Below are 57,671 nucleotides of genomic sequence, written 5' to 3' on the forward strand. Positions count from 1 at the left end.
AAGTGAATAATCACTTTATTTACCTCAATATACTATTAAAAATATGTATAGAAAATGGATTAACTGAATTGGAGTTTATATTTATTCACATCGCTTTCTGCGTATTTCTACTTTCATTAATTGTTTACGCTCGTTTCTTAACCTCTCTACGCCTCCCGTTATAGACTACGTCCTCCACAAATAGAATTATTTAATCTTTACATTTTATAACGATGCCTCATTAAGCTAACGGACAGAATACCCTAGTGATATACTTTTAGTGCAGATGCTTGTATTGTTATATGATGACCTCTCTTTTTTTTTCTAAAAAAGCCTGATCATAACAGCTCTGATATATACAATCTTTTCGGAAAAGGGTGCAGTGCATGAACAAAACGGATCGTTTGTTAGCCATAGTGCTTGAGCTGCAGCGTAACGAAGTGTTACGAGCCGAGGATTTGGCCGCTATATTTGAAACAAGCGTGAGGACTATCTATAGGGATATCCAGGCCTTGAGTGAAGCTGGCGTATCCGTGATAGGAGCGCCAGGGCAGGGATACTCCTTAATGGAGGGGTATTTCCTGCCGCCAGTCAGTTTCACGGTGGAAGAAGCAGTGACGTTACTCATCGGGACAGATTTTATCGAGCATTGGTTTGATGCTCACTATGGCAGTAAGTCTCGATCTTCCAGAGGGAAGATTGAAGCCATCCTACCGGAACCGATCCGCAGTGAGGCATCCTGGATTCGCAAGAGCTTTCGTTTGCTTACCTCCGTTGAAGATATAGCACGAATACAAGAGAAGGCATATTTGGAAGCGATTCGTCGAGCGATACTGGAGGAAAGAAAAATAAGTTTTTGCTATTCCAAAAGAATTGCCGAAGCTGATGGAGACCGCCAAAGTGTTCGTACGGTTGCTCCTTATGGACTTGTGCTTCATCAAGGGTCATGGGTACTCATTGCATGGTGTGAATTGCGTCAAGATATCCGTCATTTCCGGTTGTCCCGTATGGCGGAGCTTATCGAGCTGGAAGATAAATTTATATTGCCAGTAGATTTTCTTTTAGATGTATATCAGCCTCCTGACGATCGCGACGTCCGTGTGCGCATCTGGGTCCAACCTGACATTGCTGATAAGGTAAGGGAATCGAACAACTTCTATATAGAAACCATAGAGGAGCAAGCGGAAGGTTTGCTGGTGACCTTTCGCGTTCGGCAGCCTGAGGAATTGCTGCACTGGGTGCTCGGCTGGGGAGGCGGAGTGGTTGTGCTGGAACCAGAATCCTTCCGACATCGGGTTAGAAACGAACTGGAAAAAACGTTAAAACGCTACTGACATAATGGTGTCAGTAGCGTTTTTGTATACTTAGAAAAAAGATGATTAGAGGCGATGATAAGTGATGATTACAACAAAGTTAGCATTACAACGATTTGAGGAAACAGCGACACATTATATTCATGAACTGAATCAATTCAGTCTGGAACAGCTGAGGCAAAAGCAAAGTGACAACGAGTGGTCAATCGGACAGATGCTTCAACATCTCATTAGCTCGGCGCTTTATATGCAGCTTCGTAATGTGGATCAATGCCTGGTGCCAAGCGAAGATCCCATGGTACCTCGAACGGAAAAAACCGAGGTTGGTGTGGCTATATTTTCTCAAGGAAGCTTCCCGCCCATTCGTATCCATGTTCCGCCTTCCCCACAATATACTCCGGAGCAGCCGGAAAGCAAAGAGCAGCTAATTCAAGGCTTTTACACCGTCATCCAGAGAATGAAGGACATTGAACCTACCCTTGAAAAAGTGCCCAAACAAAATATAGTGTTCCATCCGAGTTTAGGTGGATTGTGTGCGGAGGAATGGTTTCTGCTTGTTGAAATGCACTACCGTCATCATCTTCTGCAACTGAACCGGTTAAAACAAGGGTTGATTCGAGAAGCGACATAAATATCTAATAAAAAAGGAAGGGATTTTGAGGTATGCAAATGGATGAAATAAGCCAACAAAGCCTGTTCTGGATTGGTGTCGTGTCCGCATCCCATGCGAAGTGTGGAGAGTTAGGGGGATTCGCTCAGCTCTGTCACGGCAAGTCAGCACCTTTACGAAAGATGCGAGCAGGCGATTGGTTGATCTACTATTCCCCACGAACAGAAATGAGGAAAGGGAAACCACTCCAAGCGTTCACTGTTATCGGGGAAGTGGATGATGATAAAGTCTATGAATATCGGATGTCAGCATCATTTGTGCCTTTACGCAGAAATATACGCGACAGTCCAGGACTTTATTTTTTCATCCTTGGCTGTCGCTGTTTCATTTTCTGAGATCAGTCAAAAACTTTTTTTATGAAATATGACGTAACTACAGTCGAGAATCCGTGTGGAATAAAGATACCCAGACTAAAGAAAAGGTAGGAACCCTCTCAAAGGTTGTTGGAGGTATTTGTACTACCGACTTCGTTTGCCCTACAAAGTAAGCTCACTTGTGTAGGCTGTGCAGCGAAGGCACCTCGTGTGGAATTCAAACAAGAGATTTCTAAGATGGACAGAAGAAAGTGAAGTCATGTTTATGGAAAAAGTAATGCTTCTTGAAGCCCAAAAATTGAGATTTTTAAAAAATAGGGCGAAAAACGAATTGCATCGCCACCAAGTTTCACATGGCTACATTCAGTCTGGATGCTCTCCACATTCAGGGACTTTCGCTGATAGAAGACTAGATCTCAACAAGGGTTCGAATGAATGTAGTGACATTTCCTAAACAACAGGCTCCTTGTGGATTATTGATCTCACACCCACAACGATTAGCTTGAACTTGTTGTTGTATTTGTTCAATTGGATGATGATATTGCTGAACTGCTTTTGCCAAGCGTTCTCTTGTCCATCCAAAGCAGTAGCAAACAGGTACATCAAAAGCATTGTCTTTTTGATATACCGAAACTTTGAGTGTGTCTTTTCTCAACGTCTGCTTATCACTAAAATAGACGACTTCACAAGATGAGTTCGCGCAAAAAGCATAAGTCAAATCAGGGTGAATGGTTTCTAGCGCTGTAGGTTGAAGCAATGCTTTAATGGTAATCAATTGAATTTTTCTACCCTTTTTGTGACAAACAGGGCATTGAAGTGGTGTTGTTAGCTTTTCAGTGGATGTTTGGCAACAGCTATCCATATTGGAACACTCCTTAGGTAGTCTTTTAATTCATCACCGTTTTAACAATGGGGCATTCGTAAATATCTTTGTTTTCGGGACATCTTTCTTTAAGATCCACCAGCATTTGTTCAATTCGTTGGAGTTCTTCAATTTTACGTTGGATGTCCTCAATCTTTCGAACAGCAAAATCATAGATATCCCGGCATTTTACTTCATCTCGATCAACAACACCTAACAATTTGTCGATTTCATTTAATGCGAATCCTAATTCCTGCATGCGTTTAATAAAGCTTATACGGTCAGCTGTTTGTTCTGAATAAATACGGTAGCCTGAATCCGTACGTGAAGGGGCTGCAAGTAATCCGATTCGTTCATAATACCGAATCGTTTCTTTGTTAACGTTACACTTCTCAGCAAGTTCTCCAATACGAAACTGCATTTACTTCACCTCACATGTAGTATAAACCCTGTACTCAAGTACTGGGTCAATAGATATTCTCCTTTGGGCTTTCCGTTCAGTTCCATCAATAACACTGGCTAGACTAAGTTTAAGCAATGTTCCGAGAAAAGCGATTTTTTCCAGAGTGATTACGGTCTCCCCAGATGCTGCACAACCCACAGATTCTTCTCGTAAATCGACTACAACCACAACGCCATCCATCTCCACCATAACTTTAACATCATCAGCTTCACCCATATAGATCATGCCAGTCACTAAATCATGGTAAATAACTAGTGCCCTATCCGTTGATGATATATGTTAAAAGTTGAGTCAAGAAGAAGGCAATTGTGAATAAAATTTTAGTTCACGATGACCCGCATTTTCGAAGTCTTGTGAAGGTTGTTTTGGGGAAAGAGGGATTCGCGGTATATGAAGCCAACGACGGTCTTGACGCGCTCTTAACAGTAGACGATGATCTCCTCTGAACGAATTAGGCAGTCGATGATGAACAGGCTGCTCGCAGATAGACAGGAGGCGGCTGCGGATCATATTGTCCAGTGTTTGTTCCCCGAGGCAAGCCCCGTAAGTAGGAGTGTAATATGATTAGCGGAAGCACTCTCAAGCTTTCTACCTTGACGCTGTTTACGGTGCTATTTAGTGCAGAGTTTGTCCGAAGCGCTTTTTTATTTTCGTTCCTGCTTCAATTAAAAGAAAGTGAGGCACTTTCGGTGCCTCTTCTTAATATTCATAGCAGCAGCGAACTCACAAACCTATTAAAATATGGTATACTATACCATATATATTCATTCATGGAGGAACTTATGAAACTGTTGATTGTAGAGGACGATATTGGGATATCGTATACAGTTGCAAGAGTTATGCAGGATGAAGGGCACAAGGTTACGGAGTGTTATAGCGGAGATGAGGGCTTACATCACGCATTGTACGGCGAGTTCGATTTAATTATTTTGGATATTATGCTGCCTAAGGTTGATGGTTTTACGTTTATCCAAGAGCTGAGAAAGCAAAATGTGGATACCCCGATTCTGTGCCTGACGGCCAAAGACGCATTGAACGACCGAATAAAGGGGTTAACAATCGGAGCGGATGATTATATGGTGAAGCCTTTCGAGATTCCGGAGCTGATCGTCAGAGCTAAAGTGCTGCTGCGCCGTTATGGCAAGGTTAATCTAGAGGAGCAGATTAGCTACGGCCCGATTGCTATTCAAGTCAGAAATCGACTGATAACGGTTACAGGAGAAGAGCTGACTTTAACAGAAAAGGAATATGAGCTGCTTGAATACCTGCTCATGAATAAAGAACAGATCGTGACGAAGGAGCAAATCTATAACCGGATTTGGGGACTCGATTCGGAAGCGGGAATTGGCATTGTTGAGCTTTATGTCCATTATCTTCGGAAGAAACTGTCTTCATGGCATGCCGATCAATTTATCCAAACTGTAAGAGGTTTGGGCTACATACTCCGAATAAACGAGTAGCTGTTCAAAGGGAAATCAAAGGTTCATCGTATATATTCTTCTTATACGCTATATAGGGGAGTTGAATGCATGAACTTTGTAAGACAGATGTTTAAGAATACCAGATTGACTATTCTATTGACAGCAGGATTACTTGTTTTGCTGATTGCAGGCGGGTCGTTTTGGTGGGCTGATCAACAGCAGTCCAAGAACTTCGGCATCATGATGGAAAAGATAGTGATTGCCAGCCTGAATGAGGACCCTGAGTTACAGCTTTATTTTGGTGTTGAAGACGTGAATGGTCTCGAGTGGGATCCCACTAAGCTTTCCGTCTACTCAGATGATTATTACCAACAAAGAAACGATGATACTGAACAGTTTTTAGAAGAATTGAATACATATAACGCTGCCAAAATGTCCTCGGAAGACAAGCTTACCTATGATATCGTCAAATGGCAACTAATCACATCACAACAATTGAACCAAAACTCGGATTTGGACACAGGCGGATATCTTTCCCTAATCAATTTCTCGCCGGTTTTCGCTAACAATTATCCGATTCGTAACCAAAGGGATGCAGAAAATTATATTGTTGCGCTGAATGGGTTTACGGACAAGGTCGCACATATCATAGACAGAATTCAGGACAAACAAGAGAAGGGGTTCATCCCCACTTCTGAATTTTTGAGGGAAATACGCACTAGTTATGGAGAGTTAAGGAACACGAAACCGGAGGAATCGGTTTTGTACACTTCATATGTAGAGAAATTATCGGAGATAAAGATTCAGCCATCCAAAGAACAGGAGCTGAAAAAGGAGCTTCTACAGACTTTAAGCGATCATGTACTGCCTTCTTACGGCAAAGTTGCCGATTTGATCGAAAGTGTTTTTCAGAATCAAGCATCCCTGAGTCAGGGGCTTTGGAGTCAGCCGGGTGGCGACGAATATTATTCTGCCCAACTTAGATTTTACACGAGCACGGACTTCAGTCCTCTGGAAATGAACGAAATCGCTAAACGAAGAGCAGAAGAGAGTGTAAAGGAGCAAAGAGGCCCTGTCTCGTGGAACACAGTAAAAGGAGATGAATTACTGCAAACCGTTAACGACAGTATCTCGGAAGTAAAGTCCAAATTGTCCGATTGGTTTGAAGAAGCGCTTATTCCGGGCAATCCAGTGGATGTACAGTTATATCCGGCTCCGCTATCTACTGTAGGCGCGTTTTATATGCGCCCATCTCTTAATGGCGATAGGAATGGAAGATTTTTTTTCCCTCCCGACAGTCGGTTTTTCGAAGATTCTGCCAAAATGTTTGCGATGCATGAAGGCGTCCCAGGACACCATTTTCAATATTCCATTCAATACAACCAACCAGAAATTCCTATAGTTCGGAAAATAGCTAGTTTACCCGGATTCACAGAAGGATGGGCTACCTATGTGGAAACTTTAGGCGTAGAGATGGGCTTGCTTAATCAGGCGACGGTTCAAGAACATCTGCTATATTTTCACGTTGGAACCGTTATTGACACGGGCATTAATGGACTGAGATGGACAAGAGAACAAGCTAATGAGTACCTGGTAAGCATGACTGGAAAGAAATCTGATGCCTTTATTGACAGCGTCATTGCTTTTCCGGGACAAACAACGAGCTATTCCATCGGATATGATCAATTTCAATCTCTTCGAGAGAAAGCGGAAAGCGAGCTTGGGGATCGTTTCGACATTAAAACTTTTCATTCCGTTCTTCTTCGAAACGGTAGTATGCCATTTCCGATATTGGAGCAGCAAGTGAATCAATATATCAAGTCCGCTAAATAAAAGGAGTATAGACCTCGATATGATTAAACGCACGCTAGTACGAATGACGATATGGAACAGTACGGTCGTGTTTTGCTTGCTCATCATACTGGGGGGAGCGTTATACGGGATGGCGCATTATCGGATCTATTCCGACATTGACCGTCATATGGTGTTTAATATTGACAACTTGTATCAATTTACCCTACCCAACGGGGAACATGTCCTTAACGTTAACTGGAATGAGCCAGAACGATTTATGATGCTATTTTATTGGAATTCCAACGATACCTTGCTTCAAAGCATATATTATAAATGGCCATATGACAAATTAGCTTCAAAGATTCGGGAAAAACAAGACCGCATGGAACCGGAGTCGATACGTGTGGGTGAGAGAACCTTTCGATTCGTGAGCAGACCCTATCAAGGAAATTTGCCAATGCTCGAGAAGCTGTCTTACACGGCGCCTTTGAAAACCATTCAAGCTTTTACGGAAATTTCTGCAGAGATCCACTATTTGAAACTGTTATTAAGGAGTATTAGTACCGGAATTGGTATCGGCGCGTTATTATCTGTCATCGCAGGTTACGCATTGGCTAGACGGGCGCTCATTCCGATTCAGAAGGCTTGGGACAAGCAGCAGCAATTCGTTGCAGATGCCTCTCACGAGTTGAGGAGCCCGCTTTCGGTCGTCCGGGGGCAAACACAAATATTGTTACGCCATCCCGCTCATACGATCGAGGAAGAAAGCGCTCCAATTTCAGCCATTCTGAAAGAAACCAAAAGAATGAGAAACATGGTAGACGGACTGCTGCTTCTAGCAAGAGGCGATTCACATGAGGAAGTCATCTTATGCAAACCTGTGCGAATTGATGGAATCATGAAAGAGATTGCAAAAAAAATGGAGCCGATAATGGAGTACAAGCAGCTGCGGTTACAGCTTCATGTCGAAGGCTCGGAATTGTTCATAAATGGTGATGAGGATCGTCTCATACAGTTGTTCATGATTTTGCTCGACAATGCCATTAAATTTACACAGGCGGATGGGCAAATTGATTTTGGGTGTCTCAGGCAGGGGAAATCCGTTCTCGTAACCGTCAAGGATAACGGAGTGGGTATTTCGGAACATGATTTACCACTCGTATTTAATCGCTTCTACAAGGGAGATTCCTCTAGAAATAGAGGGCATCATGGAGCGGGTCTAGGGCTATCGATCGCGCATTGGATCGTCGATCAACATCAAGGTTCTGTCCACATTAGCAGTGTGGCAGGGGGCGGAACGACTGTTACGATTCGTTTTCCGGCGATTAGTTAATGAATAGAGTGAATAGGATACCGCGGCAGCCGATCAGAGGATCGGCTGCCGTTTTCTTTGCATTATACTTATTTTCATTATCCGAAATTTGTATTAAATATTTTCGCATTTTCTTATAGGAATATAGTACCAAGTTATTTGAACGCGAGAAACTATCTTTAAAGTAAGGGTTGGAAATTATATAAAATAATAAATTTTCATTATATATATAAAAAGTGGATACTCAAAACCGATATAGTAATAGTGACAATAATAGACATCTAAATTGATTTCTGAATCGATAGTCTCAAATAAATGATCCATTCGCAGGCTTTCTAATCATGATATGAAATGTTAGATAGGCTATTATTGCTACTTATATGATCATATGATCATAAATTTACTGATAAGATGGTCCCATTGAAGGGGGTGGTTAAGAGGGACTGGTTAGTTCTACAAAGCAATTACATCATGATATTTTTAAGGAGGAGAACTATGCGTACTCAAATGAAAAAATGGTCCGTTTTGTTGTTAACAATAATCATGAGCTTTTCACTTTATGGGGCATCTGCTGGTGCAGCTAATCGACCTACGACGATGGCGCCGAACGGTATTGTTACAACTCCCCATTATTTAGCTTCCGCTGCAGCGCTCGAAGTGCTTCAAAATGGTGGCAATGCGGTTGATGCAGCAATTGCTGCACAGGCGACACTCGCAGTCGTATATCCGCAATACACAGGTATAGGCGGGGATGCATTCTGGCTTATCTACAACGCGAAGACGAAAGAGATTAAAGCGTTGAATGCAAGTGGACGTTCCGGAGAACAGACAACCATTGATTTTTATAAAAATAAGGGCTTTGATAAAATTCCTTCCCGCGGTTACTTGGCAGCTAACACAGTTCCAGGGACCGTATCAGGTTGGGGCGAAGCTTACGATTATGCTGAAAAAACGATGAAATCGTCCATGGACTGGTATGATTTGTTGAAACGCGCCATCCATTATGCGGAGAAAGGCTACCCTGTCACTCCTAACCAGGAAAGATGGACAAACACGGCTATCGATCCAACGGATCAAGAGTTAAAAGATTTGGGACGGTTTGAAACGTTCCGTAAAGTTTTCTTGAAGCAGGATGGCACTCCTTTCAAAACAGGCGAAATGATGAAGCAAAAAGATTTGGCAAAGACGTTGAAACGTATTGCCATTAACGGCGCTAGTGAATTTTACGAAGGTGAAACAGGTAAAAAGATTGCTGCTGACATTCAAGCTAACGGCGGCTCCTTGACTCATAAAGATTTCATTAATCACAAAGCGGATTGGGTTAAACCCATCTCTGTCGATTATCGTGGTTACCAAGCTTACAACGTTCCACCGAATTCACAAGGTATGGCTTCCCTGTCTATCTTGAATATTTTGAACAACTTTGACTTGAAGAAAATGGGCGAGGGTACAGCTGACTACTACCACGTTATGGTTGAAGCTACGAAGCAAGCATTTGCTGATCGTGACAAATGGCTGACTGATCCAGACTTCGTTAAAATTCCTGTTGATGAGTTGTTGTCAAAAGAGCACGGCAAAAAGTTGGCGGCACGCATTGATATGAAAAAAGCTGCAACAAACGTAAAACCGCTTGACCCTAAAGGTGACACCGTATGGCTCGGAATCGTTGATAAAGATGGCAACGCAGTATCCGTTATTCAAAGTCATTACTTTGACTGGGGTGCAGGTGTAGTTGCGAAAGACACAGGCGTTCTATTGCAAAACCGAGGCAGCTTCTTCTCCTTGGATAAAACGAACATTAACCACTTGGAGCCTAAGAAGCGTACATTCCATACGCTTAATCCTGCAATGTTGATGAAAGATGGCAAGCCGTATATGTTATATGGCACACAAGGCGGCGAGGGACAACCTCAGACACAAGCAGCGTTGGTTACACGTTTTGTTGACTTTGGCATGACTGTTCAAGATGCAATTGAAGCTCCAAGATGGCTGCATGGCCGTAACTGGGGAGAGACAGCCAATGGACTAAGAATGGAAGGCCGTATTCCTCAATCCGTTATGGATGAATTGATTCGTCGCGGCCATCCTGTGCAAAAGATTGACGACTACACAGACCAAGTTGGTCAATCCGGTATGGTTGTGATCGATCCAGTCACAAAAGTTAAGTTTGCTGGCGCTGACCCGCGTGGTGAAGGTGCGGCTTTAGGCTATTAATCATTTTGAGGCATAATTAATTCAAAATAGGTATGAAGAGGTTGTCAAGAAAGGCAGTTAGGGTAGATTGCCTTGACGACCTCTTCACCATGCTCAAATTCGTCTGAGGCGACAAGGAAATATGGCATTAATCGATTTCACGCCATTGACTTGTTTACAAAATGGAGGTATGAGGTAATGAAAGAACAGGCAAAACCAAAAGAGAAGGATGCATCCACAATTGCTTTAGTGGGCAAGGTGTTTAAGGGTAAGCTTAATAATCGACTAATAGCTTGGTTTCTCGTTGTTTCCCTTATTCCCCTTGTGCTCACCTCAATATTCGTATATGGTACAGCATCTTCTAAATTGATTGAGAGACAAAGTGATGCCTATGTTTCGCTGGTAAAAAGCAGAGCTGAAATGATGGATCAGTTTTTGAAAGAACGTATGAGTGAAATGCGGATACTCGCTAGTACTACTGATATTCGTACAGATGATAACACAAATAAAATGACATTTATCCAAAGTTTAAAAGAGAACGCTCCGCACTATGATGGTAATACATTTATGGGTATAGATGGCATCGTGAAAGCAGACACATTTGAAGGGAGTGTAGGCATTGACTTAGGCATGCGTCCTTTCTTTCAAAACGCAATGGAAGGAAATGAAACCTATACAGAGGTTATTTTAGCAAAGACGACAGGCCAACGCTCGATCATTGTAGCCGTACCTGTAAAGCAGGCGAATGGAAAAGTGTCGGGTGCCTTAACGGGACTTGTCAATTTCGAAGAATTCACGAATGAGATTTTTGATAGCTTGTACATTGATAATGGGGTAGGGTATCCGATCGTCGTAGACAATCAAGGGATGATTCAGCTCCACAAGAATAAAGAATTAATCGGAAAGACGACGGAAGAAGCGAATTTGACGCCTGGTTTAGTTCAAATTTTGGGTCAAAACAAGTCTGAAGCAACGTCTTTTGATTACTCGGATGATGGAAAAAAATATATGGTTGCCTATGCTTCAGTCCCTACCGCAGGATATGACATCTACATGCACATTCCAGAAGATTCGATTACAGCAGCCGTTTCTTCTATTAAATGGACAGTGTTCTTTATCGTAGTTGCGGTCTGTTTAGCTGTCATCCTTCTGGCTTACTTTATCGCGCAGCAGATTACGCGTCCGATCGTTGCGGTTGCGGAAGCGGCGGAACGTGTATCTAACGGTGATCTGAATCAAGCGGAGCTCGCCGTGAAGTCGAGTGATGAGGTCGGCAAGCTGACTAGCGCTGTTAACACGATGATTCGTACGTTGCGTCAGTTTATTCAACAAGTTAGTCGTACATCTGAAAATGTAGCGATATCTGCGGAGGAGCTGTCTGCTAACGCGGAACATACGAGCAAGGCGACAGAACATATTGCAACATCGATTCAAGAGGTCGCAGATGGTTCTGAGCAGCAGGTACATAACGTGGGGGAAAGTGTGCGTTCCATCCATCAAGTTGCCGAAGGGGTACAGCAAATATCAAACAATGCTCAGAGTGTTGCTCTTTCTGCTTTGAACGCTTCGGAAAGTGCGGAGATGGGCAACCGTAGACTACAATCGGTCATGCAGCAAATGCAATCGATACAAAATACGGTTAATACGGTAAATGGCACCGTCAATCAGCTCGGACAGCGCTCGGCTGCCATCGACAATATCGTTCAGGTCATCTCTGGTATTGCGGCTCAAACGAATTTGTTGGCGCTTAATGCTGCGATTGAGGCCGCACGTGCCGGTGAGCATGGACGCGGCTTTGCAGTCGTAGCAGGCGAGGTACGCAAGTTATCCGAGCAATCCGCTCAATCTACGAATCAGATCGCTGAACTGCTCGCTTCCATTCAGAGCGAAACTGCGATAGCGATTGATTCAATAGAAGAGGGCACGCGTGAAGTTGCGATTGGAATGGATGTCGTGAACCAAGCAGGCGCCGCTTTTACTGAGATACTAGAGTCTGTTCAGCAAGTAGCTGCACAAATTCAAGAGGTAACGGCTTATTCCATCCAGATGAACAGCAACACTGAACACGCTGTTGATCAAGTCAATGTGATTACCGAAATTGCAGGACGTTCAGCAGAGGGTACACAAAATGTATCCGCTGCAACGGAGGAGCAACTGGCGGCCATGGAGCAGGTCAGTGCTTCGGCAACATCATTGGCACAGATGGCAGAAGATCTGCAATCTTACTTGCGTCAATTTAAAGTGTAAAAAGTAGGGGCGATAAGCCCCTTTTTACGTGTTGGGGATATAGAAAATAGCAGGGACCTCCAGTATTGCGCTGAATCAGATCAATACAAAGACCGGGGGAAATCAGAAGCGTGGTGCTGCACTAATAAGAAACATGTAGTTGCAACCGCCCCCAGGGTGCGCTTGCGTCCCTTTCAATGGGAGAAATCAATCTACCAACTCTCCCGCGAATCTTACATTAGTCCATATTGGCTGAATTGGTGCTGTGAGCTACAAGCGTCGGTAAAATAATAGCAATTGAAGAACAAACATTTTATACGAGGTGGATCTATGAAGTATTTCGACCCTATAATGGACGATGCATTAAAACGGAATGATTTTGAAGCTGTAAAAGCACTCCTTGTCAACGGTTTTGATCTTACTCCTATACCCGGTTTTGGGACCTATCTAGATCTTGCATGGTCTTACCGTTACCACACTGAGTATGACTTTGAAATTGTAAAATTATTGATTGAATTTGGTGAGAGTCTAAATGATCCTGCTGATCCTTCTATCGTTATGGCAGCTATGCAAGGAAATCTCGAGGAAATGCAATATGTTCTTGATAGAGGAGCAGATATAAACGCTATTACTCATACAAAGGTCTCTGCTCTTTGGACTGCAGCAAATAACAATAATAAGGAAGTAATTCAGTTCTTACTAGACGCAGGAATTGATCTGAAAGCTCATGGAGGAACTGCACTACAAACAGCTGCGTTTAATGGCCATTTAGAAATAGTGAAAATATTAATCGATGCTGGCGCAGATATTAACTATCAATGTTTCGACGGACACCCTGATCTTTCATATACTCCTCTTCACAAGTCAGCCTATGGGTTTGGGCAATTCTCAGTAGTACAATATTTGCTGGAGGCAGGTGCCAACACCCGGCTTAAAAACCATTACGGAGAGAGAGCCGTTCATATCGCGAAAAGGAATAATAAAGAGATTGCGGAACTCATCTCGAAATATGAATCGGCAGATTTACATGACTATGACTTAAAAGTTGAAGAGCTCAAACGTATGAAGCTTCCGAAAGGCATCATACAAGATCTTGGGGATGAAAGAGAGAAAGTAGAACTGCCCCACTCTAGAAGCGTAGATTATCTTATCTATTGTTCTGTATTTGACGTGACGGAGGTAACCTTTAATGGAATTCGCCTTATAAACCTGCTTGCGGAGACAGATGGTTATAGTTCGTATGGAATATTAGTGTGGATTCCATCCAAGAAGGCACTTGGCACATATGATGTTGAACATGAGACGCTTGCAATATTGCATAAAGTAACTTGGAAAGCGTTTAGAAAGTCTCCAGGAAAGTACATCGATTTGATTTTAGATGGGGAGTACGACCCGATTGAGATTGAAGATATTGATTAAATCATTATGATTCTTCCATTGAGGTTGCCTTTGGGTAGCCTCATTATTTGCATTAGGCAATTAAGACCACAAAACAAAAACACCGGAAGAGGCCGCAATCTAGTATAAAGACTAAAAATACCTACTGTTTAAAAAGTGATTGGTAATTGGTAATACAATAATACTACTTACGCACGCCCTTTAGTTTTCCTTATTTTTGTTAATTTGAAGCAACTTTACAATTGTGGGTTGCGTCTAATCATTGGAAATATCATTCTCAATTAAGGAGTGAGTTGACGATGAAAAAATATTTTATCTATTCATGCTCACCATGCTTTTAATTGGCTGTTCGAAAGAAAACAGTGCTTCAGATTCCGAAATGAAAGAAAATAGTGCTACCGAGAAACCGATCGAAACTGTTTTAGAAAGTTCTCCGAAACCAACTGAAATCGCTGTAGACAGTACTGTAAAGCCAACTGAAACCGTGGCTCCAGATCCACCTCCTGCGGAACCTATTGATGAGAGTTTGTATGACGGTGATGAACTGGGTATCGTGAAGACGCTTAATTTTGACCTTTGCATTGGGTCTTCGAGGATTTCTCAAGTAGCATAGAAAGAGAACTGCAAATTAATATCAAATTTGATACCAATTCGGAACAAAATAACTGATTATTTCATTTAACATTTTATGATGATTGACATTAATCACCCAACTATAAAAACTCAATAGTTGGGACTGAACTCATAACGTGAGACAAATCAAAACTCCCTCAAGAAAATAGATCCATGTCGTAAAGATACGGGGATATGGGATAACCTTGGAGGTGTTTTTGCGTTAGCAAACAGAGTCAGCTATTCCGTATATTTAAACACCTTAGAGTCATTCTTTTATTGGTTAAAGTACAAAAGCTACTACAAGGCCAGAAAGGTCTGTTGGGATGATGAACCAGAGGCTGTTAAGGAAGCCGTAAGGCAATATTTAATTGAACAGATGCATTGTAAGATTCGTGGCAGAGATGGGCATGAAGGCGTGTACTTAACGAGTAAAAGTTCCAAAACGGTTCAACTGTTTCTGTCGCTAATAAAGGTTTTTATAAGACCATGATTCGCTTAAAGAAGTATACACAGGCCAAACCACTAATCGATTTAGAGTATAAAGATAGTGTTTCTGAGCAACCAGGGGAAAGGGAGAACAGACCAAGGATGCCACAAGCGACAGGCACCGAGGAACCACTATCTTTCAGAAAGCAAACGAATTCTTATTTTAAGATCATTAATGAAGAATGGGTACCTGAGATCATTGGTGATTGGGGTATATTCAACAACTTCAGGTAGGGATCGCTGAGATGGAAGCAAACGTCGAACGTTTGAAAGAAGAAATACGACATCTTTCAGAACAACGTAATGCCCTAAAGAGAGGCAATCCGGAGCTTTATCTGAAGCTCATCCAGCCCGACTTTTGACGTATTGAAAATAATTTTTGCATGCTACATCATCCCCGATGGGGCAAAAAAGCCTTTCCCAAAACAATTTACTTACCATGACACGTTATGTCATACCAGTTATTGTATGATTATGTCAGTTAGAGAAGGAGTGCATGTAAATGAGATTGGCGGTAACAGTGAGCGATGATAAAAAAAAGAATGTACTTGAATTGGCAAAAAAAACATTTGAGGAGAAGCACAGAGGGACGGTTATCGAGATCGAAACTCTCCCCAGAGAGATTCTCGAGCAGCGTATCCAAGATGGCAATGCCCCTGATCTGATCGAGTGGGACGGTAGCAACATCGGAAACCTTCTCGATTGGAAGATCATTCAGGAACTCACCCCGCTGTTGGAAGATGGATCATTCGACTTGTTGGACTTCTATCCGTCGGTGCTGCAAGCAGTTAAGGATCAAGGGAGAGTTGGAGCCATTCCGGTCATGGCGGAAGTGACAGGGGTTTTCTACAACAAAGCTCTATTCGACCACGCGGGAATCACTTACCCAAAGGAGAATTGGACCTGGGACGAGTTTGTGAAAAAGGCACGAATATTGAACAGCTATGACGTTGACGGAGAAGTAATCCGCTACGGGGCTTATTTGGTCCCGAGGCTTCTTCCGGTGGAACCTCTTGTGTGGAGCAATGGAGGCGCGTTTTTATCCGAGGATGGCATGAGAGCAACTGGTTATCTGGATTCCCCCGAAACCGTGGATACGATTAAAAGGTATCTGGAGATGTATCACCCCCTCGAAGTGACGCCGTTTGAAGACGTGGGTAGGGATACATGGATCTCTTGCTTCAGACATAAGAAGATGGCCATGTATTACGATGCGAACTGGACGATCAAACCAATGGGGCGTGAGCAACAGGAAGAGTTTGGCGTTGTTATGCCTCCTAGTATGGGAGAAGGGCCGCTGCGCAACATTGTACAAGTATATGGATACTGCATTTCCGCACAGTGCCAAGATGTCCAGTTAGCCTGGGCATTTCTTCAGGAGCTTGCTTCACCACATACGGAATCGGGAAGAGAATGGGCTAAACATAATCTGGCGGTGTCGCGTACTGTAGCTGAAATAAGCGGACAGCAGTCCGATCCCTTATATAGCCCTTTTCTCAAATCGTTAGAGAATGCAAGGCAGGGTGCGTTTGATGTGTCCAGCATGAAGCTATGGCGCTTTTGGAACAATGATGTATTCCAAGAATGGATTTTTCGTGAAAATCGGATCAATATAGAGGAGCGCTTAAGAAGAATCGCAAGAGAGTACGACGAAATGCTTCACACTTAGAACGGAACGTGTGGTGAGACAAATGGGCAATATGCATCGAATCCTGTGGTTTGATGAACAAGTGCGGTTTGGGAAGTACCCTAATAGCGGTCATTTGTCGGAGAATTTTGAGATATCCGTCCGGCAAGCCTGTAGGGACATCGAATATTTAACAAATACACTTTCTGCTCCACTGGTATACAATCCTAAAAAGAGAGGGTACCAATACGAGGATAAAACTTATGTACTGCCCGCGCTAATACTGACGGCATCCGATATACAAATGATACAAGCCATAATATCCCACTTAGAACAAACGGCAGCTTTGTTTGGAGCAACCGCATTTTCAGAAAAAGCAGTTGGTCTACTGCAGAATATAATTTCGCACTCTTCCTATGAAGGGGAGAGGGACTAATACAAATAACGAGAAGTGTGGAAAAAAGCTGACGAAAATGATTCTGAATTATCCTTTATATATTTATTAATCAGTTTCCTTTGCAATGATTGAAAAAACATCGTTCAGGGAGGAGATTAGGATGGCATTACAAGTTCGTCCATATTGCGCTGAATTAGAGGATACAGTTAAAAATTTAAGTCACAAAGCATGGATACTTTTTAAGTACAATAAAGATTTCGATCATCAGAGGATGAGTTGTGTATTTAACGAGGACGGTAATTTAATTTGTGTGGGATACTTACGACATGGAATAGCTGACGCTCATGATGTATTCGAAATTGAAATGCCCACTAATGAATTAGCTTCAAATCGCATGAATGAAGTGAGAAAGGCTCTTTACCCTACATTCATAAATACCTGTCAAAAACTGCGTAATCCAAACAAGAAGACAAAGTTGGTTGCATGGAAAGACTTCTATGGTGACAGAGAGTTTTACGAAGAGATAGGTTTTATCCCTTATCAAACATATGTTATAGCAAAACGTTCAATAGAAAAAATCATACCTGGAGTCATAACGCCTGTTGGAGTTAATGTCAAATTTCACTCGATGGAGTCCAAAGAGGAAAGAATCAAATATACCGAATTAGAAAATCAAGTTTATCAAGGTGTTGTATACAGAAGTTTAAATATGTTGGAATGGATGATGGGTGGTCCAGAGTTACATACTATTTCTGCATTTGAAGGTGAAGAACTTGTTGGCAGCGTAATGTGTTGGCAAACTGGCGCAGTTGAAAGATTATTCGTAATTCCTCGATGGCGTAATAAAGGGCTGGGCAAGTTTCTCATAACAAAGGGTTTTGAGTATCATATTAAGAATGGTCGAAACGAAATTTATACGATGGTTAATGAACAGGATAAGGAAGCTATGTTGTTGTTATAGTCAATGGGGTATACCTTTTCTGTAAGAATGGAACTCAAGGCATTGGATGTGTAAAAAAAGGACACAACGATTTCCATTTGGCGGCCAATATTCCGTCAACGTGGAACGATAGCGCCACTCAGGCTACCGGTATAATCGGGCGTCCTGTTGATGGATCGTAAAGCAGTAGTCGGCCACTTGACATGGCTGGCTTTTTTTAATATGTCTTATATCTGTGATAATTGGAGTTTTTTTAATGTTCGAAAAAAACCACCATATAATGTGTAACAATATATGGTGGATGTCAAGAATATGGGCCGATTGAATACCGCGTAATTCGCGGTTTTTTTGTTTTATAGGAACAAATTCTTGTCAATCCCAAATGTCAAGAACTTGTACCCATTGCCGATATGTTCTAAGAATATGTTCCTATAGCCGACGTTGGTAATTAGCCATGTTACCATTTCAAAGTATAACAGCGAACAGGGCTGATTGGCGTGTATAGAGACGAATCGTTTCGCTTGTTGGTATGGCTGAGACAGGCGGCAAAGTGTGAATACAGCTTGCAGTGATATACAACTTTACTCATTCACGAACTTTCTGAGATTGTCTTGAGGAGCGCTGCAGGTGATTAGGCATGATAATAGAAAGGGGTGAATATTAGGAAACGATTCAAAAAAAACCACATGGAGTTTTTTACACTCACATGTGGTTTTTAACGCTCTATATAAACCAAACGTTAATTAAATTTCTAAGGTCACTATTGCAAGCTGACCTGTTTGACGCTGTTGCGAAGAACGAATATGGAGTACCCGATGTAGTAGGTGACTAGAATATAGAAGACGAGAGCGGTCCACGGATCTGTAATGAATTGTTTGAAATGCATAGCCTTTGCACCTACCGCTGCATTACCACTTGTGAACATGATCAAGACGCTGTAAGCGATTCTCCCTACAAACAAAGCGACGACGAATGCTTCAATAGCGATATGCGTACGATAATAAATCGTTTTTTCCCGTTGCTCAAACCGTAAATACCGAATTGCAAAATAGACGACAATCGCACCTAATGCCAAGCCAATGGCATCAAAGGCGAACAACTGTGGTTTGAAGGAAGCTGCGTACAATAACAGGATACTAATGGCGGCAAATAAGCCGATTCTAATTTTCAGTGCCCTTGGCTTGAAAGGCTGGAACCCTACAGTACGTCTAAATCTGCGATAGAGCATGAAAAAGACGATTAGAACGGGAATCGCATAGTGAGTTAATAATTCCATCTGAGCATCCACTCCTAGGTGTAGTTTCTTTTCAAGATTATTAAAATCAGTGGGATAGTGTGATATCCATACTTAAATGAGAGCTCATAATACCTAAAATTGATAATGGACATCTGTTAACTTTTCAGAAACAGACCAAAGCTTTTCCGCAAGTTGTAAGTCTAAAGATTTCTTAGGAAAGTCCACTAGCACAGGGGTTTTATCTTTGAATGGGTTCATTCGTAATCCAATGTAGTTTTCGCCGGTCACTTTGTCATCTGTGGCAGCAATGAGTGACGGCCAAGCCGATATATCAGGCGTAGTTCCCAACAACTTCATTAATAGCTGGGCGGATCCTTTCAATCCCGAGGACGTATTTCTACTGATCCGAGTAGGGCTCGTCCCAGGATGTACGGCGATAGAAGTTACATTTTTGTGTTTTACTCGACGATTTAACTCGCGTGCAAATAAAATGTTCGCAAGCTTAGAACGGTTATATCCAGCTATAGGTCTATATTTTTTATCCATGTTCAAATCTGAAAAATCAATATGCCCCATTTGTGAGGAGAGTGCACTAACCGTAACTATTCGACCATTTTGGGTTTCGATTAATGGTAATAACAGACCCGTTAATGCAAAGTGCCCAAGGTGATTGGTTCCAAGGTGCATCTCAAAACCATCAACTGTTAATTCACGTGTTGGTACAGACATGATTCCCGCATTATTGATCAAAATATCAATTCCAGATAAGCTTTTTGTCATGATATTGGCAAAATGTCGAACGGATTGCAGCTCAGCTAAGTTTAATTGATGTACCGAGACCTGGATGTGAGGTGCAGTTTCTTTCATTTTGATTACGGCATCTTCTCCACGTTTGATATCTCGACTTCCAATAATCACATTAGCTCCATGCTTCGCTAGTTCAAGTGCTGTATAATAACCGACTCCACTGTTACCTCCAGTTACAATTGCGGTTTTTCCTTGTAGGTTTGGAATTTGATCTGGCGTCCATTGCGCTATCATAAAATCCCCCCATTATATAATAAAAGAACGTTCATTTATTAAAAAGGTAAAAAACAAAGCGAGATAAGCGTGTATCATCGCTATGTGTTGTTTGGACAATGGGTCTAGGCTTTTATAGCATCCCAGCTCATCTTGATTGAAGCATCCAATTGATGTTTTTCAATTATCGTTCCTTTTTTTAAATGACCTTTAGCCAACTCTGCTAAAGGTAAGATGGAGTGTGCAATTAAAAGATCTACATTTTCTTGTTTAAACAACCCTTGTTTTTTCCCGTTTTCAAACATATTGAAAACAGGCATGAACTGGCTCGCTGTATCCTCCATGCACCATTTCTGAGGTAAGGGTGAATTCATTATTTGCTCCAAGAACAAAAAATATTCCTTATTTGTTTGGATAAAATCAACGTAGTTGCGGAGTATAGCATCAAAGTGTTCCTTAACGCTTTGGGAATCTTCTATTCCCTGAAACATATTTTCACTCATTTTTCCTTTAATCTTTAAATAGGTTTTGTAAAGTAAATCCTCCTTGTTTTCATGGTAAATATAAATGGTTGCGGAAGATACGTTTGCTCTTTTAGCTATTTTAGATATCGATGTTTCGGCAAAACCCATACCATTGACGAGCTCTATAGTCGCATCGAAAATGGCTTCTACTTTGTTATCATCTCTAGGCCTCATACGCAAATAATAAATGATCGTTTATTTAAAGTCAATAAATCAAAAGTATCCAAGCAAAGGATCACATTATAACTGTAAAGGTACTGAAAAAGTCGTGCTGATTAAAGGACTTCTAATCATTACGGCAGGTAGAAATGAAAGGAACAAATGATTGTTTTAACTAGGGATAGGGTTGAATTTCAGATAATTTAAGTGTAACACTTCAGATGCTAAGTAAGGTTTAGCCAAGCATTTAAATCGTTTGACAAGCTGCTTTGGACAGTTTTTAGATGTAACTGCATAGGTATACAAAGGAAGTTGACGATAAATGAACAATCATTTATTATATGACCGTGAGACAGCGATGCTTTCAAAAATGTCGATCTTTGAGACATAAATAAGGAATGCGGGTGAGTTGAACATGAAAATTGCCATTTTTGGTGCAAGTGGAAGCACAGGGCTAAGGTTAATTGAACAAGCAATAGAAAGAGGATATTCAGTTACTGCTTTTGTACGTGATTCAAAACGGATGATGATTCATCATGATCATTTAACCATTTTGGAAGGCAGTGTCTTTAATACGCATGAGGTGGAATTAGCTATTCAGGGGCAAGATGCAGTGATTGTAGCGCTCGGTGCCAATTCAAGCAGTCCCGCAGATATTTGTGCCAAGGCGACGTTGAACATCGTAAATGGAATGAAAAAACATCAGGTCAAGAGAATTATTGTATTAACTGGCTTCGGTACCAGTCCGGCCAGTAGAAGGCAACTGGGTTGTGTAATGAGAATAGTCGTTAAAACGATATCACTCCTCATGTATCGAGAATTTACAGACAAAGAAAAGCAAGATGAAGTCGTGCGGCAAAGCGGGCTGAATTGGACGATTGTACAGCCGCCCAAGCTCACGGATGGGCTGAAAAAAGGAGAATTTAAGCATGGTTCATTTCGACCTTCTATGCTAGCTCAAATATCCCGTTCCGATGTCGCGACTTTTATGCTTGATGAGGTTGAACACTCACGTTATATTAACCAGTCGACCTATCTTCATGATTAAGCACTTGAAAATGGCCCTAATGAAAGTAAAATAACGAATCGTTTTAGGAAATACCCCAAGCTGCCAAAGGTGCTTATGTAAACAAACTGCACCTTTGGTTCTGTTTGTATAAATTTTGTGAAAATTGACCTTAACGGATGCTCGTCTTCTACGTAGAACAGCAGTGGACTTTTTTATTTTACAATTTATTAAATTTAATCGTATACAATGTGTACAATACTTTAATATACAATTATTTTAGTGTCAATATCTTTGTTGACGAAGTAGAATGGCGTTCAGAAGCCAAGCAACGGGAGAAATGCGATAGTTTTCTGCTCCTTAAGCCTTTTCAGGGGAGGGTATGCATGCTTTTCGCTAGGGGAGAGTCACTTTATTTATTATACTTTATATACAAAAAAGTTGACAAAACAAAAAACCAGAAATAAGATATTGAAGCATTCTAATATGAGTTTGTGAATCACAAAAGTTTGTATATGGATACTGCCGATGGAGTTGATGACTATTCGATCTAAAGAGAAATTAACCATACTGCAGCAGGAGGGATGGTTAGAGAAGGATATCCTGTTCGAGATGATATGCGATCGTACGTCAGACGGGTATTTTCTCGATACATACATGGCCTTGTCCAGGCACAAGCTGCTGATTGCCAAAAGTATCAAAGAACCGGAACATGAAAAAACCTACAGGGGCTACCCGCAGTTGGTCCAAAATAATTCCTCTCAGGAGGAAGGTGAATGGTCGGTTCAGACGTTTGAAATCAAAGATATCGAATCCATATTCATGGTTAACCTTGTTGCATCAGGCATGCTGGTGATGAAGGCACCTCAGGAGCGTATCATTGCGACATTTACGAATGGACTCATGAGTAAGGCATCCAGGTTTACCGTCATCTTCGAGAAACTGAAACACGGGGAAGAGCTGGATAGTGAGCTGCTCGAAGATGAGACTGTCAATGGCTCTTGTCCAACTTGCGGGAGAATGTACCCGGAAGAAGGCAGGGAAATTTGTCCGAAATGCATGAAGAAAGGCGCTTTGGTTCTCCGACTGTTATCGTTTGTGAAGCCTTACAAATTCTCAGCCCTGCTCATTATTTTCTTAATGTTACTGAATTCCGCGAGTGGACTGGTCATTCCTTATTTGACTGGTACAGCTTTGTTCGATCAGGCCCTTAAAGGAGAAGGTTATTTTGCCGATCAGATTGGGCTGGTCATCTTGCTTGTCATTGTTTTTCGAACCTTATCCCTATTATCAGGTGTCCTATTCAGTACTCTCAATGTGAGAATGGTTGCCAACCTTGTATTCGATCTGAAATCCGTTATCTTTACTGCGATGCAGCGCTTGTCACTGAACTTTTTTCAGCGGAAGCAGACAGGACAACTCATAACTCGGATGAATTACGATTCAGCCGAGCTGCAAATTTTTTTAATAGATGTCTTTTCTTACTTTATCGTGAATGCCATGAATATCATCGGTATTACTATCATTCTGTTAGTACTGGATTGGAAACTTACATTAATTTGCTTTTTACCGCTTCCGATCGTTTTTTATCTCATACAAAAGGTATACCCTAAGCTGTTACGTCTATCATCGCGAACACACCGCCGTATGTCTGCGATGAACTCCATCATAAGCGACTCTATTAAAGGGGTCCGAGTCATAAAGGCTTTTGGCATGGAGCATCGGGAGATGGAACGATTTCAACGGACAAACGTGCATTTCTCCAGCGCAGAGCAAAATTACAATCGTTTGAGCGGCACAATCTTTCCCATGCTTAATGCTTTAACCCAAATGGGCGGCATGTTTATCTGGGCATTTGGGGGCTGGATGGTGCTTAAAGGTGAAATTTCATTCGGGCTTATGCTGACCTTTGTCCACTATATGTATATGTTATATGGTCCCATCGAGTTTATGAACAATATCGTAGGTTGGTGGTCTCGATGTGTAACGGCTTCGCAGCGGTTGTTTGAAATTCAAGATGCCAACCCGGATGTGAAGGAAAAGGAGAACGCGATCCGGATTCCGGTCATGAAGGGGAATATACAAGTAACAAATGTTGTATTTGGCTATGAGCCCAATAAATCCATCCTGAAGAATGTTACGTTGCAGGTGAAGGCCAAACAAATGCTAGGTGTTGTCGGACATTCCGGAGCCGGCAAATCAACACTCGTTAATCTCATTTCTCGGCTGTACGATGTGAACGAAGGTGCGATTACCATCGACGGTGTGAACGTAAAAGATTTAGCTGCCGAGTCGTTACGGTCCAACATTGGCATTGTATCTCAGGATGTGTATGTGTTCTCGGGTAGTATTGCCGAAAACATTGCGTACGCCAATCCGGATTGCACCGTCATGGATATTATTCATGCTGCTAAAGTCGCCAATGCCCATGATTTTATCGAGAAGCTTCCCGATGGCTACGATACGATCGTAGGAACGGGGGGCTACAATTTATCGGGTGGTGAAAAACAGCGCTTGTCTATTGCACGAGCGATTCTGCATAACCCGCAAATACTGATTCTGGATGAGGCGACAGCTTCTTTGGATACGGAGACTGAACTGCAAATTCAGGAGGCATTAGATAAGTTGATTCGAGGAAGAACAACAATTGCGATCGCACATCGACTCTCTACACTTCGTAAGGCAGACTACTTGGTCGTGATGGATCAAGGCAAGGTCGTGGAAGAAGGAACACATGACACGTTGATGGGTACCGAAGGTGCTTATTATAAATTGGTGAAAAAGCATGATGAAGCTTTGAAGATGAGTGAGGTGATTTCAGTATGAGTGCGTCTGAGACTCGAAAGAAGGTGACTTCAGCCCAGACGGCAGAGCGGCTGAAGGAAGAAGAGACAGCGGGTTCGCTATCCGATGCTGCAGACGTTTACTATCTGACGAAGGATAATGCAGCCTTTCATAAAACGGAAGGTCAAATGTTGGCGGTAACAATCATGGAAGAGACGCATTCGGCCGTCTATGTACATAGCTCCTTCCCGCATACGAATAAACACATGTTTTTGTCTGTCCGGACTTTGGAAAATAGGGAAATTGGCATGATCCGCAGTCTGGATGATTTTTCAGAAGACACGCAGCAACTACTGAAGGAACAGTTGCACATTCGTTATTTTACCCCGGAAATTCGTAAAGTGATTTCCGTGAAAGAGGAGTTTGGCTACTCCTATTGGGAAGCGGAGACTTCTGCTGGTTTATGTCGGTTCACGGTCAGAGGCGGTGGAAGCCATGCCAAACTGGTCACTCCTGATCGCCTGCTTGTGACGGATGTGGACGGCAATCGGTTCGTCATTCAGGATATAAGCAAGTTGACGGATAAGGAGTTTCGGATGGTAGAAATGTGCATGTATGGATAGTTGGGCCCATCACCTGCATACAGAACGGTCAAGAAAGAGATGGTGAGAGCCGATGAATATCAATTATTCGCTTACAGAGCAAGATAGAATTGCTGCAACGAAGGCTGTCGGAGCAGAAATTGAATATTGTGTCCCAGCTAACCTGTCGCTGCTTGGCTATCGTACAGCAGGCTCTCTGGTCATTGGGGAGAAGAAGTGGGCTTACATTGAGCATGGACAAGCAAAGGAAGTCGGTGTCATTACGGACTCATGGGCATACAAGGTGATCCCGCTCATCGGTAATGTGGTGCTTGAGACTGAAGATGAGCAGGGAAAGCGTGTCCTCGTTCGCTCAACGATGGAGCATGCCGCCCGCTTTGCCTATATGGCACAGGTACTGAATGATAAATCTGCATCCCGTCAAATCCGAATTTTTAATCATGAAGAGGAAGTCACCTGTGTAAAGTGTGGCGGGGGATTAGTAGAAGGAACCCGCGTATGTCCAAGATGCACAAGTAAGTCCGCGGCTTTCAAAAAGTTGTTTCATGTCTCGAAGTTTCATTGGAGGTCGCTTGCAATCGGTCTAATTGTCATGATTGCAGCTTCTGCGATCGCACTGACAGGACCTTATTTTCAGGAAGTTCTCATTAACGGTGTTTTGCGACCACCTGATGGGCAAAGTCCAAGCATGCGACTGTTTTATCTAGCACTTGCCGCCATGATTGGCGGACTTGTAATCGGAGAATTGCTGTCCATTGTCCGGGCGCGTGTCATGGCTAATGCCAGCTCCAACATTGTCGCCGATCTGCGCAAAATGGTGTATGAGAGAATCCAAAACCTGTCTCTGGGCTTCATGACCTCCCAAAGGGCGGGTGATGTGATGAACAGGGTCACTGCGGATACAGATCGTATCCGGCAACTGATTCAGGAGCTATGCACAACAGCAATCTATCAACTCATTTTGCTGGTTGCTGCTAGTGCCTTGCTCTTTAGTGCTGACTGGCGTTTAGCATGTGTGGTGCTGCTGCCTGCTCCTATTGTAGCCTACATCAACATGTATTTATGGAAGCATGTGTTGTGGAAGTTATATGAAAAGCAGTGGGCCATCTATGACCGGGGGACCTCATTCATGCATGATGTACTGAGCGGCATCCGGGTCGTCAAGGCGTTCGGCAAGGAAGAGCGAGAGATTAAAAAATTTCGCACGCTTCATCGTGAATTTGCCAACGCTACCATAAAGAGTGAAACCCTGTTCAACATGATCGCTCCAATCACCAACTATTTGATTCAGCTCGGTCAATATGTTGTACTGCTGCTTGGTTGCAATATGATTTTGGACAATCAGATGAATGTAGGCGAATTGGTCAAGTTCAGCATGTATGCGACCATGGTGTTTGGCCCGATTTCCTGGATGATGTTTATGCCACGATGGGTCGCTAATGGTTTGATTTCGATTGACCGTGTATTTTCGGTCATTGATGAACAGCCGGAGGTGCTGGAGGCTGAAAAGGCGGTTAAGCATAAGATTCGCGGGACCATTTCATTCCGTCATATTTATTTTGGCTATAAGTCCCATGAGCCAGTGTTGAAGGACGTATCCTTTGATATTCATGAGGGGGAAATGATCGGTTTGGTGGGTCACTCAGGTTCCGGAAAGTCGACTCTGATTAATCTCGTCTCGCGTTTTTATGATGTGAATGAGGGACAAATTACAATGGACGGTATAGATATCCGGAACATCCAGCAGGATGATTTGCGTTCACAGATCGGTGTCGTGCTTCAGGAGACCTTCTTGTTCACAGGGACCATACTGGATAATATCCGGTACTCCAAACCGGATGCGACACATGAAGAAGTCATTCGGGCTGCGAGAATCGCCAATGCTCATTCCTTTATCATGAATCTGCCGGATGGTTACGATACGTTGCTTCAAGAAAACGGAAACAATATATCCGGTGGTGAGCGCCAGCGTCTGGCGATTGCAAGGGCAATTCTGAATGATCCCCCGCTGCTTATTCTAGACGAAGCGACCTCTGCGCTCGACATTGAGACAGAGGGTCTCATCCAGGAGGCACTACAACGGGTTATGCGAGGACGAACGACCATTGCAATTGCCCATAGGCTGTCGACGCTTCGCCATGTTGACCGGCTTGTCGTACTGGAGAAGGGGAGAATTGCGGAGATGGGTTCTCATGCCGAGTTGATGGAGAAGAAGGGCATTTACTATAAGCTGATTACGGCTCAAAGGAAGATGTCAAAGAAAAATCAAAGTGAAGAGCTGACCGGTTAAGGTCAACTGCAGATCATTTGCGATTTTGTTCTGATTTCATACGATGCGCTCCGTATTCGCTGGTGTTAAACGTACATCCTCCAAGTCATTATGAAGAATACGAAAGGTAATAGGGGACATTTAAGAAAGGGATTGATACTTATGTTAACAACAAGCACAACTTCAGAACCTAAATCAAAGTCAAAGCGACTTCTTATTGCTATCATTTTAGGCACACTTGCCGGGATCGGACCTTTGAGTATTGATATGTATTTGCCAGCACTGCCGGCCATCTCGCTAGATTTGGAGGCGTCAGCTTCATTAGCACAGCTCAGTTTAACGGCAACACTTATCGGTATCGCTCTAGGACAATTGATCTTAGGCCCGATCAGTGATTGGAAAGGGCGCCGTGCTCCGCTGCTAATCGGAATGAGCTCTTATGCCATCATTTCTTTGTTGTGTGTCGTTGCGCCTAATATCACCTTCTTTATTGTACTTCGGTTTATCCAAGGTGTTGTTGGATCTGCGGGTATCGTTATTGCTTTCGCGAGCGTGCGAGATCTCTATTCGGGACCGGAATTAACAAAGTTTTTAGCCTTGTTGATGCTTGTAAATGGGACAGCTCCCATTATTGCACCAATAGCTGGAGGGGAGATTGTAACCCTTACCTCTTGGCGAGGTGTATTTGTCGTTTTAGCTATTTTAGGGGTGGCCTTGTTTACTGCCGTATTCTTTGGTCTTAAAGAAACGCTGCCTGTAGAGCGACGTTCAGAAGGCGGACTTGCTCATACGCTAATTACCTACCGAGGGTTGCTTGGTAATCCCGGTTTTATGGGATATGCCTTCACACAGGGATTCATTATGGCAGCCATGTTTGCTTATATTTCGGGGTCGTCTTTTGTCTTGCAGGAATTGTACGGCATGACTCCACGCGAATTCAGTCTTGTTTTCGCTTCGAACGGAATTGGTGTCATCCTGACTACGCAAATTGCTAGCCGACTCGCGGGGAAAGTTGCTCCACGCAAGCTGCTGATGGCAGGGCTCATGATTGCCATGACAGGGGCGCTCTTATTAATCGCTTCTGTAACCTTTTTAGCCTCTTTACCCGTTGTTCTTGCCGGTTTCTTTTTCATTGTTTCCAGTGTGGGACTTGTGATGAGCACGTCCACATCACTCGCTCTTCAGGATCAGGGAGGTACTGCAGGAAGCGCCTCGGCGTTGCTGCTTAGTATGTCATTCGTACTTGGAGGAATCGCTGCCCCCCTAACAGGCTTAGGTGGTAAAGAGACAGCAGCCCCTATTGCGATCGTCATCACGGGATTGGTTGTCGCGGCGATTACGAGCTATATGTTGCTTATTCAAAAGTCGTCTAGAGCAATGAAAACAAAGTCATTTAAGAATAAATAATGTAAGTACGTCATTTGAATGACATCCGACATCCGTGTTATTCCTGAGATCATGCAGGAACTAATGAGGATCCTAGCTACAAGCAAACGATAAATATTTAGACTAAGGGGATTACAGATGACAAACGAATATGCTCAAGTTGTTAATGACATGCCTAAGGCTACATGGCGTGAATGGTTGGGCTTGGTACCTTTGACTTTAGCACTTTTTATGCTGGCAACAGATATGACCATACTGTTTCTTGCCATGCCATCCATTGCTGCCGACTTAGCACCGAGCGCTACACAAATGCTCTGGATTATTCATGTAGGTGAATTGTTGGCGGTGGGATTTTTCTTGACGATGGGACGTTTGGGGGATCGTATTGGTAGGAAGCGATTGCTTATTATCGGGGTAACAGTATACGGACTAGCCTCCATTGTTGCTGCATTTTCCACAGAATCATGGATGTTAATTGCTTCACGGGCACTTCTCGGTGTAGCTTCAGCAACGGTCATGCCATCTACGATGTCGCTATTGCGAAACATGTTTTTCGACCAGAAGCAATTTTCAGTGGCTATTGCTATTATTATGAGCTCATACTCTGCTGGTATGGCCCTTGGTCCTCCAATAGGAGGCATACTCTTAGATCATTTTTGGTGGGGAGCGGTATTTCTTGTTAATGTTCCTGCTGTCCTTGTATTGTTAGTAACTGCACCTCTTCTTCCCGAGTACAGCGATAAGAATTCTCCACGTATGGATTTAGTTAGCGTACTGTTGTCGTCACTGGCATTAATCACCTTTATTTATGCTTTGCAAGAAATGGCTAGTCATGGTTTAAAAATACTTTACTTTGGTCTAATTGGCCTTAGTATAGCCATTGGGTATCTATTCATAAATCGACAGATGCGCACTAAAGATCCATTGCTAGATTTGTCTATGTTTAAAATTCCAGTATTAACTTATTCATTAATTGCACGAGTATTTTTATCATTGTTAATTGTAGGTGAGAGCATGCTTTTTGCCCAACATCTACAAGTGATTGGGCTTTCACCCACAGAGGCGGGGCTCTTGCTGATTATTCCAGCAATTTTTTCAATTGCGGGTACTTTAGTGTCTCCTGTGCTTACAAGGTGGATGCGTCCAACCTATGCTATGGTATCTAATCTGCTCATTGCAGGAATTGGCGCATTTTTACTTGCCTTGACGGTTCATACGGCCGATATAGTTCTCTTGATGATTGGTGCATCGTTGATGGGGATTGGCGTTGGACCGACCATTACCATTGCCAGTGATCAAATTATTTCCAGTGTACCTCAAGAACGTGCGGGTACTGCTTCAGCGTTGAGTGATGTTAGCAGTGGGCTGGGATCTGTATTGAGTGTTTCCATTATTGGAAGCGTCGGAATGCTCATTTATCGTTGGAATTTAACAGATGTAATACCGACTGGAGTGCAGCCAGAAATAGCAAGTTCGGCTATGGAAAGCGTAGGAACAGCTCTTGCAGTATCAGATGGGTTACCCGAAATGCTTCAAGCCGTACGGTTTTCCTCTACCGGTGCACTTCAATCTGTATATGGGCTCGTTACAATCGGTTTCTTAGCCTTAGTCATTTTTGTTTTATGGAAACTCAGACTCCGAAACCCGTCCGTTGGAAACTAAGTCATTTGAGAATGAATACTGAAAGGGTACGTCTGCTGAATGGCGAGCGTTTTATTGCTAAGATCGTTTTCTCATGAAGGATTCATTTTAGATAATTCAAGTTCTTCTGGGATCTTGAAGCTAATGACAAATGAGGATATTCTTGCAACCGCCTATTCAGCGGACATTTCTTGAAGGGTGATGACCTCTACTTTTTTTCAATCTTTGTGCCGAGTTACTAAAAAAAAATAAAAAATTTGACTTGTAAATCTATTTATGAAGGCCATTGACAATCCTTTGCTACTGTTTCGGAACTAACTAGACAGTTAGATCCGGATGGTGAAGGCATCCAGTTCTCCAGCAAAATTTAAAGGCATATTACATGATCAATTGTTTTTTACTTTGTATTATGCTCATTTTGTTCTCTCTACAGAATACAGAAAAAATTCCATGTCTATATTCCTAAAATTCTGAGTATCTTTATCAATCATATTCATACCGTTTCGAACAGCAACTTTTTGAGAGGCTATATTTGTGTCCCTAATAGAATAAACCCTATTTACATTAAGAACTGAGAATGCGTATTCCTTGCAAGCAATTGCCGCTTCTGTTGCGTAACCTTTGTGCCAATACGCTTTTTGAAACAAAAATCCTATTTCCAAAATTTCTTTTTCTCTCCAGCCTTGCATTGTCAAGCCACATTGACCAATCATTTCGTTTGTTTCTTTTAATACAACAGCCCAAAGTCCAAAACCATACTCTTCATATCTTTTAAGATGCCTGTTAAGCCAATTTTGTGCTTCTTCTAAGTTGAATGCACTTTCATAAGCAGCACGCATTACTTCCTCATCACACAATATTCCGCACAATGCATCATAATCGGACTGCACCATTTCTCTAATTATAAGACGTTTTGTTTCTATCAAAATCTCCCACCTTTCTATATCGGCATTGACCATTTTTGCGTTCAGGAGGAGGAGGGAACCCAACGGATTCATAATAACGCAGCGTCGAGGCATTAATCTCTGCCTTTGCCGCGAGCTGACCAATACTCAATCCAGCTATAACAATCACCTATTGACTTAAAGTTAGCTTTAAGTTTTATGATTGCATTATAACTTTCTTGGAAGATGATGTAAATGAAAAAGGGCAGTTGGCTTGCCGGTCATTGGAATATTAGGGGCATGCGCTTTATGCTGCGCGCTGCCGCTTATTGGAGGTCTAGCTGTTATAGGGAAGGGATATCCTCCTTCTTTTTGAATCCGTTTGTTATTGCTGATGTCGCGCTTATACTCATCGTAGTTGCCATCATGATTTATCATAGACGAAAAACAAATGGAGCCACTTGTATGTCAACAGGATGTGGTTGCAACTCTTGCAAGACAAAAGGAGCATAAGAGATATGGAACAAGATATACCGGTGGCATGCTGTCATTCTGTATTTACAAGGGAACAACGCGTGGATTACAAAAGTATCTGGGGAGGGCTTGAAACAAGAAGGATCAGCATTTCCGAGCTTGAAAAGGGATATCAACATCAATTTCCTGGAGATGCGGAAACGCTGCGGCTTATCAATGAATGGGTAAGCATGGAGCGAAAATGCTGTGCATTCTTAACATTTACGGTCATTGCGCGCCATACAGAAGAGCCTATTTTTCTGCAGTTGACAGAAAATGAAGAAGCAAAGGCATTCCTGCAAGCGGACATTCAGTCCAACATAAATATCATAATAAGTGAATCATAGGAGAAAAAATGGCCGCAGCTATCAGCTGCTTTTTCGTTCATCGGAAGATCTCGGCGGAGCAGAGCCGGAGCGCGAAAGGAGGGCAAAACCTTGGAACTTATAATTTTGATATCTGAAAAAGACATATAAAATGTATGACATTAAATAAAAACCATCGATATATAAGGGGTTTTTCATAATCATAGACATATGTACAAAATACGAGTTTTGTGAAATAGTATGAAATAAATCACGTAAGATAGTTTGCTAATCCATCCATATCATTTTAGTTTAGCAAACATCTCCTAGGTGCTGTGTTACCAAACTTCTTCGTTACCTTAGTGCCTAAATACGCATTACCAGTATTATTACGTATTAATTCCCCTTGTTTTGCATCTAAAGAAAATATTTAAACCATATTTTTTGAATGGCCTATCTACAATTTTATCATAATTCATTGTTCACTCATAAGTTTCAAATTGTCCTTTTCAGCACTTGAAAACCCTCTAAAATAATTTTTAATCTAATCGAAAGCTTTTATATTATGATATCAGCCCACGAAATCTTGCATTTAATTCCAAATTTATGATTGACAATATGTTGCCCTAGGGTCCTGTTTGTCTGATCCATATGTTTAAAGAACTTTGAACCCTCCTGCCCCTCTTCATCTTTTTTTGAACGACCGTTCGTTTAATTATTGACTAATGGACTGGTCTGAACGTATACTATCTCCTATGACCTAAGAATGGAGGTATGTCCTATCAAGAAAAAGGAAGTCACATCAACACATCTTATTGAGGTCTCTTTTGAGCTATTTGCCCAGTTTGGCTTGGAGAAAACCAGCCTGGGGATGATCGCAAAAGCAGCGGGAATGACCAAATCGTCCATTTACTATCATTATGCTACAAAAGAAGATTTGATCAGCAGCACCTTCGACCATATGTTTAGTGATCATAAATTTTCAACCTATTTCCAAACTGACCTTGTTACGGAAGATAATTTTGGCGATGTTTTGTTTCAAGGAGGGTTAAACATGTTGCCCAAGCAGGACATGAACCATCGTGCCTCGCTCCGGGTATTAAATGAATTTATGACGCTCGCTGAACGCGACGATCAATACAGACAGCGAATTATGAGCATTCAGTGTGATTTTATAGAGGGGTTCCATCGACTTGTAGCGCTGGGAGCTGAGTGGGGAATCGTTTCGTCGGAACACGTTGAAGAAAAAGCTACCCTGCTAGCTCTTACAATCGATCATTTGTCGAGATGCATGATGCTTAAATTCGAGCTGGACTATCACGCCTTATGGAGGGAAGCCGTTAACAGCTTTCTATATCGCGGCATGCAAAATCATTCAAATTAATCGATTATGGAGGTTTATAGATGAAAGCTTATATCATTACAGGCACATCAAGGGGTATCGGAGAAGCAATGGCGGAGCAATTGCTCAAATCGGGAAATAGCGTATATTGTATTTCTAGAAACGTAAACGTCAAGCTGGAGGAAGTAGCCGTCACACAGGGGGCACAGTTGAGCTATCATACATACGACTTGAACGAGCTAACTGGAATTGACCAATTGATGGAGACGATCATAGCCTCCGTGAAACAAGCGCCAGATTTGGAGGGCGTCTATCTGATTAACAATGCTGGAGTACTCTCCCCCGTCATGCCGATTGAACAATGTGAATCCGAGCTGATTATCCAGAATGTAACGATTAATCTGCTTGCTCCCATGATACTGACTTCACGCTTTATAGAGCTGACAAAAGAACTCGACGTAGACAAAAGGGTTATGAATGTCTCTTCCGGCTCGGCCAAATTTCTGCTGCCCGCCCAGAGCTGTTACAGTACCTCGAAGTCCGGAATCGATACATTCTCCAGAAGCATTAATCTTGAACAGCAGCATGCGTCCAACCCTGTGAAAATTGCGTCCGTTTATCCCGGAATGATCGATACCGTGATGCAGGCTGAAATACGTTCCGCAAGTAAGGAAAACTTCCCGTATGTCGATCAATTTATCCAACTAGCAAAGGACGGACTGCTTCAGACTCCTGAAGATACGGCGACGAAGCTGCTGGATCTGCTGCTGAGCAAGGAATACGGACAATCGCCGTTGGTCGAACAATTGTAATACGCAGTCGCTGACAGCGCGTATTTCAAACCAGCTTTTTAGCGGCTCGTTATGGCTATTTTCGCATCCGCGAAGGCAACACGTGCCCTAATGGTCACCGTCGTCCGTTAGAAGCGATAATGCAGCAAAATGAGATGGTAACGGTCACGAATGCCCTTTACAGGCCCCAAAAGGGACGATTGTGGGAAAAATGTCTTCTAGTGGCCGCGGATGTCCATTAGAACCGGGAGTACATAAAAATCAGCTTCTAAAGGTCAGCAGTGACCGTTAGAGGCTGGCCCTCTCCGTGATTGAAGGACATTATATCTTTTGTCGTTGTGATAGACGGTTTCTGCATAGATATCTCCACTTTTGTTGTTGTGCAGGACGCTCAACTATAAAGGATTAGCAGATGTTTTTCCTATATTAATCCCGGTTGATTTCGTCAAGTACTGATTTTTCTATTTTGAGCCATTTATTTTACATATCGCTTTTTATTCGGTTATTAATCGTTTCGGGAATCTTTACATTGACTTGGAATGACATTACTGGACGATATAGCGACGGCCACCCCACTGCCAGCTACTACCTTATGAACGAGGACCAAAAGGTAATTCCTTTATACTAAATGAGCCAAAGATTTTGCAGCAGTAGAAAATCAGTCTTTAAAAAAGTAAAGAAATCAGTCTTTAAAAAAGTAAAGAAGCTTTTCAAATCTACCCAATGATTTCTCGGATAAACGTATGACCTTAAGCTAAAAAGCTTAAGATCATGCGTTTTTTATATTAAAGGGTCACTTCTCCATCCTGCGAACATTCGAGCCGCCGCTGATTTTCTTTGATCCCATCCGATTACTCTCTTCTTACACATCATTATGTCTGATGATCTTCTGACCTGATGGGTTTATTATGGCCTCTTATGAGGAATAATTTTTACTAAGACAACAGATCGATCCCGAATTATTTTCATAACTAGCTCTGCTCTCTGCCCTTTTTAGATTGTTTCCGTCCCATCTGTTTTGGCTCCAAAATGCCGTCATAATGCGCTTACTTCTTGTATTATTCATGCTTTCAAACACAACCACATAACATGTTGTCAACAGCTTTCATGACGAAAGCTGCTTTTCATTTGATTGATATTGAAAACGCTTACGTATTATGATGACTACAGCTTCACGAAAGCAACAAAGATTTATTATCCCAAAAAGGAGGTCAACTGATTATGAGTCAACAACAGCAATCAGCTTCCGAACAAGGCGCCAAAGTCGCCATTCAGAAATTTGGAAGATTTTTAAGCGGCATGGTCATGCCCAATATCGGAGCTTTTATTGCTTGGGGCTTGATTACTGCCCTGTTCATCCCAACCGGATGGTTCCCGAATGAAAGTCTGGCAGCGCTTGTCGGACCTATGATTACCTATCTCTTGCCTATTCTGATCGGCTATACCGGCGGTCAAATGATTCACAGCACGCGGGGCGGCGTTATCGGCGCTGTCGCAACCATGGGCGTCATTATCGGCTCGGACATCCCAATGTTCCTTGGAGCGATGATTATCGGTCCACTGGCCGCATGGATACTTAAAAAATTCGATGAATCCATTGAGGGCAAGATTCCTTCCGGATTCGAAATGCTGATCAACAACTTCTCCTCCGGCATCATCGGCGGTCTGCTCGCGTTAGGGGCATATAAAGGCGTTGGACCAGTAGTCGAAATGATTAGCAAAGGACTGGCAAGTGGCGTTCAATGGCTGATTGACATGGGTCTGCTACCGCTTACGAACGTAATTATTGAGCCGGCAAAAGTATTGTTCCTCAATAATGCCATTAATCACGGCGTACTTGGCCCGATCGCACTCGATCAAGCGACCAAAACAGGCCAATCGATTATCTTCATGCTTGAATCGAATCCAGGACCTGGCCTTGGCATTCTGCTTGCGTTCTGGCTGTTCGGACGCGGAGCTGCGAAGCAATCCGCACCAGGCGCGGTCGTCATTCACTTCCTGGGCGGTATTCATGAGATCTACTTCCCTTACATCCTGATGAATCCGAGATTGATTTTGGCAGCGATTGCGGGCGGTGTGGCTGGTACCTTCACGTTTGTCCTGTTCGGTGCTGGTCTTGTTGCCACCCCTTCCCCGGGAAGTATATTCGCTTACTTCGCTATGACGCCTAAAGGCGGATGGCTGCCGATGCTTAGCGGGGTTATAGTAGCAACGATTGTATCGTTCCTCGTCGCTGCCTTGCTGATGAAGACGTCCAAGCAAAAAGAAGACGATCTGGAATCTGCACAAAGCAAAATGAAAGAAATGAAGGCCCAGTCCAAAGGGACTTCCCTAGCTTCCACTGCTCCGGAAGTTGCACCTAAATCGAAAGAAAACGTCGAGAAAATCGTATTCGCTTGCGATGCGGGAATGGGCTCCAGCGCCATGGGAGCTTCCATCTTGCGGAAGAAGATGACGAAAGCAGGCATTAATGTGACGGTGATCAATACGGCCATCAACGATCTTCCAAGCGACGCCGACATCGTCATTACGCACAAAACGCTGACAGACCGGGCGCGGCTGAAGGTTCCTGCGGCGGAGCATATCTCCATTGATGACTTCCTGAAGAGTCCGCAATATGACGAGTTAGTGGACCGATTAGGCACATAATAAGAATCCGTAACGCTGGCGTGCAGATGCGCCTGCGTTACGTTAATTTTCCGCAGAGGAGGCCGCCGGACTATGAAAGTATCCAATAGACAACGCAAAATATTGGAGCTGCTGCTTAGCCGGCAGGACGATATTACAGCTGAGCAGCTGGGTCAGACCATTGGCATTAGCTCCAGAACAGTACACCGCGAGCTTCAGATCTTGGACCCGGTACTGGCGGGCTATGATATAGCGCTTGTGAAAAAATCCGGTTCTGGCATTAAGCTCATGGGCCATGAGCGCAGCCTTATCGTGTTCCAGGAGCAATTACGGCAAACGGACACAGAGACGTATTCGCCTGATGAGCGCAAGGTACTTATTCTGTGTCAATTGCTTAGCCAAGACGAACCGATCAAGCTGTTCTCGCTGGCAAGCGAAGTACAGGCTGCGATCCCTACCGTCAGCCGGGACCTTGAGGAATTGGAGACTGCGCTGACGAGCAGCGGACTTGCTCTCGTAAGACGGCGCGGGTATGGCATCGAGATTACCGGTGAGGAAGCCGTCCGCCGTAATTTTATTGTCAAATTAGCTGAAGAATATATAGATGATTTTCTAGGCGCCTTATCCAGAAAGAAAATCTGGCCGACGACCCATCAGCTTCTTAAGCTGGTTGGCCACGATGCCTTGCTCTCGGTAGAACGCACATTATGGCAATTGGATGAGAATTGGGTAAGAAGATTAAAGGAAGCCGACTATAATCGGCTTCTGGTCCGGTTATCCGTTGCCTTTATTCGTATACAAAGGGGACATTTGATCGATGCGCCAGCCGACATGTCCCCTATGCTCATCAGTGAAGAGAGCAAGCAAAAGCTTACTGCTCTTGCCGCTTCTCTCGGGATTAAGGAGCTGCCAGACGAGGAGCTTGCCTATATGCAATCGCTGCTCGATCAAGCCAAAGAGAGGGATAGGCGCAGCGCATCGGCCTTGCTGGAGCAATACGGGCTTGGACTTGCCGAGCGAGCCATCTCCCTCATTCGTCAAATGGAAGAAGAAACGGGTACTCCCTTTCATAAGGATCGAACGTTGCTCGAAGGCTTGATCAGCCATCTGGGTCATGCGCTTGATCGGCTGCAGCAGGGTGAAACCATCCGCAATCCCCTGCTCGCTCAAATCAAAAGCGATTATGAATCCTTATTGGATTCCACGATCCGCAGTGCGTCGCAAGCATGGCCGGACATCGTAATTCCCGAAGAAGAAGCCGGCTATCTAGCCATGCATTTCGGCGCAGCCATCGAGCGCTGGAAGCTTGTGCCGAGACAAGTGCGGGCCCTTCTGGTCTGTACGAGCGGCATTGGCTCATCCAAGCTTCTCGCTGTCCGTATCGTCAAGGAAATCCCCCAAGTAGAGCTGCTTGGGCACTACTCCTGGTATGAAGCTTCGCGCATGCCTCGGGAGAAATACGATTTGATCATCTCGACAGTTGATTTGCCGATAGAGCCGGAGCGTTACATTAAGCTTAGCCCCCTGCTGACCAAGGATGAAGCAGAGAGGTTGCGCAGTCATATCCGGGAGCTGTCCTTCTCGACTGAAATCATAGATGAATCGGCTCCTAAGCAAGACGCGTGGGAGCGGCTTAATCTGCTCAACCGCTTTGCTATGGAGACTGTGATGATATTGGAGACATTTGGCGTTTACGAGCTAAATCGCGAGCATGGGTCCATTCTCCAGCAGCTTCTAGAGGATTCGCTGTCCCACATGCTTCAAAAAGAAGAGCTACAGCATACAAATGCCATTGCAACGCTGCTTGTCCAGCGCGAACAACAAGGCAGCGTCTTTATACCCGATACCAGCCTGGCGATGTTTCATACGCGAAGCGAGCTCATCACAAGGCCAATCATCTCGTTATTCCGACTTAAGGAGCCGCTGATGCTCAATGACAATGAACAGCAGCAGGCCTCGCAATTTCTTATTATGCTTGCTCCAGCGGGTCTAAACCGGCTTGCACTGGAGCTGTTAAGCGAGATAAGCGCAATGCTGCTGCTTCCAGAGATGAATCAGCTGCTGAGTGAAGGCAAGGCCGAACGCATCCGCTCGTTTATGTCCCGTCAGCTAGAGATATATATGAAATCCAAATTGGAATGGAGCGAATCATCATGAGCATACTGACAACAAACACCATTATTTTGAACGCAGAGGTTACCGATAAATTCGAAGCGATCCGTCTTGCCGGACAGCTGCTGGTTGATGCGGGCCACGTACCGCCAGCTTATATCGAAAAAATGATCGAGCGTGAAGGCGTCTCCTCGACTTACCTAGGCGGAGGACTTGCAATGCCCCATGGTACGAATGACTCCAAGGCTCTGATTAAATCCACAGGCATCTCCGTTGTAGTGTTAGCGAATGAAGTGGAATTCGGCGGAGAGCCGGCTCGTCTGGTTATAGGTCTTGCCGCTGTAGGCGATGAGCATCTGGAGCTGCTGTCCAGCCTGGCTGTTCTTGTCTCCGATGAAGATGATATGGAGCGAATTTTGAATGCATCAAGCAAAGAAGACCTCCTTCGCATCTTCGAAGAAGGTATGGAATGATGAAGGCCGTTCATTTTGGCGGGGGCAACATCGGGCGCGGCTTTATCGGCCTGCTATTGTCCCAGGCCGGCTATCAAGTTACCTTTGTGGATGTGGATCAGGAGCTTGTCCAGTTGCTCCAGGAGCGCGGACAATATACGGTTGTCTATGCCGGAGATAAGCAGGAAGCCTTTACAGTCGATCATGTAACCGCCATTCATGGCAGCGATCAGGCGCGAGTTGCGGAGGCCATTGCTGAAGCGGATCTGGTGACAACAGCCGTTGGCGTAAATATACTCCGGCATATTGCCGGCTCTATCGCTTCGGGCATCACTAGTCGTCTTGAGCAGTCGGGCAACCCGCTGGTTATCATCGCCTGCGAGAATGCAATTGGCGGCAGCACGCAGCTGCAATCGCTCGTCTACAGCCATCTTACCGAGCAACAACAGTCGGCGGCAGATCGCATGATCTCTTTCCCAGACGCGGCGGTAGATCGTATCGTTCCGCTTCAACAAAATGAGGATCGTTTGAAGGTTCTGGTGGAGCCTTATTACGAGTGGGTTGTGGATCGCTCTGCCCTTCCCGCTGATCATCAAGAGATTCCAGGCGTACACTATGCCGATCAACTGCAGCCTTACATTGAGCGCAAGCTGTTTACGGTTAATACCGGACATTGCTGTGCCGCCTATCACGGCTATCTGCATGGCTTCGATACGATTCAAGAAGTGATGAAACAACCAACTATTGTGGCGGAGGTCGAAGGCGCTATGCAAGAGACAGGAAGCGCACTGATCGCCCAATATGGCTTTGATGCCGACGAGCATAACCGTTATATTCAAACGATTCTGGAGCGGTTCCGCAATCCGTATCTGACCGATGAGGTCGTACGTGTAGGGCGCTCCCCTATTCGCAAGCTGTCTCCCAATGATAGACTTGTAAGACCTGCCCTGACTGCCTATGATCTAGGCATAGAAACGCCGTATCTGGCCAAAGCGATGGCTGCTGCGCTGCTCTTTGATTACTCTGAAGATCCGGAAGCAGAGCAGATTCAGCAAACCGTGAGCCAACAAGGAATTCGATCTGCTGTTACCGAACTTACTGGTATTGAAGAGAATCACCCGCTCCATACCGCTATTCTGAAAGCATACGAATCACTGAAGAAGGAAAGGAGTGATCGCTCATGACACTGCTTTTGCAAGGAATTAACGCATCGCCAGGCATGGCAGTCGCGCCCATTCTGATTTATCGTAATAGTGGGCCCGTTATTGAAGAGAAAAAGATCACAGATGCAACTGCGGAAATCGAGCGACTACAAGCCGCTCTGCGTGAAACGCGAGCAGAACTAGAGCAGTTGCGCGACTCCGTGAAAGCCAAGCTGGGTGAAGAAAAAGCGGAAATATTCGAGGGCCATCTGATGATACTGGAAGACCCCGATCTAATAGATGCAGTAATCGAATCGATCCAAAATCAATCCGTTAACGCCGAATTTGCAGTGCATACTGCCTCCTCTTCCTTTATTGAAGTCCTAAAGGGAATGGACGATGAATATTTGCGTGAACGTGCGGCAGACGTGAGAGATGTATCCGGCAAGATAATCGATCGTTTATGCGGAGTCACGCAAACCGATCTTTCGCAATTAACAGAACCTTGCATTATCGCTGCGAACGATCTTGCCCCTTCAGACACAGCTAAGCTTGATATGAATGTAGTCAAAGGCTTTATTACCGAAATCGGCAGCCGTACCTCTCATTCGGCGATTATGGCCCGTTCGCTGGGTATTCCCGCTATTGTTGGCGTCGGTGCGCTAAGCGATGATATCGAGACAGGCACGTTGGCGCTGCTGGACGCAACCACGGGAACGGTCACCATTGATCCCAATGAACAGCAGCAGCACGATTTCACAGGCAAAAAGGAACAATATGACCGACAACAAGCGGAGCTGGCCAAGTGGGTTAATCTCCCTACCCTATCGACTGACGGTCATCGCGTAGAGCTGGCTGCGAACATTGGCAAGCTGGAAGATGTGCAGAAGGCTCTGGATCATGGCGCTGAAGCGATTGGATTATTCCGTACCGAGTTTCTCTATATGGGCCGAAATTCACTGCCTTCAGAAGACGAACAGTTTGCCAGCTACAAATATGTTCTTGAGAAAATGAACGGCAAGCCGGTAGTCATCCGAACGCTCGATATCGGCGGCGACAAAGAGCTCCCTTATATGGAATTGCCGAAGGAAGCAAATCCGTTTCTGGGGCAGCGCGCATTGCGCCTATGTCTGGAGCGTCCTGAACTATTCCGTACTCAACTGCGCGCGCTTCTGCGGGCTAGCAGCTACGGGAATTTGAAGATTATGTTCCCTATGATAGCCGTTTTGAGCGAATTGCGTGATGCCAAGGCTCTTCTTGAAGAAGAGAAAGCGAAGCTTTTGTCTGAAGGAATCACTGTATCCGATTCAATTGAAATCGGAATGATGGTCGAGATACCCGCGGCGGCTGTCTCCGCTGATTTGTTTGCGAAGGAAGTAGATTTCTTCAGCATTGGCACCAACGATCTGATTCAATATACGATGGCCGCTGATCGGATGAACGAAACCGTATCCTACCTGTATCAGCCTTGCAACCCTTCCGTCCTTCGTCTAGTTCGAATGGTGATTGAAGCAGCGCGCAAGGAAGGCAAATGGGTCGGCATGTGCGGCGAGATGGCCGGTGACGAGAGCGCTATTCCCCTTCTTCTCGGTCTTGGACTGCATGAATTCAGCATGAGCGCTAGCTCCATCTTGCCGGCAAGAGCACAGATCGGCGGACTCTCTTATGAAAGCTGGTCGCAGCTATCTCAGCAAGCCTTAACGATGACGACACAGGATGAAATTCAACACTTTGTAAAAAGCCAATCTTAAGGAGGCAACAGTTATGATTAGCAAAACATTTACGATTATAAACCCTACAGGATTCCATGTACGTCCCACCAAAGTGTTTGTCCAGGCGGCATCCGCGTTCCCTTGCACGATCAAGGTCGAAAACAAAGGGAAAAAGGTAAACGGCAAGAGCTCGCTTAGCATGCTTACGCTTGGCATAGCTGCACAAGACGAGGTTACGCTTGAGATCGATGGTGAGAACGAGCTAGAAGCGATGGAGCAGCTTGGCAAGCTGCTGACGGATATATACGAATAAACGAATCAAGCCTCCTATACTCGCTTATTAGCGGTATTGGAGGCTTCTTTTATAGAAGACTAACAAGTTGTTTACCTAATTAATATTATGTTAACTAATGATGTTAATTAACTAGGGTTTAAAAAGAGCGAACCGCGTCATGGGTTCGCTCGAAGGGATCTTTTGGCGCAAACTTGATTACTTGGCCTCAATTTCACTCAGAAAAGCTCTAAACTGCTCTGCAATCTCTTTGGAATATAAGTGATGCAAGTAATGTGTGCCGTCCATAGTGACAACTTTTCCATGAATGGAATCTTTGATTTGTTCTTCATGCATTGGAATCCAGTCTGCTACATCCGTTGTGTTACCATCCAGGAAGAATATGAGCGGCAAATCCGCTGGGAAATGCTTGGACTCGACAGCTTTGAAGTTTGCGTCAAAATATTTGGATTCATTAGCGATATTTTCATTCATTGTATTTCGAAGCGTAAGCATTCGAATTTGATCCCATGTCTCTTTATCAACGTCTGGAGCAATGACCTGATCCGGTGCCAATTTCAGAAGCAAGCGGTAGACACCTGAGCTTTTTAGCAGGTTAAATCCATCTGCAGGTATCTCTTCTCCACCGCCTTGCGCTGGAACACTCGTGTCAATTCCTACAAACGCAGTCACTTCATCGCGGTATTGATTGACATACTCCAACCCATAAATACCGGCAATGGAATGTCCCATAAGGATATACCGGTCAATACCCAGTTTTTGAAGAGCTGTATGCACCTCAGTTGTCATATTCTCCAACGTACGTTCTTTATCCGTAATATCGCTTAATCCGTAGCCGAATGGCTCTACTACAACGACCTTATAATGTGGAGAAAGCTCGTCCACCAGCGGCTTGAAGTCAAGTGCCGGCGCTGCCGTGCCGTAACCCGGCAACAGTACAACCGTTTCCTCCCCGCTTCCTTCAATCAATACGTTCATGTTCTTGCCATCTACTTCAACATGCTGACCATATGACTGTATTTTGGACTTCTCCGATCGGTCGCTAATCGCATTAACAGCATACATAGTTATCATTAAAACGATAATAGCCAATAGTATAATTCCTACTATCTTCAATAAAGTAAAAAGCAGTTTTTTCATCTTATTATGCCTCCCTTTCGATGTCTTGAGTATAATATAACAAGCTTGCCTAAAGTCCAATTAAACATTAACTTAACTCTACCTTAATTCTTCTCAAGTGCCTTTCTTTATAAACGCAAGTGAGTAAAAAATGATTAATGACATAAAGTATAGGAACATCGTCACCAGCGAACCGTTATGAAGCATTCTCATTCTGTCGTAATATGACTAACAAGCATTATTCAATGTAGGCTATCTGACGGCCAGCAGTTATGTTGTAAAGGCAGAATTCAGTACAATGGGTGTGCTTGGCGGGGCGTACTAAACAGCCATAACTTTACTTCAGTTTTAACCCTGTTGGAACGTGGATGCTTTATTCTTAGTTAACTCTTAAAAGCTCCGTAAAAGGGGAAAACGGAAAGCAGCTATGTACACTTTTTCTCCGTGCAAATCTGGCGCATAATGGAAGCGAGACAAGAGAAAAGGGAGTTGGCCATCATGTTCATGAATGATTACGTATCGCATCAGCTGTGGAAAGTTCGTGAAGCGGAATGGGAGAAGCAAGCTCGCTTTACCGGAACGTGGTTTACGAACATCAAACGCAAGCTAAGCGCTTAGAGTAAGTGCGTTTGACTTAGAAGCTTTAGACATAGACGTTTTTATGGCAGTTGCTATATGTACGAAGCCGCCGCAGATGCGACGGCTTTTTCTTCGTTTAAGGAGATTCATTCATAGTTACCCGGAGTAACCTTTGTATATGCCAGTATTTGCGGATCAGCCAGATAAACACCGAAGCGCAGCTCGAATAGTCGCTCATATTGCTTAAGCGTGAGGGTCAATCCAAATCCCGAAAACAGAACAAATGTTCTATGGTCGTAAAAAGGCCACTTTTGAATGCTAAAATGATGGTTTTCTGATGCAGGCTTAAACTCTTTTAGCCTCTTTGAAGCCGTTCAAGCAGATTGGATTGAACGGCTTGCCATTCCTCAGCCAGTATCGAGAAGTAGGCTGTATCCCGTATACCTCCATGGCTGGCAGGCACGTGTGCTCTTCGAACTCCTTCATATAAAGCGCCGACACGCTCAATCGCTTGTCTGGATCGCATGTTGCGCGCATCCGTCTTAAGCGTCACACGAACTGAGCCCCATACTTCGAATGCATAAGTAAGCATTAGCAGCTTGCATTCTGTATTGACGCCTGTCCGTTGTGCAGAGGCCGCATACCAAGTGCTTCCGATCTCCGCGACAGTCGGCGGGTTCTCATCAGACGGTGATATTCCTTTTGCTACGCCTGGCGGCCAAGGCGGAGGCCATGTGAACACTTCCAGATCGAGAAAACGTGTCGCCCCGATAATCCGATCGGTTGCCATATGTCGAACGACAAATGGCAGCATGCGTCCCGCTTCCCAGCCCGACAACGCACCTTGTATGTATGCCTGCGCTTCCTCTACACTTGCTGGTACATTCGTATACGAAAAAGTTGATCGATCTTCCATAGCCGCAGTGTATAGCTCGTCTGCATGCTGAATGGTCATAGGTTCTAATCGGATAATCTCTCCTTGGAGCGTGACAGGTGTTAGCATGTAATCCCTGCTTTCTTGGTGAAATATGTACGACATTTCTGCATCTTGTACAACTAATACAACAGTAACATGAGTGCTTGACCTGCGCCAAGCCTGTGTCCCCTCTTATTTTGTCATATAGAGCACCATGCCTGTGCTTATCACAGCCCAAACAAGGCAACACTAAGAACAAAATGATTACTGAAGGATGAACATAATGGCCTTATTAGTTGGTTCTCATGTATCGATGTCCGGCAAAAAAATGCTGCTTCAAGCAAGTGAAGAAGCCGCTTCTTATGGGGCGAATACGTTTTTGATCTATTCGGGTGCTCCTCATAATACACGGCGCAAGCCATTATCTGACCTTAACGTGGAAGCCGGACATGCGCATATGAAGGAGCATGGCATTAGCCATATCGTGGTTCATGCCCCTTTCATAATTAACTTAGGGAACACCACAGATGCTGGACGCTTTGAGCACGGAGTGGAGTTTTTGCGTTCAGAGATTGAGCGGACAGAATATCTAGGCTCCGACCAAATTGTCGTCCACCCCGGCTCTCATGGCGGAGCGGGCACAGTTCCCGGATTGCTGAAGATTATCGAAGGCTTGAACGAAGTCTTGAGCGATAAGCGCAATGTCCAGATCGCCCTGGAGACGATGGCAGGCAAAGGAACGGAATGCGGCCGCACCTTTGAGGAAATCGCGGCCATTATGATGGGCGTCAAGCATAATGACCGGCTATCTGTCTGTATGGACACCTGTCATATTCATGATGCAGGCTACAAGGTAAAAGAGGATTTTGACGGCGTGCTGGAGGAATTTGACCGAATTATTGGGGTGAATCGGATTAAGGTCCTTCACATCAACGATTCCAAAAACCCATGCGGCTCCCATAAGGACCGCCACGAGAACATCGGACATGGCTATATCGGGCTTGATGCGCTCCGTTATGTTGTGCACCACCCCCAACTAGACGATATTCCCAAGCTGCTGGAGACCCCCTCCATTGGCGAAAAGAAATACAGCGATCCCCCTTACAAGCATGAGATCGCCTTGTTGCGCGGTGAAGTGGACGTGCCGGTTCGCAAATTGAAGTAGATAGTTAACATAGCTCGTTATTGTACATTTCCGCAGTTTCAATCTTCCCTTAGTAGAAAGAACTCATTGATGGACAATTCACTTCACCGTAATATCCTCATCTCCTGCGCAGCTCATAATTCCGGTAGCTTAACCATGCCAATAAGGCAGACAACAAGACAGCATACAGATAAAATGCAGAGGGATGTAGGGGCAAGATGTAATTGCCCGTTATAACTTGACGAGGGCGGTTGAACAGATTTTCGACTCGCATGATTTCAGTAAATCCGGCATGTTTTAATAGCCAAGCCAAGGACATCTCAGAGAAATTGTGGATGAGGAACGGTATTGCAAATAGAAATCCGGCTATGAAAAAGACTGTTAAAATGGACGACGTTCGTGCAGATAATGCAAGCACCAGTAAGCCAAAACCCATACAACCCAGCAAGTTGGTAGCCAACTGCAACAGAATGTATATCCAGACGGCTAAGTCGTACGGTGCTAGTGAATAACGATTCAAACTGTGTAATGGTTCGGACCATCCCTCCACCCCTTCTATCATGAGGTTCGATGTTATATTGACGATCCAAATATACAGGACGATCAAGACGATAAAAATCATAGCGGCAGCAACTTTGGCAGTGACGATTCGTGTCCGTCCGAGTCTTGTGCTCCTGATCAAACCATCTGTGTGCAGGCTGTATTCCATCGTAAACACACCCGATAATGCAATCAGTATGATTAACCCCTCGAACACAGTCCCGATCGAATATGGCAAGGCGCTAATCCCTTCCCACGCCGAACCTGGACGCCAGCGATGCTGCCAATACACCATATACAATTGCACCGGAAGAAACAAGACGATCAGGAAATAAAGCGGTTTGACGGCAGCTATTTTCGACAGTTCATGGCGAATAAGTTCGCTCATTCAACTGACCTGGCGCTTTCTCATACTGAAATATACAAGTAAGCAAGTTACGCTAATGTATAGCGCTATGTAAAATAAAGTTTCCGTTTCATTATAGATGGGCACTCCGGCAATTTCATAGGAAGGCACCAAATGGACAAAACTCAAATGATCCTGACTGACGAATCGCGAATAAGGAAACAACGTAACAATCGTCTCCGATACATAAGGAATCCACAAATTCAGCTTCATCATAACATCTGGCAGCAGGTAGAGTGTTCCGCCGATAAAAGCCGGAATGATTGCATGTCTGGTGAGGGAAGACAACAGAGTAACGAGCAGTCCCAAAGCTGAGCATCCTGCAATCGTAAAAAGGACTTGGATGATGTAATAGCTCCAGATCGGTCCGGTATAGGAAGTCTGGGCGAAAAAATGATGAATTGCCCTCAGCGGTTCGCTGCTCCCTTTCAGATCATAGAACCATCCGCTTAAGGTCAACTGAACTGCTCCGTACAGCATACAAACTGTGGCACAGTAGATAACCGTCACGGCCAGCTTAGCTGATACCGTCCTTCTCCGTCCATGCTTGCTGCTATAGATTAGGCTGTCCATGCGGGAGCCATATTCTCGCGAGAAGATCGAGGACAAACCAATAATGCAGAGAGCGCCAATCAGATAGTAGCCAAGTTGCTGGTTGAACATGAGAACATTGCTCCAGCCTTGAAGATAATAAGAAGCATCTATTCCATACCCCTGTGCTCTTGTAATTTCGTAGGAAGCAATGATTTGTGGCTCAAGGGTCTTATCATAAGGGAGTTGATCATTAATTCTCTTGCGTTCTTCAGCCTGCAATTGTTCAGCCCATGCCAGCTTATCGTCAGGTGTCATATGTTGCAGCTCGTGGAACACTGCTTGAACGGGTTTATGCACTTTAATATTGTTGTCAGCAAAAAAATAGAGAACTTGAATCGAGACCAGGAATATCATCGCAATGTAGATCACGCGCTGACTGAACAATTTGTACAGCTCATGCTTGATCAGGCTCATCGGTCGTCTCCTCCCGTTTCGCCAAAGTAATAGAGATAGATATCCTCCAGCCGAGGGGATTGAAGAGCTGCATCAGCAGTTGGCTGTTGATCCGAAATCAGCCTTGCTTCGATTTCTGTCCCCCTCCGCAACAGATTGCCTACCGTATAATGACGCTCCAGCTCATCCACTTTTTCAGAAGATACGGTGACATGCCACACCTTTCCCTCCAATTCCTTCAGAATAAGGTCCGGTTTTGCTTGCTTGACCAACTTTCCTTGCCGCAGCACAAGCACCTCTTTGGCGATGTATTCAATGTCTGTAATGATATGCGTGGATAAGATGACGATCCGCTCTCCTGAAATATCCGACAACAGGTTGCGGAAACGGACTCTTTCCTTGGGATCCAGTCCAGCGGTCGGCTCATCCAGAATAAGCAGCTTGGGATCGCCCAGCAGTGCTTGGGCAATACCGAGTCTTCGTTTCATTCCGCCGGAGAAGCGGCCAATTCGCTGCTTTCGCTCGCCTGACAAGTTCACTAGCTGAAGAAGCTCGCCAATTTGCGCCTCCGCTTCCACCTTCTTTATACCTTTCAGAGATGCCATATAGCGCAGAAATCTCTCCGCTGTAAAATGGCTGTAGAAGCCGCAGTCTTGCGGCAAATAGCCGATCTGATCCCGGTAACGATCATCCAAAGTACGGATGTCCTCCCCGTTCATGCAAATCTGTCCCTTCGAGGGAAGCAGGACATCGGCCAGCATGCGCATCAGTGTGGTTTTACCAGCTCCGTTTGGTCCAATCAGTCCGTATACGCCAGGTGTTAATTCTGCCGTAACATCATCAACGGCGAGTTTATGTTTATAGGAGCGGGTTAGTCCGCTAATCGTAAGTTTCATTCATCATGTTCCTCTCAAAATAAGAATTCGAGCGTACCGCTGCTCTCCAGGTTTGGATGGCAGTGAATACGAGGCCTAGTGCAACCAATGCAAGCTGCGCCGCCGGCTGGACGGCTTCCAAATATGCTTTTAAAGAAGGTAGCGTTTGTATGGCTAGACAGGCAACGAGCCACATGGGGAGAAACGTAATGACCACTCGGCTGCTTCGGAACGAAACGGCCATGGTCAGCGCAAGCCCGCTTGTGAGCGACAATGGAGTGAGCCATAGCAATGTGACGTCCTTCAGAAGCAACTCTCCTCCATTTGGCGTAAATAATAAGGACAGTATTGAATTTACGAGAACAGAATAGACGGTGACGATCCACAATCTGACGAGTATGATTTGGACCGCGTTAAACTTGCAAGAAGCCTCCAGCTCCATCATTCTGGAATCTCTTCCTTTAAACACTTCCATCAATCCCAGCAGAAACGGCATGGGAGCAATCGCCGTTATAATGAATGTCGCGTTTAATCCTCCCAGGATGAGCAGTACTCCTGCAACGTAGAGTGCTAAACATGTGATCCAATACATCGGATTCATAAATGTAATTTCTGACAATGCCAGCGAATGCAGCTCACGAATTCGTATGCCGACTGTTCGAACTTTGCCCGCGCGGCTCTGCGCCATATGTCGTTGCACAGCTTCTACCGTACGAGCCACTTCGGATTCATCAGGATACTTGACCTCGAAATGCTGAAGCTGAGAGATTATGTGCTCAAACTCCGCTTCCGATGGCATGCTATCCCTTCGATCGTTTCTGTTCATGGCCGCCCCTCCTGTTCAATATAGATTTTAGTTTTGCCAGTCCTTGCGAAATACGTGATTTCACTGCAGATTCCCCGCTGGAAGTGATCTCGGCAATGTGTTTGATTTTATAATCATGATAGTAGCGCAGGACTAGCGCTTCGCGCTGATAGGGAGGCAGCTCCATAATCGCATGTCGAATCCGATTGCTCTCCTGCTTTTGCTCGATCAAGTCGATGACCTTGGCATTAGGATCTTGCAGAGAGTCGTCAACTTCCTGGGTTTGCAAGCGAGTTCGTTTGGTACTGCTTCTCATGTAATCCCGACAAGTATTTAGTGCGATCCGCAGCAGCCACGGTTTGAAACTTCCCCGCGAAGTATAGTCGCCAATAAATTTGACTAGCTTCATGAATGTATCTTGTGTCAGATCGCAAGCAAGATGATAATCACCGGTGCTGCGATACAGGTAGGCAAACACCAGATTGTAGTGCCGCTTGATCAACACTTCCATCGCGCTTGGCGAGCCTCGTTTGATTTCTTCAATTAACTCCTCATCCGTCTGCATGTTCAACACCTCATTACTATTAACGGTTAGCAGAGGCAAAACGATTTATTAATTAATTGAATTTGTTGGAAAAAGATTAAGCGACTATCACGAAACGTCCTCCAACCGTTCATTTTAGGCTCTTTTCCCCGTAAAAAAGGTATGATAAAATTGCATTAAATCTATATTTAATGCAATTTGGATTATAAACAACGAGAATAGGTGTGACATGATGACTTATCCACCCGAAACGTATGAGCGGGAGCTTAAATTGTTCCAAATGTACATGAAAGACCGGGAATATGCCAAAGATACCCAGACGGCTTATCTTCACGATCTGAAGCATTTCCTGATCAACATAGACGGCAAAAAAATTACGGACGTTACGAACATCGACATTATGAACCATCTCACTCTTGTTCGCGAAACGGGAGCGGGAGCTCGCTATCGGAATCGATGTCAATCGGCTATTCGTCTCTTCTATAAGGTGATGATTAAGTTCAACGCGGCGACGGCCAATCCCGCGATGGATATCGAGAAAGCCAAAGTGGACAAAAACCGCAAGCCTGCTTTTCTGGAAAAGCAGTATTTGGATTCTTGCATGGGATTAATCGAGGGCAAATATCGTGTGCGTGATGTAGCGATTGTTGCCTTAATGGCATATGCGGGTCTGCGCGTCAGTGAAATTGTGAAGTTGAATACAATAGATATTGACGGGACGACTTTGAGTGTTCGGGGCAAAGGCGACAAGTGGCGCTACATCCCCCTTCCCCCAGAGCTGCTGGATCTGCTGCAGCATTATTTGACTGATGAACGGTTAGAGCCGCGTAACAAGAAGGATGAGCATGCGTTTTTTATATCGCAATTCGGACGCCGCATTAGCAAACGGATGGTTCAGACCATTACGGAAACGACTTTTGACGCCTTGAAAATACAATTTCCACATTTAAGAGGTATGCTGCTCTCTTCACACAAGCTCAGGCACTCCTTCGCAACCGATCTGCTGCGCAGCGGAGTTGATCTTCGCGCAGTCCAGGAGCTTTTGGGTCATGAAGACATATCGACAACGCAAATTTATACGCATGTCCTCGACGAGACGAAGCAGCGTGCGATGAGCAGCGTTCGTCCTTCCATTCCAAGCTTTGCCGTAAGTGAAGCATGAATACGAATAATACCAACTGCATGAAGTAGAGGCTGGTCGAGATGACCAGCCTCTACTTCCCATTATGGACTTAACGTCCCTTTATACTCTTTTTAGCGAACACCCGTTTATTAGGAATGTCATTGTACTAGTTACAATCCACCACTTGATTGATATAGTTTCGTTACTATTATATTATAAGATTACGTAACTAAAATTATGTTAACTTCATTTATTTAATATCATTAACTAAACTCAACAAACGACCACACCGATATTCGATGCAGTCGTCTGAAGCGTAACTTATCTTTTTTTAATAACCATATACCCCGAAGTTGTACAGCGAGTAACCGAATGGCGTTCCGCGTTCCGTGGCGCTTAACCGTACATAACGCCCGTTCCCGCTCACGGGAATCGATTCTGAACCTCCTGCTCCAGTTACGGTGCTATACAGATCGGTCCAGGTTGAACCGTCATTCGATATTTGAAGCTTATAAGACTTGCCGTAAGCCGTCTCCCAATTCAATTCGATACGAGTCAGCGTACGTGCTTGTCCTAAGTCTACGCTGATCCACTCTTGGTCATTTCCGAGCTGGGATGCCCAGCGTGTAGCATTGTCCCCGTCAAAAGCCAGGCTAGCGGCAAATGGAACTTCGATAGAGGAAGCCGATGCGGCTTTGCCTTGCGACAGCAAGGAGCCCGATGGTTGATTTCCCCCTCCGTAAATCTCCAGCTCATAGATGGAATAGCCAAATGGGATTGCTCGCTCCGTCGCATAGACGCGCACGTGACGTGTGCTGCCGCTTACTGCGATTTCGTCGACGCCTCCATCCCCTGTCGTAGTGCTATAGACATCGTTCCATGCTGATCCGTCGTTTGAGAATTGGATCTTGTAGGACTTGGCAAATGCTGCTTCCCAGGTTAGTTTGATGGAACTGATCGCTTTTTCGCTGCCGAGATCCACTGCAATCCACTCCGGACTCGCGCTGTATTGGGATGCCCAGCGTGTTCCGGGATCTCCGTCAACTGCATTGCCGCCTGCGAAAGGACCCTCAAACGAAGATACAGTCGTCGGACGATTCAGCGCCAGATTGACTCCAGGCTGCTCGCCTCCTGGATTTTCCCCGCCCGAACCGTCTCCGCCGTCCCACTCGACCCAGTCGTCTGCGACATTCGTATTTTGCAGCGGGTTGACGGATACAAGCGATTTGGGTCCGACAATCGCGATACCTGTTGTCCCTGAGCTGTTTTTGAAAGTTACCGTTACCGTACTGGATGTCGGGTTCCAAACTTGCGCTGTGTATTGTCCGTTTTTCTTGTACACGGAAGCTCCGCTCCAGCCGGTTGCCCAGACATCCGTTGTTCTCTCGCCAAGAGATGCCATGCTGTTGACGAACCAGTACGTATTGAAGATCTCATTGCGCTGCATACTCGTCGTCTGCCACTTGGCCAGTACAGCCTGCGGATCGCTTAGCGCTTGGATCGGCCAAATAATGTGCTGCCAATCCGTCTCCGGACCACCATTGTCGGCTACGAAGCCAGCGTATAGCTCGGCAGCTTTTGTTTTGTTAAAAGCATAGCTCGTCAAATATTCGCTGGTCGGCAGCCAGTGGATGCCGTAGATATGCTCATCTTCACCGCTGAAGAATGTGCCGTAGAAGTACGAGGTGCCGTACACCTGGCCTACCGACTTATGCGTCCATTCCGGCAGCCAGTTGTCACCGTCATAGTTGAACCAATATTGCTCGATCGCTTTCAGCTCAGTAGTGAAGCCGTAGATGGAGGCGTCGCGATTCGCCGTATCGCCTTGCAGCAAGCTCCACATAAATTGACCGACCCAGCCGAACAGCGATTCTCCGGCCGCCTCCTGATTGTTTCCGTTCGGATTATCTGCATATCCGCCTGCCCATGAATGGCCTTGATACGGATCGAAGGCGCGAAAGCGCGGATAAAGCGGGTCGCTGTCCGACGGATTCGCATAGTCACGGATGAGATGGTCGATCATAGGCTCATAATCCTGACGGAAACCGTCATCGAAGGTAGCCAGAACAGCTGATGCGAATACAAAATAGCCATACGTAAAGTGGTGGTCTGTGATGCCGTAGTTGGCTCCGAATTCACTCGTCTTATAGTACATCGTGCCCCAATGCGGATCATAGTAGAAGAAATAGTCCGGCTCGCCGTCGGTATACGTATACCAATCGAGTAGGATCAATTTCATCCGGCTCAAGAATTTATCCCGCAGCGTAATCTCGCCCATCTCATTGGCAGCAAGTACTCCCATCGCTAGAGGATGAAGCCGTTTGCCCTGCCAGTAGGCGTCAGCCGCCATCAGATTGCCGGATGTTTCCGCGTCCAGAATCTGAAGATACTCTACCATTTGAGCGCGCGAGTATTCCGGATTGGTAGGCTCCGTGAACTGCGGAATCATGCCGTAGAAGCGATCCACGGTTGTAAAGGTATTGCCCTCACGTACTTTCAACGTCCCCCGAATGGAGGGATACGAATGGGAAGTGAGCGCTGAAGTCGTGATTTTCCACTGATGCGGATACAGTGCCAGCAGCGTCTGATTCGAGAAGCCGCTGCGTACGAGCTGCGTCTCTGCCTGAAAATTCGTAGTAACCGTAGAGTCCGCCGAATTGTAGCTGTAGGTTACTCCTGTGTCGGTTACGAACGCATAAGCATGCTGGTAGTAGTAATCAAGTGCAGAAGCGGATGGCAGCGAAGCTAGAGATACATAATCGCCGCCGCTTCCTAGTTGAAGCTTCAGCTTGGTGCCCGCTTTTTGGAACACGGTGCCCGGCGGTACGAACATGCCGTAATATCTCGTCTGGATCGTGCCTTGCGGACTGCCGTCCGTATTGACAATCCGTATGCCGATCCGGTCGCCTGTGAACGTCGCTCCGTCTATTGCGAGAATCGGTGTGCCGCTGCCGTCCGTAATTTGCGTAATATTCGATGAATACAGCTCCACCGAATTAGCGTCGCTGAACCGACTGAACACATACGGCGATCCTTTTACGAAGGTTACTTTCATCTTATCGGTAGTGTCGTCGCTCAATACAGCATCTACGGCGAAATCGCTATAGCCTGTTACGCGGTTCGACATTTTGGAAGTATTGATATTGTTCGCCATCAGATACAAATCCGGCGGACCGTCTGCGTTCACTGCGTTGCCCGCACTGTCTATCCACCCAGTACCCGGATTCAGAATGCTAAGACCTTGCGGCGTAAAATGGGACTTCAACGGCAATGTAATAATCGGGTCGCCAAGCGGCTTAATAAGCATCGATTGCCACCAGTCATTGGAGGCGATCGGCGACTTGACGTTTGATGTTTTGTATCTTGGATAATTAGGCTGAGGCATGCCGATATCATTCGTCAGGTAACTGCCTTCTCTAGCCTGCACAATACTGCGCTGCGGCAAAGCTGGAATCGGATGCAAAGGCTGCGGATGGCCCGCCACATAATCGTATACCGCAAATTCGAAGAGCGAGTATCCGAAGCTGGTTGCTCGGCTGATGCCCTTCATGCGTACATATTGCCCGGAAGCATAGAGCTGAATATCCTGCTTGCCGCCGGCTCCGTACAGCTCCCTGTAGATTGGAGACCAGCTCTGCGCATCATCCGAAACTTCCAGATCATAGGCACGTCCGGCTGCTTCCCATTGAAGCACAATGCGTCCGATTGTACGTTTGCTGCCCAGATCGACATAGATCCACTCATTATTCGTATGATTGGAGCTCCACCGTGTCGCAGGATTGCCGTCTACCGCATGTGCTGGAAGAGTGGAATTTGGCGGCAAGTAGGGAGATTGCTCGTAAGAAGAAGCCACAACTGGCCGGCTTAATGCTACATTTGGTCCATATTGCAGAGGCGGTTCGTTAATGCCGCCAGTTCCATATACTTCAAGCTCGATGATGGAGTAGCCGTATGCGCTGAGCGCTCTCTCCAGTCCCAGGATACGAACGAATCGACCTTGACCTGCAATCGCCAGATCATCGATGCCGCCATCGCCGTTCGCGACGGTATGAATGTCTGCCCAATTCATTTCGTCATTGGAAGTCTGAATCTTGTATGCGCTCGCATATGCGCCCTCCCACTGAATCCTGACTCGCTCAATGGTTGCCTGTGCGCCCAAATCTACATAAATCCATTCCTCATCCGAGCCCCATGCGCTCGACCACCGTGTTCCCGTATTTCCGTCAACCGCTTGATTGGGCGTCATGCCGCTTTCGCTTGACGACGCGTAGGCGGTCCGGTTTTGCGACAGCAGATAGGAATCCGCCGCATGCACCGGAGCCGGTGAAGCGAAGCTGATGAGCGGCGTCATAAGCGCCGCGGCAAGCATAGTAAGCAGCCCCTTCCGTATCCCGGAAGGTTTCTTTCTCTTGATCGTCTCCATCATGTACCTCCTCATTGGTATTGAGCAAGGCGCTAACCCCCCTCACTATGAGTGTAAAAGGATAGAGACTTTGGTTGAACTGCACGAATCAACGGAAATTGTAACAATAATCTGGTCTTCGTTTGTCAAATACTTGTCCAGTACGCTTAAATTCTCTTCCGGTAAGCGCCCGGCGACATGCCCGAATAGGTTTTGAACGCTCTGCTGAAATACGTCAGGCTGTTATACCCGACTAGCTCCGCTACCTCATAAATTTTAAGTCCAGGCGATAGCAGAAGCTCCTTAGCGCGCTTCATTCGTTCCCTGACGATATAATCGCTGAAGCTCACCCCGGCATGCTCCTTGAACAAATAGCTGAAATGGCTTTGGGAATAGGAAAAGGCATCCGCCACTTCCTTCAGCGACACGTCACTCGTTAATCGGGTCTGCACATAACGCTCAATATCGGGGAGCAATGCCCATTGGTAGTTGTCTGACTTCTGTTGCATCGTCTCGGACAGCTCGAATGCCGTTCGTCTGAGCCAAGACTTAATTTCGCCAATGGTTTCGAATCGTTCAATCGCAGCCATTCCCACATGGTTCCAGTCTCCGCTTTTGTTCACGGACTCCCCGTTTTCTTGAACGTAGTCCTCCAGCTTCGTCATTAACAGCATCGTAAAGCGCCGAATTCGGAGGGGATCACCATGAACGCTTTCCTGGTTGTACAACTCCTCAATCGTATCGCACACCGTAACCAGACGATAACCTGTAACGGCATCGAGCAATTGCTCGGTTAGTATCTTAACATCTGATATGTCATGAGCAGTTACAAACTTGATATGCCCAGGCGGAATAAGACGGTTTTTGCCCGCAAACATTTTACTGTCTATCGCTTCAGTCGCTTCCTGATAAGAACGCGGCAATTCGCTTATTTGCAAGACACCGCTGCCATAAGACGCAGTCAACGTATAGGATTTCTTGCTTTGTATAGAGTGGCGAATATGCTCGATATCCGGCTCCAAAGAATGCGGAGTTCCCGCATAGACCAACGCAGCTCGAGTGATTGATAGCCGACAGCCAAAGCCAAACGCCATCCGGGCTAATTGATTGCTGAATTGCAGCAATACCCAATCTATCGTTTGGTGGTTTTGCAAGTTCGCTTCCACATGGTCAATCTCGATCAGAACGGCATGATAGGGCCCGGTATGTACAACCGGCATATAGGTATCCAGCAGTTGATGCAGAGTATCGTCGGTCATACTCCCTTCCAGCAGGCGGCGAAGCATGTCCTGTCGTATAATTCCGTAGTTAGGCAATAGTTGCGAAGGTTGTTTTGCTTCGTCCAGCTCAGCCAGGATGATACGGACCTTGTCCGCAATTTCTTGTTCATCTACGGGCTTCAACAGGTAGCCGTCCGCTC

46 protein-coding genes and 1 pseudogene (1 of these 47 cut by a window edge) are annotated in these 57,671 nt (G+C 44.9%); 30 read left to right on the forward strand and 17 right to left on the reverse strand.

The features are described 5' to 3' along the window. The first annotated feature begins 365 nt into the window (after nt 1-365). The 3 genes and pseudogenes from DX130_RS07820 to DX130_RS07830 all read left to right on the forward strand — a co-directional run. Entirely contained in the window at nt 366-1,313 is a 948-nt protein-coding gene (locus DX130_RS07820) for a helix-turn-helix transcriptional regulator (RefSeq protein WP_116044155.1), read from the forward strand. Between the two features lie 67 nt (nt 1,314-1,380). Continuing rightward, the gene (locus DX130_RS07825; RefSeq protein ID WP_116045821.1) at nt 1,381-1,923 is read left to right on the forward strand and encodes a DinB family protein; all 543 of its coding nucleotides are present in this window, start codon (nt 1,381-1,383) and stop codon (nt 1,921-1,923) included. Nucleotides 1,924-1,961: 38 nt separating this feature from the next. Beyond that, nucleotides 1,962-2,252 (forward strand): annotated as a pseudogene (locus DX130_RS07830) (EVE domain-containing protein); the annotation flags it as partial. A gap of 433 nt (nt 2,253-2,685) precedes the next feature. Here DX130_RS07830 and DX130_RS07835 read toward each other — a convergent pair. The 3 genes from DX130_RS07835 to DX130_RS07845 are packed head-to-tail and all read right to left on the reverse strand — an operon-like array spanning nt 2,686 to nt 3,817. Continuing rightward, on the reverse strand, nt 2,686-3,138 hold the full coding sequence (locus DX130_RS07835) for a putative iron-sulfur cluster-binding metallochaperone (RefSeq protein WP_116044159.1): 453 nt from the start codon (nt 3,136-3,138) through the stop codon (nt 2,686-2,688). Nucleotides 3,139-3,163: 25 nt separating this feature from the next. Then, a complete protein-coding gene (gene merR / locus DX130_RS07840) occupies nt 3,164-3,559 on the reverse strand; it encodes an Hg(II)-responsive transcriptional regulator (protein ID WP_116044161.1) in 396 nt (131 codons plus the stop codon). Next, nucleotides 3,560-3,817: a hypothetical protein gene (locus DX130_RS07845; protein WP_133297904.1), complete on the reverse strand. Its 258-nt coding sequence runs from the start codon at nt 3,815-3,817 to the stop codon at nt 3,560-3,562. A gap of 92 nt (nt 3,818-3,909) precedes the next feature. Between DX130_RS07845 and DX130_RS26385 the strand changes: the two genes are divergently transcribed. The 10 genes from DX130_RS26385 to DX130_RS07900 all read left to right on the forward strand — a co-directional run bounded on the left by DX130_RS26385 (nt 3,910) and on the right by DX130_RS07900 (nt 18,031). After that, nucleotides 3,910-4,047: a hypothetical protein gene (locus DX130_RS26385; RefSeq protein WP_165861194.1), complete on the forward strand. Its 138-nt coding sequence runs from the start codon at nt 3,910-3,912 to the stop codon at nt 4,045-4,047. A gap of 336 nt (nt 4,048-4,383) precedes the next feature. Further along, nucleotides 4,384-5,061 (forward strand): response regulator transcription factor, encoded by a 678-nt coding sequence (locus DX130_RS07850; RefSeq protein WP_116045823.1) that lies wholly within the window; start codon nt 4,384-4,386, stop codon nt 5,059-5,061. A 69-nt stretch (nt 5,062-5,130) separates the two neighbouring features. Next, the gene (locus DX130_RS07855) at nt 5,131-6,855 is read left to right on the forward strand and encodes a DUF885 domain-containing protein (protein WP_116044165.1); all 1,725 of its coding nucleotides are present in this window, start codon (nt 5,131-5,133) and stop codon (nt 6,853-6,855) included. A gap of 19 nt (nt 6,856-6,874) precedes the next feature. Further along, entirely contained in the window at nt 6,875-8,149 is a 1,275-nt protein-coding gene (locus DX130_RS07860) for a sensor histidine kinase (RefSeq protein WP_116044167.1), read from the forward strand. A gap of 474 nt (nt 8,150-8,623) precedes the next feature. Further along, nucleotides 8,624-10,342: a gamma-glutamyltransferase gene (ggt, locus tag DX130_RS07865; protein WP_116044169.1), complete on the forward strand. Its 1,719-nt coding sequence runs from the start codon at nt 8,624-8,626 to the stop codon at nt 10,340-10,342. Nucleotides 10,343-10,519: 177 nt separating this feature from the next. Then, entirely contained in the window at nt 10,520-12,568 is a 2,049-nt protein-coding gene (locus tag DX130_RS07870; RefSeq protein WP_116044171.1) for a methyl-accepting chemotaxis protein, read from the forward strand. A 309-nt stretch (nt 12,569-12,877) separates the two neighbouring features. Then, entirely contained in the window at nt 12,878-13,966 is a 1,089-nt protein-coding gene (locus DX130_RS07875) for an ankyrin repeat domain-containing protein (RefSeq protein WP_116044173.1), read from the forward strand. Between the two features lie 301 nt (nt 13,967-14,267). Then, nucleotides 14,268-14,558: a hypothetical protein gene (locus tag DX130_RS07880; protein WP_116044175.1), complete on the forward strand. Its 291-nt coding sequence runs from the start codon at nt 14,268-14,270 to the stop codon at nt 14,556-14,558. A gap of 990 nt (nt 14,559-15,548) precedes the next feature. After that, nucleotides 15,549-16,715 carry an extracellular solute-binding protein gene (locus DX130_RS07890; RefSeq protein WP_116044177.1) on the forward strand — a complete coding sequence of 389 codons (1,167 nt, stop codon included), beginning with the start codon at nt 15,549-15,551 and terminating at the stop codon, nt 16,713-16,715. Between the two features lie 515 nt (nt 16,716-17,230). After that, nucleotides 17,231-18,031 carry a GNAT family N-acetyltransferase gene (locus DX130_RS07900; RefSeq protein ID WP_165861195.1) on the forward strand — a complete coding sequence of 267 codons (801 nt, stop codon included), beginning with the start codon at nt 17,231-17,233 and terminating at the stop codon, nt 18,029-18,031. Between the two features lie 739 nt (nt 18,032-18,770). Here the strand turns inward: DX130_RS07900 and DX130_RS07905 are convergent. From DX130_RS07905 to DX130_RS07915, 3 genes are all read right to left on the reverse strand, one after another. Beyond that, nucleotides 18,771-19,286 (reverse strand): CcdC protein domain-containing protein, encoded by a 516-nt coding sequence (locus tag DX130_RS07905; protein ID WP_116044183.1) that lies wholly within the window; start codon nt 19,284-19,286, stop codon nt 18,771-18,773. A 93-nt stretch (nt 19,287-19,379) separates the two neighbouring features. After that, on the reverse strand, nt 19,380-20,288 hold the full coding sequence (locus DX130_RS07910; protein WP_116044184.1) for an oxidoreductase: 909 nt from the start codon (nt 20,286-20,288) through the stop codon (nt 19,380-19,382). A 104-nt stretch (nt 20,289-20,392) separates the two neighbouring features. Then, entirely contained in the window at nt 20,393-20,965 is a 573-nt protein-coding gene (locus DX130_RS07915) for a TetR/AcrR family transcriptional regulator (RefSeq protein WP_116045825.1), read from the reverse strand. A 400-nt stretch (nt 20,966-21,365) separates the two neighbouring features. Here DX130_RS07915 and DX130_RS07920 point away from each other — a divergent pair, with 400 nt between their 5' ends. From DX130_RS07920 to DX130_RS07945, 6 genes are all read left to right on the forward strand, one after another. Beyond that, complete coding sequence (locus DX130_RS07920) at nt 21,366-21,998, forward strand: NAD(P)-dependent oxidoreductase (protein ID WP_116044186.1); 633 nt, start codon at nt 21,366-21,368, stop codon at nt 21,996-21,998. Between the two features lie 486 nt (nt 21,999-22,484). Further along, nucleotides 22,485-24,782: an ABC transporter ATP-binding protein gene (locus DX130_RS07925; protein ID WP_240644350.1), complete on the forward strand. Its 2,298-nt coding sequence runs from the start codon at nt 22,485-22,487 to the stop codon at nt 24,780-24,782. Continuing rightward, nucleotides 24,779-25,363 carry a DUF1854 domain-containing protein gene (locus DX130_RS07930; RefSeq protein ID WP_116044188.1) on the forward strand — a complete coding sequence of 195 codons (585 nt, stop codon included), beginning with the start codon at nt 24,779-24,781 and terminating at the stop codon, nt 25,361-25,363. Before DX130_RS07925 ends, DX130_RS07930 begins: the two co-directional genes overlap by 4 nt. A 52-nt stretch (nt 25,364-25,415) precedes the next feature. Next, nucleotides 25,416-27,632 carry an ABC transporter ATP-binding protein gene (locus DX130_RS07935; RefSeq protein ID WP_116044190.1) on the forward strand — a complete coding sequence of 739 codons (2,217 nt, stop codon included), beginning with the start codon at nt 25,416-25,418 and terminating at the stop codon, nt 27,630-27,632. Between the two features lie 141 nt (nt 27,633-27,773). Further along, entirely contained in the window at nt 27,774-29,018 is a 1,245-nt protein-coding gene (locus tag DX130_RS07940; protein WP_116044192.1) for a multidrug effflux MFS transporter, read from the forward strand. A gap of 117 nt (nt 29,019-29,135) precedes the next feature. Continuing rightward, the gene (locus DX130_RS07945; RefSeq protein WP_116044194.1) at nt 29,136-30,659 is read left to right on the forward strand and encodes an MFS transporter; all 1,524 of its coding nucleotides are present in this window, start codon (nt 29,136-29,138) and stop codon (nt 30,657-30,659) included. A 392-nt stretch (nt 30,660-31,051) separates the two neighbouring features. Here the strand turns inward: DX130_RS07945 and DX130_RS07950 are convergent, their stop codons facing one another. Both DX130_RS07950 and DX130_RS07955 read right to left on the reverse strand, forming a co-directional pair. Beyond that, nucleotides 31,052-31,564, reverse strand: a complete 513-nt coding sequence (locus DX130_RS07950; RefSeq protein ID WP_206098776.1) for a GNAT family N-acetyltransferase — start codon at nt 31,562-31,564, stop codon at nt 31,052-31,054. Then, nucleotides 31,536-31,712: a helix-turn-helix domain-containing protein gene (locus DX130_RS07955; RefSeq protein ID WP_240644351.1), complete on the reverse strand. Its 177-nt coding sequence runs from the start codon at nt 31,710-31,712 to the stop codon at nt 31,536-31,538. The genes DX130_RS07950 and DX130_RS07955 overlap by 29 nt, the downstream gene beginning before the upstream one ends. 328 nt (nt 31,713-32,040) lie before the next feature. Here DX130_RS07955 and DX130_RS07960 point away from each other — a divergent pair, with 328 nt between their 5' ends. The 9 genes from DX130_RS07960 to DX130_RS08000 all read left to right on the forward strand — a co-directional run bounded on the left by DX130_RS07960 (nt 32,041) and on the right by DX130_RS08000 (nt 42,832). After that, a complete protein-coding gene (locus tag DX130_RS07960; protein ID WP_240644352.1) occupies nt 32,041-32,382 on the forward strand; it encodes a hypothetical protein in 342 nt (113 codons plus the stop codon). Nucleotides 32,383-33,106: 724 nt separating this feature from the next. Next, nucleotides 33,107-33,724 carry a TetR/AcrR family transcriptional regulator gene (locus DX130_RS07965; protein ID WP_116044195.1) on the forward strand — a complete coding sequence of 206 codons (618 nt, stop codon included), beginning with the start codon at nt 33,107-33,109 and terminating at the stop codon, nt 33,722-33,724. A 20-nt stretch (nt 33,725-33,744) separates the two neighbouring features. Beyond that, nucleotides 33,745-34,494, forward strand: coding sequence for a (S)-benzoin forming benzil reductase (locus DX130_RS07970; protein WP_116044197.1), 750 nt, complete (start codon nt 33,745-33,747; stop codon nt 34,492-34,494). 1,200 nt (nt 34,495-35,694) lie between these two features. Beyond that, complete coding sequence (locus DX130_RS07975; RefSeq protein ID WP_116044198.1) at nt 35,695-37,122, forward strand: PTS mannitol transporter subunit IIBC; 1,428 nt, start codon at nt 35,695-35,697, stop codon at nt 37,120-37,122. Nucleotides 37,123-37,194: 72 nt separating this feature from the next. After that, on the forward strand, nt 37,195-39,258 hold the full coding sequence (locus DX130_RS07980; protein ID WP_116044200.1) for a BglG family transcription antiterminator: 2,064 nt from the start codon (nt 37,195-37,197) through the stop codon (nt 39,256-39,258). Continuing rightward, nucleotides 39,255-39,686 (forward strand): PTS mannitol transporter subunit IIA, encoded by a 432-nt coding sequence (locus tag DX130_RS07985; protein WP_116044201.1) that lies wholly within the window; start codon nt 39,255-39,257, stop codon nt 39,684-39,686. The genes DX130_RS07980 and DX130_RS07985 overlap by 4 nt, the downstream gene beginning before the upstream one ends. Beyond that, entirely contained in the window at nt 39,686-40,849 is a 1,164-nt protein-coding gene (locus tag DX130_RS07990) for a mannitol-1-phosphate 5-dehydrogenase (RefSeq protein ID WP_116045833.1), read from the forward strand. The genes DX130_RS07985 and DX130_RS07990 overlap by 1 nt, the downstream gene beginning before the upstream one ends. Continuing rightward, the gene (gene ptsP / locus DX130_RS07995) at nt 40,846-42,558 is read left to right on the forward strand and encodes a phosphoenolpyruvate--protein phosphotransferase (RefSeq protein WP_116044203.1); all 1,713 of its coding nucleotides are present in this window, start codon (nt 40,846-40,848) and stop codon (nt 42,556-42,558) included. Before DX130_RS07990 ends, ptsP begins: the two co-directional genes overlap by 4 nt. Before the next feature lie 13 nt (nt 42,559-42,571). Continuing rightward, complete coding sequence (locus DX130_RS08000) at nt 42,572-42,832, forward strand: HPr family phosphocarrier protein (protein WP_116044205.1); 261 nt, start codon at nt 42,572-42,574, stop codon at nt 42,830-42,832. A gap of 177 nt (nt 42,833-43,009) precedes the next feature. Here the strand turns inward: DX130_RS08000 and DX130_RS08005 are convergent, their stop codons facing one another. After that, a complete protein-coding gene (locus DX130_RS08005) occupies nt 43,010-43,951 on the reverse strand; it encodes an alpha/beta hydrolase (protein ID WP_116044207.1) in 942 nt (313 codons plus the stop codon). A 913-nt stretch (nt 43,952-44,864) separates the two neighbouring features. Beyond that, a complete protein-coding gene (locus DX130_RS08010) occupies nt 44,865-45,512 on the reverse strand; it encodes a GNAT family N-acetyltransferase (RefSeq protein WP_116044208.1) in 648 nt (215 codons plus the stop codon). A 196-nt stretch (nt 45,513-45,708) separates the two neighbouring features. Here DX130_RS08010 and DX130_RS08015 point away from each other — a divergent pair, with 196 nt between their 5' ends. Next, nucleotides 45,709-46,590 (forward strand): deoxyribonuclease IV, encoded by an 882-nt coding sequence (locus DX130_RS08015; protein WP_116044210.1) that lies wholly within the window; start codon nt 45,709-45,711, stop codon nt 46,588-46,590. A gap of 97 nt (nt 46,591-46,687) precedes the next feature. On the opposite strand, the gene DX130_RS08020 is transcribed toward DX130_RS08015, so the two are convergent. From DX130_RS08020 to DX130_RS08040, 5 genes are read right to left on the reverse strand one after another with little or no spacing between them, the layout of a single operon-like run. Further along, the gene (locus tag DX130_RS08020; RefSeq protein ID WP_116044211.1) at nt 46,688-47,497 is read right to left on the reverse strand and encodes an ABC transporter permease; all 810 of its coding nucleotides are present in this window, start codon (nt 47,495-47,497) and stop codon (nt 46,688-46,690) included. Beyond that, a complete protein-coding gene (locus DX130_RS08025) occupies nt 47,498-48,523 on the reverse strand; it encodes a hypothetical protein (RefSeq protein ID WP_116044213.1) in 1,026 nt (341 codons plus the stop codon). Further along, entirely contained in the window at nt 48,520-49,398 is an 879-nt protein-coding gene (locus tag DX130_RS08030; RefSeq protein WP_116044215.1) for an ABC transporter ATP-binding protein, read from the reverse strand. Before DX130_RS08030 ends, DX130_RS08025 begins: the two co-directional genes overlap by 4 nt. Continuing rightward, on the reverse strand, nt 49,382-50,203 hold the full coding sequence (locus DX130_RS08035) for a hypothetical protein (RefSeq protein ID WP_116044217.1): 822 nt from the start codon (nt 50,201-50,203) through the stop codon (nt 49,382-49,384). Before DX130_RS08035 ends, DX130_RS08030 begins: the two co-directional genes overlap by 17 nt. Beyond that, nucleotides 50,178-50,747: an RNA polymerase sigma factor gene (locus tag DX130_RS08040; RefSeq protein WP_116044219.1), complete on the reverse strand. Its 570-nt coding sequence runs from the start codon at nt 50,745-50,747 to the stop codon at nt 50,178-50,180. Before DX130_RS08040 ends, DX130_RS08035 begins: the two co-directional genes overlap by 26 nt. Before the next feature lie 208 nt (nt 50,748-50,955). On the opposite strand from DX130_RS08040, the gene DX130_RS08045 reads away from it, so the two are divergent. Further along, nucleotides 50,956-51,888, forward strand: coding sequence for a tyrosine-type recombinase/integrase (locus DX130_RS08045; protein WP_116044220.1), 933 nt, complete (start codon nt 50,956-50,958; stop codon nt 51,886-51,888). Between the two features lie 292 nt (nt 51,889-52,180). Here the strand turns inward: DX130_RS08045 and DX130_RS08050 are convergent, their stop codons facing one another. Together DX130_RS08050 and DX130_RS08055 are read right to left on the reverse strand one after the other, a co-directional pair. After that, a complete protein-coding gene (locus DX130_RS08050) occupies nt 52,181-56,275 on the reverse strand; it encodes a discoidin domain-containing protein (RefSeq protein WP_240644354.1) in 4,095 nt (1,364 codons plus the stop codon). A gap of 143 nt (nt 56,276-56,418) precedes the next feature. Continuing rightward, on the reverse strand, nt 56,419-57,671 hold the 3' portion of the coding sequence (locus tag DX130_RS08055; protein ID WP_116044224.1) for a helix-turn-helix domain-containing protein. The gene runs 292 nt beyond the window's last position; 1,253 of the gene's 1,545 nt are visible here — the last part of the coding sequence; its start codon lies beyond the right edge, outside the window; the stop codon is at nt 56,419-56,421.

The sequence above is a fragment of the Paenibacillus paeoniae genome, assembly GCF_003388735.1.
Taxonomy (GTDB): Bacteria; Bacillota; Bacilli; order Paenibacillales; family Paenibacillaceae; genus Pristimantibacillus; species Pristimantibacillus paeoniae.

Bases quoted from the DNA above. Each gene is read 5' to 3' on its own strand.
- DX130_RS07985 (WP_116044201.1), top strand. From the start codon at position 39,255: ATGAGCATACTGACAACAAACACCATTATTTTGAACGCAGAGGTTACC.
- DX130_RS07920 (WP_116044186.1), top strand. From the start codon at position 21,366: ATGAAAATTGCCATTTTTGGTGCAAGTGGAAGCACAGGGCTAAGGTTA.
- DX130_RS07975 (WP_116044198.1), top strand. From the start codon at position 35,695: ATGAGTCAACAACAGCAATCAGCTTCCGAACAAGGCGCCAAAGTCGCC.
- DX130_RS08000 (WP_116044205.1), top strand. From the start codon at position 42,572: ATGATTAGCAAAACATTTACGATTATAAACCCTACAGGATTCCATGTA.
- DX130_RS08035 (WP_116044217.1), bottom strand. From the start codon at position 50,203: ATGAACAGAAACGATCGAAGGGATAGCATGCCATCGGAAGCGGAGTTT.
- DX130_RS07945 (WP_116044194.1), top strand. From the start codon at position 29,136: ATGACAAACGAATATGCTCAAGTTGTTAATGACATGCCTAAGGCTACA.
- DX130_RS08010 (WP_116044208.1), bottom strand. From the start codon at position 45,512: ATGCTAACACCTGTCACGCTCCAAGGAGAGATTATCCGATTAGAACCT.
- DX130_RS07870 (WP_116044171.1), top strand. From the start codon at position 10,520: ATGAAAGAACAGGCAAAACCAAAAGAGAAGGATGCATCCACAATTGCT.
- DX130_RS07990 (WP_116045833.1), top strand. From the start codon at position 39,686: ATGAAGGCCGTTCATTTTGGCGGGGGCAACATCGGGCGCGGCTTTATC.
- DX130_RS08025 (WP_116044213.1), bottom strand. From the start codon at position 48,523: ATGAGCCTGATCAAGCATGAGCTGTACAAATTGTTCAGTCAGCGCGTG.
- DX130_RS07905 (WP_116044183.1), bottom strand. From the start codon at position 19,286: ATGGAATTATTAACTCACTATGCGATTCCCGTTCTAATCGTCTTTTTC.
- DX130_RS07930 (WP_116044188.1), top strand. From the start codon at position 24,779: ATGAGTGCGTCTGAGACTCGAAAGAAGGTGACTTCAGCCCAGACGGCA.
- DX130_RS07890 (WP_116044177.1), top strand. From the start codon at position 15,549: ATGAGATTGGCGGTAACAGTGAGCGATGATAAAAAAAAGAATGTACTT.
- DX130_RS07845 (WP_133297904.1), bottom strand. From the start codon at position 3,817: ATGGGTGAAGCTGATGATGTTAAAGTTATGGTGGAGATGGATGGCGTT.
- DX130_RS07820 (WP_116044155.1), top strand. From the start codon at position 366: ATGAACAAAACGGATCGTTTGTTAGCCATAGTGCTTGAGCTGCAGCGT.
- ggt (WP_116044169.1), top strand. From the start codon at position 8,624: ATGCGTACTCAAATGAAAAAATGGTCCGTTTTGTTGTTAACAATAATC.
- merR (WP_116044161.1), bottom strand. From the start codon at position 3,559: ATGCAGTTTCGTATTGGAGAACTTGCTGAGAAGTGTAACGTTAACAAA.
- DX130_RS07875 (WP_116044173.1), top strand. From the start codon at position 12,878: ATGAAGTATTTCGACCCTATAATGGACGATGCATTAAAACGGAATGAT.
- DX130_RS07855 (WP_116044165.1), top strand. From the start codon at position 5,131: ATGAACTTTGTAAGACAGATGTTTAAGAATACCAGATTGACTATTCTA.
- DX130_RS07900 (WP_165861195.1), top strand. From the start codon at position 17,231: ATGGCATTACAAGTTCGTCCATATTGCGCTGAATTAGAGGATACAGTT.
- DX130_RS08045 (WP_116044220.1), top strand. From the start codon at position 50,956: ATGATGACTTATCCACCCGAAACGTATGAGCGGGAGCTTAAATTGTTC.
- DX130_RS08020 (WP_116044211.1), bottom strand. From the start codon at position 47,497: ATGAGCGAACTTATTCGCCATGAACTGTCGAAAATAGCTGCCGTCAAA.
- DX130_RS08005 (WP_116044207.1), bottom strand. From the start codon at position 43,951: ATGAAAAAACTGCTTTTTACTTTATTGAAGATAGTAGGAATTATACTA.
- DX130_RS07940 (WP_116044192.1), top strand. From the start codon at position 27,774: ATGTTAACAACAAGCACAACTTCAGAACCTAAATCAAAGTCAAAGCGA.
- DX130_RS07965 (WP_116044195.1), top strand. From the start codon at position 33,107: ATGGAGGTATGTCCTATCAAGAAAAAGGAAGTCACATCAACACATCTT.
- ptsP (WP_116044203.1), top strand. From the start codon at position 40,846: ATGACACTGCTTTTGCAAGGAATTAACGCATCGCCAGGCATGGCAGTC.
- DX130_RS07835 (WP_116044159.1), bottom strand. From the start codon at position 3,138: ATGGATAGCTGTTGCCAAACATCCACTGAAAAGCTAACAACACCACTT.
- DX130_RS08030 (WP_116044215.1), bottom strand. From the start codon at position 49,398: ATGAAACTTACGATTAGCGGACTAACCCGCTCCTATAAACATAAACTC.
- DX130_RS07925 (WP_240644350.1), top strand. From the start codon at position 22,485: ATGGAGTTGATGACTATTCGATCTAAAGAGAAATTAACCATACTGCAG.
- DX130_RS07910 (WP_116044184.1), bottom strand. From the start codon at position 20,288: ATGATAGCGCAATGGACGCCAGATCAAATTCCAAACCTACAAGGAAAA.
- DX130_RS07935 (WP_116044190.1), top strand. From the start codon at position 25,416: ATGAATATCAATTATTCGCTTACAGAGCAAGATAGAATTGCTGCAACG.
- DX130_RS08040 (WP_116044219.1), bottom strand. From the start codon at position 50,747: ATGCAGACGGATGAGGAGTTAATTGAAGAAATCAAACGAGGCTCGCCA.
- DX130_RS07915 (WP_116045825.1), bottom strand. From the start codon at position 20,965: ATGAGGCCTAGAGATGATAACAAAGTAGAAGCCATTTTCGATGCGACT.
- DX130_RS08050 (WP_240644354.1), bottom strand. From the start codon at position 56,275: ATGATGGAGACGATCAAGAGAAAGAAACCTTCCGGGATACGGAAGGGG.
- DX130_RS07880 (WP_116044175.1), top strand. From the start codon at position 14,268: ATGCTCACCATGCTTTTAATTGGCTGTTCGAAAGAAAACAGTGCTTCA.
- DX130_RS07860 (WP_116044167.1), top strand. From the start codon at position 6,875: ATGATTAAACGCACGCTAGTACGAATGACGATATGGAACAGTACGGTC.
- DX130_RS07980 (WP_116044200.1), top strand. From the start codon at position 37,195: ATGAAAGTATCCAATAGACAACGCAAAATATTGGAGCTGCTGCTTAGC.
- DX130_RS07850 (WP_116045823.1), top strand. From the start codon at position 4,384: ATGAAACTGTTGATTGTAGAGGACGATATTGGGATATCGTATACAGTT.
- DX130_RS07960 (WP_240644352.1), top strand. From the start codon at position 32,041: ATGGAACAAGATATACCGGTGGCATGCTGTCATTCTGTATTTACAAGG.
- DX130_RS08015 (WP_116044210.1), top strand. From the start codon at position 45,709: ATGGCCTTATTAGTTGGTTCTCATGTATCGATGTCCGGCAAAAAAATG.
- DX130_RS07970 (WP_116044197.1), top strand. From the start codon at position 33,745: ATGAAAGCTTATATCATTACAGGCACATCAAGGGGTATCGGAGAAGCA.